Annotated in this window: 60 protein-coding genes, 2 pseudogenes and 1 riboswitch (1 of these 63 running past the window's edge); of the genes and pseudogenes, 50 read left to right on the forward strand and 12 right to left on the reverse strand. The window is 38.3% G+C overall.

Annotation, left to right across the window (positions count from 1 at the left end; translation table 11 throughout):
* The first annotated feature begins 161 nt into the window (after positions 1-161).
* The 8 genes and pseudogenes from ACFFUE_RS09595 (at position 162) to ACFFUE_RS09630 (ending at position 6880) form a co-directional block, all read left to right on the forward strand.
* Positions 162-2027 carry a bZIP transcription factor gene (locus tag ACFFUE_RS09595; RefSeq protein WP_376834824.1) on the forward strand — a complete coding sequence of 622 codons (1866 nt, stop codon included), beginning with the start codon at positions 162-164 and terminating at the stop codon, positions 2025-2027.
* A gap of 420 nt (positions 2028-2447) precedes the next feature.
* A pseudogene (locus ACFFUE_RS09600) lies at positions 2448-3091 on the forward strand (IS1 family transposase).
* The gene (locus ACFFUE_RS09605) at positions 3091-3792 is read left to right on the forward strand and encodes a transporter (protein ID WP_376834826.1); all 702 of its coding nucleotides are present in this window, start codon (positions 3091-3093) and stop codon (positions 3790-3792) included. Before ACFFUE_RS09600 ends, ACFFUE_RS09605 begins: the two are co-directional and overlap by 1 nt.
* 32 nt (positions 3793-3824) lie before the next feature.
* Positions 3825-4883, forward strand: a complete 1059-nt coding sequence (gene aroC, locus ACFFUE_RS09610) for a chorismate synthase (protein WP_376834828.1) — start codon at positions 3825-3827, stop codon at positions 4881-4883.
* 18 nt (positions 4884-4901) lie between these two features.
* Positions 4902-5468 (forward strand): thioredoxin family protein, encoded by a 567-nt coding sequence (locus tag ACFFUE_RS09615; protein ID WP_376834830.1) that lies wholly within the window; start codon positions 4902-4904, stop codon positions 5466-5468.
* A gap of 13 nt (positions 5469-5481) precedes the next feature.
* Entirely contained in the window at positions 5482-6015 is a 534-nt protein-coding gene (locus tag ACFFUE_RS09620; protein ID WP_376834832.1) for a TlpA family protein disulfide reductase, read from the forward strand.
* 91 nt (positions 6016-6106) lie between these two features.
* The gene (locus ACFFUE_RS09625; RefSeq protein ID WP_376834834.1) at positions 6107-6448 is read left to right on the forward strand and encodes a YkvA family protein; all 342 of its coding nucleotides are present in this window, start codon (positions 6107-6109) and stop codon (positions 6446-6448) included.
* A gap of 276 nt (positions 6449-6724) precedes the next feature.
* Positions 6725-6880: a hypothetical protein gene (locus tag ACFFUE_RS09630; protein WP_376834836.1), complete on the forward strand. Its 156-nt coding sequence runs from the start codon at positions 6725-6727 to the stop codon at positions 6878-6880.
* 313 nt (positions 6881-7193) lie between these two features.
* Here the strand turns inward: ACFFUE_RS09630 and ACFFUE_RS09635 are convergent, their stop codons facing one another.
* On the reverse strand, positions 7194-8819 hold the full coding sequence (locus tag ACFFUE_RS09635) for an ABC-F family ATP-binding cassette domain-containing protein (protein WP_376834838.1): 1626 nt from the start codon (positions 8817-8819) through the stop codon (positions 7194-7196).
* A 99-nt stretch (positions 8820-8918) separates the two neighbouring features.
* Between ACFFUE_RS09635 and smpB the strand changes: the two genes are divergently transcribed.
* The 3 genes from smpB (at position 8919) to ACFFUE_RS09650 (ending at position 11779) form a co-directional block, all read left to right on the forward strand.
* Positions 8919-9377: an SsrA-binding protein SmpB gene (smpB, locus tag ACFFUE_RS09640; RefSeq protein WP_376834840.1), complete on the forward strand. Its 459-nt coding sequence runs from the start codon at positions 8919-8921 to the stop codon at positions 9375-9377.
* Positions 9378-9454: 77 nt separating this feature from the next.
* Complete coding sequence (locus ACFFUE_RS09645) at positions 9455-10936, forward strand: OmpA family protein (RefSeq protein ID WP_376834842.1); 1482 nt, start codon at positions 9455-9457, stop codon at positions 10934-10936.
* 102 nt (positions 10937-11038) lie between these two features.
* Entirely contained in the window at positions 11039-11779 is a 741-nt protein-coding gene (locus ACFFUE_RS09650; protein WP_376834844.1) for a YebC/PmpR family DNA-binding transcriptional regulator, read from the forward strand.
* Positions 11780-11841: 62 nt separating this feature from the next.
* Here ACFFUE_RS09650 and ACFFUE_RS09655 read toward each other — a convergent pair whose 3' ends face one another.
* Positions 11842-12138, reverse strand: a complete 297-nt coding sequence (locus tag ACFFUE_RS09655; protein ID WP_376834947.1) for a GNAT family N-acetyltransferase — start codon at positions 12136-12138, stop codon at positions 11842-11844.
* A 144-nt stretch (positions 12139-12282) separates the two neighbouring features.
* A riboswitch (SAM riboswitch) is annotated at positions 12283-12385 on the forward strand.
* A gap of 54 nt (positions 12386-12439) precedes the next feature.
* Between ACFFUE_RS09655 and ACFFUE_RS09660 the strand changes: the two genes are divergently transcribed.
* The 16 genes from ACFFUE_RS09660 (at position 12440) to rlmD (ending at position 26835) form a co-directional block, all read left to right on the forward strand.
* Entirely contained in the window at positions 12440-13390 is a 951-nt protein-coding gene (locus ACFFUE_RS09660) for an alpha/beta fold hydrolase (protein ID WP_376834846.1), read from the forward strand.
* 1 nt (position 13391) lies between these two features.
* Positions 13392-14147: an MFS transporter gene (locus ACFFUE_RS09665; RefSeq protein ID WP_376834848.1), complete on the forward strand. Its 756-nt coding sequence runs from the start codon at positions 13392-13394 to the stop codon at positions 14145-14147.
* Between the two features lie 32 nt (positions 14148-14179).
* The gene (locus ACFFUE_RS09670; RefSeq protein WP_376834850.1) at positions 14180-15721 is read left to right on the forward strand and encodes an ACT domain-containing protein; all 1542 of its coding nucleotides are present in this window, start codon (positions 14180-14182) and stop codon (positions 15719-15721) included.
* A 19-nt stretch (positions 15722-15740) separates the two neighbouring features.
* Entirely contained in the window at positions 15741-16070 is a 330-nt protein-coding gene (locus tag ACFFUE_RS09675) for a DMT family transporter (protein ID WP_376834852.1), read from the forward strand.
* 127 nt (positions 16071-16197) lie between these two features.
* Positions 16198-17493, forward strand: a complete 1296-nt coding sequence (locus ACFFUE_RS09680) for a prolyl oligopeptidase family serine peptidase (RefSeq protein ID WP_376834854.1) — start codon at positions 16198-16200, stop codon at positions 17491-17493.
* Between the two features lie 89 nt (positions 17494-17582).
* Complete coding sequence (locus ACFFUE_RS09685) at positions 17583-19124, forward strand: subtype B tannase (RefSeq protein WP_376834856.1); 1542 nt, start codon at positions 17583-17585, stop codon at positions 19122-19124.
* Between the two features lie 178 nt (positions 19125-19302).
* Positions 19303-19821 carry a GNAT family N-acetyltransferase gene (locus ACFFUE_RS09690; RefSeq protein WP_376834858.1) on the forward strand — a complete coding sequence of 173 codons (519 nt, stop codon included), beginning with the start codon at positions 19303-19305 and terminating at the stop codon, positions 19819-19821.
* A gap of 11 nt (positions 19822-19832) precedes the next feature.
* Entirely contained in the window at positions 19833-20207 is a 375-nt protein-coding gene (locus tag ACFFUE_RS09695; protein WP_376834860.1) for an MmcQ/YjbR family DNA-binding protein, read from the forward strand.
* A 12-nt stretch (positions 20208-20219) separates the two neighbouring features.
* Positions 20220-20678 (forward strand): VOC family protein, encoded by a 459-nt coding sequence (locus tag ACFFUE_RS09700; protein WP_376834862.1) that lies wholly within the window; start codon positions 20220-20222, stop codon positions 20676-20678.
* A gap of 10 nt (positions 20679-20688) precedes the next feature.
* Complete coding sequence (locus ACFFUE_RS09705; RefSeq protein WP_376834864.1) at positions 20689-22128, forward strand: S41 family peptidase; 1440 nt, start codon at positions 20689-20691, stop codon at positions 22126-22128.
* An 11-nt stretch (positions 22129-22139) separates the two neighbouring features.
* Positions 22140-22556 carry an SRPBCC family protein gene (locus ACFFUE_RS09710; protein ID WP_376834866.1) on the forward strand — a complete coding sequence of 139 codons (417 nt, stop codon included), beginning with the start codon at positions 22140-22142 and terminating at the stop codon, positions 22554-22556.
* A gap of 84 nt (positions 22557-22640) precedes the next feature.
* The gene (locus ACFFUE_RS09715) at positions 22641-22964 is read left to right on the forward strand and encodes a nucleoside triphosphate pyrophosphohydrolase family protein (RefSeq protein ID WP_376834868.1); all 324 of its coding nucleotides are present in this window, start codon (positions 22641-22643) and stop codon (positions 22962-22964) included.
* A 34-nt stretch (positions 22965-22998) separates the two neighbouring features.
* Positions 22999-23514 carry a GNAT family N-acetyltransferase gene (locus ACFFUE_RS09720; RefSeq protein ID WP_376834870.1) on the forward strand — a complete coding sequence of 172 codons (516 nt, stop codon included), beginning with the start codon at positions 22999-23001 and terminating at the stop codon, positions 23512-23514.
* 49 nt (positions 23515-23563) lie between these two features.
* The gene (locus ACFFUE_RS09725; RefSeq protein WP_376834872.1) at positions 23564-24742 is read left to right on the forward strand and encodes a trans-sulfuration enzyme family protein; all 1179 of its coding nucleotides are present in this window, start codon (positions 23564-23566) and stop codon (positions 24740-24742) included.
* A 191-nt stretch (positions 24743-24933) separates the two neighbouring features.
* Entirely contained in the window at positions 24934-25299 is a 366-nt protein-coding gene (locus ACFFUE_RS09730) for a hypothetical protein (RefSeq protein ID WP_376834874.1), read from the forward strand.
* A gap of 126 nt (positions 25300-25425) precedes the next feature.
* Positions 25426-26835 carry a 23S rRNA (uracil(1939)-C(5))-methyltransferase RlmD gene (gene rlmD / locus ACFFUE_RS09735; RefSeq protein WP_376834876.1) on the forward strand — a complete coding sequence of 470 codons (1410 nt, stop codon included), beginning with the start codon at positions 25426-25428 and terminating at the stop codon, positions 26833-26835.
* Between the two features lie 778 nt (positions 26836-27613).
* On the opposite strand, the gene ACFFUE_RS09740 is transcribed toward rlmD, so the two are convergent.
* From ACFFUE_RS09740 to ACFFUE_RS09750, 3 genes are all read right to left on the reverse strand, one after another.
* Complete coding sequence (locus ACFFUE_RS09740) at positions 27614-28270, reverse strand: hypothetical protein (RefSeq protein ID WP_376834878.1); 657 nt, start codon at positions 28268-28270, stop codon at positions 27614-27616.
* Positions 28271-28334: 64 nt separating this feature from the next.
* Positions 28335-29027, reverse strand: a complete 693-nt coding sequence (locus ACFFUE_RS09745; RefSeq protein ID WP_376834880.1) for a phage tail-like protein — start codon at positions 29025-29027, stop codon at positions 28335-28337.
* Positions 29005-29136: a hypothetical protein gene (locus ACFFUE_RS09750; RefSeq protein WP_376834882.1), complete on the reverse strand. Its 132-nt coding sequence runs from the start codon at positions 29134-29136 to the stop codon at positions 29005-29007. The genes ACFFUE_RS09745 and ACFFUE_RS09750 overlap by 23 nt, the downstream gene beginning before the upstream one ends.
* 383 nt (positions 29137-29519) lie before the next feature.
* Here ACFFUE_RS09750 and ACFFUE_RS09755 point away from each other — a divergent pair, with 383 nt between their 5' ends.
* The 9 genes and pseudogenes from ACFFUE_RS09755 (at position 29520) to ACFFUE_RS09795 (ending at position 37101) form a co-directional block, all read left to right on the forward strand.
* Positions 29520-29987 carry a DUF6452 family protein gene (locus ACFFUE_RS09755; RefSeq protein WP_376834884.1) on the forward strand — a complete coding sequence of 156 codons (468 nt, stop codon included), beginning with the start codon at positions 29520-29522 and terminating at the stop codon, positions 29985-29987.
* Positions 29953-30600, forward strand: coding sequence for a DUF6048 family protein (locus tag ACFFUE_RS09760; RefSeq protein ID WP_376834886.1), 648 nt, complete (start codon positions 29953-29955; stop codon positions 30598-30600). Before ACFFUE_RS09755 ends, ACFFUE_RS09760 begins: the two co-directional genes overlap by 35 nt.
* A gap of 81 nt (positions 30601-30681) precedes the next feature.
* A complete protein-coding gene (locus ACFFUE_RS09765; RefSeq protein ID WP_376834888.1) occupies positions 30682-31704 on the forward strand; it encodes a homocysteine S-methyltransferase family protein in 1023 nt (340 codons plus the stop codon).
* Between the two features lie 20 nt (positions 31705-31724).
* Positions 31725-31817, forward strand: a pseudogene (locus ACFFUE_RS09770) (homocysteine S-methyltransferase family protein); the annotation flags it as partial.
* Between the two features lie 30 nt (positions 31818-31847).
* A complete protein-coding gene (locus ACFFUE_RS09775; protein ID WP_376834951.1) occupies positions 31848-31940 on the forward strand; it encodes a homocysteine S-methyltransferase family protein in 93 nt (30 codons plus the stop codon).
* 68 nt (positions 31941-32008) lie between these two features.
* The gene (gene tnpA / locus ACFFUE_RS09780) at positions 32009-32461 is read left to right on the forward strand and encodes an IS200/IS605 family transposase (protein ID WP_376834890.1); all 453 of its coding nucleotides are present in this window, start codon (positions 32009-32011) and stop codon (positions 32459-32461) included.
* A gap of 88 nt (positions 32462-32549) precedes the next feature.
* Entirely contained in the window at positions 32550-35240 is a 2691-nt protein-coding gene (gene metH / locus ACFFUE_RS09785; protein ID WP_376834892.1) for a methionine synthase, read from the forward strand.
* A 384-nt stretch (positions 35241-35624) separates the two neighbouring features.
* Positions 35625-36581, forward strand: a complete 957-nt coding sequence (gene metF / locus ACFFUE_RS09790) for a methylenetetrahydrofolate reductase [NAD(P)H] (RefSeq protein WP_376834894.1) — start codon at positions 35625-35627, stop codon at positions 36579-36581.
* Between the two features lie 55 nt (positions 36582-36636).
* Positions 36637-37101, forward strand: a complete 465-nt coding sequence (locus ACFFUE_RS09795) for a hypothetical protein (protein ID WP_376834896.1) — start codon at positions 36637-36639, stop codon at positions 37099-37101.
* 62 nt (positions 37102-37163) lie between these two features.
* On the opposite strand, the gene ACFFUE_RS09800 is transcribed toward ACFFUE_RS09795, so the two are convergent.
* Positions 37164-37499 (reverse strand): DUF3276 family protein, encoded by a 336-nt coding sequence (locus ACFFUE_RS09800; RefSeq protein WP_327983991.1) that lies wholly within the window; start codon positions 37497-37499, stop codon positions 37164-37166.
* Positions 37500-37639: 140 nt separating this feature from the next.
* Positions 37640-39280 (reverse strand): ABC transporter ATP-binding protein, encoded by a 1641-nt coding sequence (locus ACFFUE_RS09805; RefSeq protein ID WP_376834898.1) that lies wholly within the window; start codon positions 39278-39280, stop codon positions 37640-37642.
* A 231-nt stretch (positions 39281-39511) separates the two neighbouring features.
* Here ACFFUE_RS09805 and ACFFUE_RS09810 point away from each other — a divergent pair, with 231 nt between their 5' ends.
* The 4 genes from ACFFUE_RS09810 (at position 39512) to ACFFUE_RS09825 (ending at position 43419) form a co-directional block, all read left to right on the forward strand.
* Entirely contained in the window at positions 39512-40420 is a 909-nt protein-coding gene (locus ACFFUE_RS09810) for a transcription antitermination protein NusB (RefSeq protein ID WP_327983994.1), read from the forward strand.
* 6 nt (positions 40421-40426) lie between these two features.
* Positions 40427-40885, forward strand: a complete 459-nt coding sequence (locus ACFFUE_RS09815; RefSeq protein WP_376834900.1) for a DUF1573 domain-containing protein — start codon at positions 40427-40429, stop codon at positions 40883-40885.
* Between the two features lie 14 nt (positions 40886-40899).
* On the forward strand, positions 40900-41217 hold the full coding sequence (gene yajC / locus ACFFUE_RS09820) for a preprotein translocase subunit YajC (protein ID WP_376834902.1): 318 nt from the start codon (positions 40900-40902) through the stop codon (positions 41215-41217).
* A gap of 78 nt (positions 41218-41295) precedes the next feature.
* The gene (locus tag ACFFUE_RS09825; RefSeq protein ID WP_376834904.1) at positions 41296-43419 is read left to right on the forward strand and encodes a helix-turn-helix domain-containing protein; all 2124 of its coding nucleotides are present in this window, start codon (positions 41296-41298) and stop codon (positions 43417-43419) included.
* 15 nt (positions 43420-43434) lie between these two features.
* Here ACFFUE_RS09825 and folB read toward each other — a convergent pair whose 3' ends face one another.
* From folB to ACFFUE_RS09845, 4 genes are read right to left on the reverse strand one after another with little or no spacing between them, the layout of a single operon-like run.
* Positions 43435-43791 (reverse strand): dihydroneopterin aldolase, encoded by a 357-nt coding sequence (gene folB / locus ACFFUE_RS09830; RefSeq protein ID WP_376834953.1) that lies wholly within the window; start codon positions 43789-43791, stop codon positions 43435-43437.
* A gap of 48 nt (positions 43792-43839) precedes the next feature.
* Entirely contained in the window at positions 43840-44832 is a 993-nt protein-coding gene (gene nadA, locus ACFFUE_RS09835; protein WP_376834906.1) for a quinolinate synthase NadA, read from the reverse strand.
* A gap of 9 nt (positions 44833-44841) precedes the next feature.
* Positions 44842-45408 (reverse strand): guanylate kinase, encoded by a 567-nt coding sequence (gene gmk / locus ACFFUE_RS09840; protein ID WP_376834908.1) that lies wholly within the window; start codon positions 45406-45408, stop codon positions 44842-44844.
* 4 nt (positions 45409-45412) lie between these two features.
* Positions 45413-46270, reverse strand: coding sequence for a YicC/YloC family endoribonuclease (locus tag ACFFUE_RS09845; RefSeq protein WP_376834910.1), 858 nt, complete (start codon positions 46268-46270; stop codon positions 45413-45415).
* A gap of 182 nt (positions 46271-46452) precedes the next feature.
* Between ACFFUE_RS09845 and ACFFUE_RS09850 the strand changes: the two genes are divergently transcribed.
* Both ACFFUE_RS09850 and ACFFUE_RS09855 read left to right on the forward strand, forming a co-directional pair.
* Positions 46453-46830 carry an MmcQ/YjbR family DNA-binding protein gene (locus ACFFUE_RS09850; protein WP_376834912.1) on the forward strand — a complete coding sequence of 126 codons (378 nt, stop codon included), beginning with the start codon at positions 46453-46455 and terminating at the stop codon, positions 46828-46830.
* 148 nt (positions 46831-46978) lie between these two features.
* Entirely contained in the window at positions 46979-48667 is a 1689-nt protein-coding gene (locus ACFFUE_RS09855; RefSeq protein WP_376834914.1) for a putative transporter, read from the forward strand.
* Positions 48668-48742: 75 nt separating this feature from the next.
* On the opposite strand, the gene ACFFUE_RS09860 is transcribed toward ACFFUE_RS09855, so the two are convergent.
* On the reverse strand, positions 48743-49252 hold the full coding sequence (locus ACFFUE_RS09860; protein WP_376834916.1) for a DUF2480 family protein: 510 nt from the start codon (positions 49250-49252) through the stop codon (positions 48743-48745).
* Positions 49253-49305: 53 nt separating this feature from the next.
* Here ACFFUE_RS09860 and ACFFUE_RS09865 point away from each other — a divergent pair, with 53 nt between their 5' ends.
* From ACFFUE_RS09865 to ACFFUE_RS09900, 8 genes are all read left to right on the forward strand, one after another.
* Positions 49306-49509 (forward strand): hypothetical protein, encoded by a 204-nt coding sequence (locus ACFFUE_RS09865; RefSeq protein ID WP_376834918.1) that lies wholly within the window; start codon positions 49306-49308, stop codon positions 49507-49509.
* A gap of 13 nt (positions 49510-49522) precedes the next feature.
* On the forward strand, positions 49523-50629 hold the full coding sequence (gene lpxB, locus ACFFUE_RS09870; protein WP_376834920.1) for a lipid-A-disaccharide synthase: 1107 nt from the start codon (positions 49523-49525) through the stop codon (positions 50627-50629).
* Positions 50630-50642: 13 nt separating this feature from the next.
* Positions 50643-52418 carry a ComEC/Rec2 family competence protein gene (locus ACFFUE_RS09875; protein ID WP_376834922.1) on the forward strand — a complete coding sequence of 592 codons (1776 nt, stop codon included), beginning with the start codon at positions 50643-50645 and terminating at the stop codon, positions 52416-52418.
* A 308-nt stretch (positions 52419-52726) separates the two neighbouring features.
* Positions 52727-53386 carry a succinate dehydrogenase cytochrome b subunit gene (locus ACFFUE_RS09880; RefSeq protein ID WP_376834924.1) on the forward strand — a complete coding sequence of 220 codons (660 nt, stop codon included), beginning with the start codon at positions 52727-52729 and terminating at the stop codon, positions 53384-53386.
* A 12-nt stretch (positions 53387-53398) separates the two neighbouring features.
* Positions 53399-55411, forward strand: coding sequence for a fumarate reductase/succinate dehydrogenase flavoprotein subunit (locus ACFFUE_RS09885; RefSeq protein ID WP_327984008.1), 2013 nt, complete (start codon positions 53399-53401; stop codon positions 55409-55411).
* Between the two features lies 1 nt (position 55412).
* A complete protein-coding gene (locus ACFFUE_RS09890; protein WP_376834926.1) occupies positions 55413-55994 on the forward strand; it encodes a hypothetical protein in 582 nt (193 codons plus the stop codon).
* A 19-nt stretch (positions 55995-56013) separates the two neighbouring features.
* Complete coding sequence (locus tag ACFFUE_RS09895) at positions 56014-56781, forward strand: succinate dehydrogenase/fumarate reductase iron-sulfur subunit (RefSeq protein WP_327984009.1); 768 nt, start codon at positions 56014-56016, stop codon at positions 56779-56781.
* A gap of 133 nt (positions 56782-56914) precedes the next feature.
* Positions 56915-57671: the 5' portion of a TlpA family protein disulfide reductase gene (locus tag ACFFUE_RS09900; RefSeq protein WP_376834928.1), read on the forward strand. 737 nt of this gene lie beyond the right edge of the window; the window shows 757 of its 1494 coding nt (coding positions 1-757); it begins with the start codon at positions 56915-56917; its stop codon lies beyond the right edge, outside the window.

A 57671-nucleotide genomic window follows, 5' to 3' on the forward strand; every position in this document is an offset into this window, starting at 1 on the left:
GTTGATAGTTGATGGTTGATGGAGAACAATTCAAGACTAAGGATAATAGTATTAGCGTCTTTGCCCCTTTTGGGGGACAGGGGGCTGATTCAAAACTCAGCACTCAACACTCAAAACTAGAAAAAAATAATGTTTAATATATAATTTAAAACCAATTTAAGATGAAGAAATCATTGATTTTTGCGGGAATGTTGGTGGTAGGATTTGCCAACGCCCAGTACGAAGGAAAAGTAGGTGTGAACACAGAAACACCAAAGGCGACATTGGAGGTTCAGCCCAACGCTACCAATTTAGCAGGAACAACCAATGAGGGGCTTTTAATCCCAAGATTGAGCAAAGAGAGAGTAGCGAAAATGGCTAGCCCAGAGACCTCTACATTAGTTTATGTAAATGAGGCTACTACCTACACTACAGGTACAGATACAGCAGCGGATACAAGAGTAGCAAAAATAGATGCTGTAGGTTTCTACCATTACAATGGTACACAATGGGTAAAGCATCTAGATACAGATACCAATGATGCAGAATGGGTATATGATGCTACTGCCAATAGAATTAACCTAAAGAGAAGTGGGGCAGGAACTATGGCTAATAGTGTCTTTTATGATGCTAATACAGGACAGTATGTGGATATAGATGATGAAAATAACATCAGAGAAGGAAGACTTAATAATACTAATGGAATATTAAGTGCTGAGCTTGTAACACGTTCGTTTTCATCAGGTGATATGAAATATAGAAATTTTGTGCATTCGGAGTCAGCGAACCTACCTCTATCTACCGGAAGAGCAGCGAATGGGACGATAGTATCTCGATATAAACAATTAGGATCATATAATCTCGTAGCATCAGAATCTGATACAACAAATAGATTATACTCTGTTTATTCGAAAATTTTAGTTCCACCAACTAATGCTAATAATTATGTAGCAGTTTATGGTAATGATTCAGGGGTGAATTTGTTTGGTACGGGAACTGTTACAGCTTCTATCGGACAAACAGGGTCGATATCCATAGGTAATAGTCAAAAGGTTACAAGTTATATAACGGGTCTTTTGGGATCGTCCTCGGTAAATACCTCAGGTACAGTGGCTAATGTTTATGGTACTACTGGTAGAGTATTTTATTATAGTCCGACAGGAGCAACAGTCGAAGCTTCAGCAGCGGGTTACTTTACTTCAGCTACACCATTTACGGATAACTCTTTAATTAATCAAAATATTGGGGTTTATTCTATTCTAAATAATAACTCTCAGAACACAGGAACTGGAAAGTTTATGGCGGGCTTGTATGCTAGTACACGACAAATGGGAAAAATAAAATATCCTAATATGTATGGTATCTATACCATGTCAGCTATTGCCCCTACAGCCGTAGCACCAACTAATAATTACGGTCTTTACATTGCAGATGTGAAGGGTGGAGAAACCCTTAATAGAGCTATCCATACAGAAGCTGGTAAAATCCGTTTTGGAGATTTAGCGGATGCTACAGCTACAGCAGATAGAGTAGTAACAGTAGATGCAAATGGGGTATTAAAAGTAGGTAACGCATATGCCACAAATACTACCAATAGCCTTTGGACAAGAGATGAAGCAACCAATACCATCAAGTTGGCAGTTAATTCAGATGGCACAGATAGAACCAATGCGGTAACGATAGATAATGCTGGAGCGGTTTATGCTTCAAGTTTAAAAGGTTATAATGGAGCCACCATCTTCCCAGACTATGTATTCCAGAAGTATTATACAGGTAACTCTTCTATCAAAGCAGATTATACATTCAAGTCTTTGAGCCAAGTGGAGGATTTTGTAAAAACCAATGGGCATTTACCAGGGTATAAATCAGCAGAAGCTATCAAAGCTCAAGGTTATGTAGATTTAATGGAAACTCAATTAACCAATGTAGAGAAAATTGAGGAACTTTATCTTCATAGCATAGAGCAGGAGAAAAATCTAAAAGAGCTAAGAAAGGAAAATGAAGAATTGAAAGCTCGTTTAGAGAAACTAGAAAAACTTTTGAAATAGAAGATGAAGCCGTCTTACAGTTATTGTAAAGGCGGCTTTTTTTGTTTGGCAGTAAAACATAAGGTCATTTAGCAATCACAGTCAAGTGTCGCTGGTGGAGACGATAAGAAGCTCTATGCTGGCTCACTGAAAAACGGCAAACTTGCTGAGGAAGATTTCCTAGTTAGGGAGTTGGTTGTTTACTAGGAAGTTAGAGGTTGGATGCTAGAAATAAGTCTTTTCTCTTTCTTCAAAGAAACTTAAAACTTAGCACTCAAAACTGAAAATTAGTTGATGGTAGTACCCCTTCGGGGGATTAGAATAAGAAAAGATAAGAGCACACTGATGAAGTGTTAAAAGAAGGAAAAATGATTTTTTTTTTTCGTTCGTGTTTAAAAAGTGGTATTGTTATTTCTGATATATTTTATATAATTTAGCCGAATGAAATGTACAAGATGTGAATCGTTAAATAAGATTAAGACAGGTTTTGTTGGAGGCATATAGCGATTAAATGTAAAGACTGTGGTTATTTTTTTTTCAGTGTTGATAAGAAGTCGGATGTCAAAACGCCAGAACAAAAGCGTCTTGCTTTGCAAATGTATTTGGAAGGATATTGAATATTAGCTACGGAACGGTTTATCGATGGGGTAAGAGATGGGGAGAATCTGTGGAACTTCGAGTCTATTGAAATAGTGGAATTGGATGAGATTCACAGTTATGTACAGTCAAAAAAAACTACTGTTGGAGCTGGATTATTATTGATAGATTTGGAAAAAAGTTCATCGGTTTTGTTTGTGGTAAACGAAACATAGAAATCTTCTTGAGTCTTTGTAATAAATTGAAAAACAGATGTATAAAAGGTTTTTTGTAGCGATTGTTAGAAGAGTTATTCAGAGGTAATTCCAAGTGAAAAGCATATGGAATCCAAAGCAGAAAACTTTACAGTGGAGGGATATAATAGTAGTATAAGACATTATTTGGCAAGATTTAAAAGAAAAGGAAAATGTTACTCGAAGTCAAAAACAATGTTAGAAAATTCCTTGAAGCTTTTATTTTTGAAACTGAATCTAAGAAATAAAAACTAATGAAATTATTATTTTCAATAATATTCATCGGAGGGACGATACAGGCTCAAGACTTCATCTCTACCGACCGCCCAGACCAGAGCGAAGGCGTATTTGTCTTACCTCGTAAGCAATTGCAATTGGAAACAGGCATTACCTTTTCTAAAAATAGCCTAACCAACAGCACAATGCTAAGATACGGCATAGGAAAAAATACCGAATTGCGTCTAGAAAATGGTTTGCAAACCTTGGGAAAATTCTCTACAGACGCTATTGTACTAAGTGCTAAACAAAAAATTTTTGAAAGTGACAACCATCTTCCTTCCATCACAGGAATAGGCTATCTGAGCTATACCCCCAATACCGAACATCCCTTTTCTACCGATGCCGTTTTAGCATTTCAACAGGAAATATCTCCAAAGTTTTCTATGGATTGGAACATCGGCATCAAAGAGCAGTTTCAGAGTTTTATTTGGACTTCCATTCTCAATTATTCTCCAAAAGATGAGCTCAATTTTTTTGCTGAATATTTTGCAGATTTTGGAAATAGAGCTCCAAATCACGGTATAGACTTTGGGGTAATGTATATCATCAATCCTAATTTTCAGATAGACTTTGCCGTGGGGCAATCCATCTTCACTACAGATGGAGAGCCTTTTGCCACAGCTGGAGTGTCTTACCGATTCAGAAACGCCCACATTCGCTCGGTTGAAAAAAATTAACAACCTTTCCTACAATTCCTTATCTTTGTGCAATGTTCACATTAGGAAATTTTCTCACACTATCCACCTTCGGGGAAAGCCACGGGCTGGCTTATGGTGGCATTATACAGAACTTCCCCGCTGGATTGGAAGTAGATTTAGCAGCCGTTCAACAAGAACTTGACCGAAGAAAACCAGGGCAAAGCAGCATTGTAACCCAAAGAAAAGAAAGCGATACCGTAAAATTCCTTTCGGGCATCTTCGATGGCAAAACCACTGGAACCCCCATAGGATTTATCATTGAAAATGAAAATCAAAAATCAAAGGATTACGACCATATCGCAAAAGCTTACCGCCCAAGCCACGCTGATTTCACCTATGACCAAAAATTCGGTTTTAGAGACTATCGCGGTGGTGGGAAATCTTCCGCCAGAGAAACCGTCAATTGGGTGGTGGCTGGTGCTCTAGCCAAGCAGCTTTTACCCGACATTAGCATCAATGCCTATGTATCTTCCGTAGGCGATATCTTCTGTGTAAAGCCGTATCAAGATTTGGATTTTTCTAAAACAGAAAACAATATTGTGCGTTGCCCCGATGAAGAAACCGCCGAAAAAATGATTGCCAAAATCAAAGTCATCAAAAAAGAAGGCAATACCATAGGTGGCACCATCACCTGTGTGATAAAAAATGCCCCCATAGGTCTTGGCGAACCTGTTTTTGGGAAACTACAAGCCGAACTTGCTAAGGCGATGATGAACATCAATGCCGCAAAAGGCTTTGAATATGGCAGTGGATTCTGCGGTGCTAAAATGACAGGAAAGGAACATAACGACCTCTTCAATGAGGACTTCACCACCAAAACTAACCTCTCGGGAGGGATACAAGGAGGCATCTCCAACGGGATGGACATCTATTTCCGTGTGGCATTTAAGCCCATTGCTACACTCCTAAGACCACAAGAAAGCATAGACCAAGATGGTAACCCCATCATCGTAGAAGGCAAAGGCAGACACGACCCTTGCGTAGTCCCCAGGGCAGTACCCATCGTGGAAAATTTAGCCGCCTTTGTATTGGCAGATTTATTTTTAATCAATAAAATTAGAACCTTTTAACTTTAATTTTTTCAAAAGATGAATTTAAAATCATATTGGGAAAAAGCCCTCACGCCAGAGGATTACATCGCCTTATCCGAGGAACGAGCTCAAAAGAATCCTAATCCCAACGACCCTTATCAAGAATATTACGAACTGGGATTGCAGAGAATGCAAAGGATTTTAAAAACTTTTAAACCCGATGAAGAGCAACTCAAAACACTGAAAGAAAAAAACTTTAATGGTAAAATTCTCATCATTTCAGAGCCGTGGTGTGGCGATGCCAGCACTACCGTGCCTGCCGTTTTCAAGTTTTTTGAAGGTCATAATGAAGTGAGGATTTTCTTGAGAGATCGTGATGAATCCCTTATCAACCAATTTCTTACCAATGGCTCAAAATCTATTCCTCTGGTCATCATCTTAGATGAGAACGATGAAGCACTCCACCGCTGGGGCCCTCGCCCTGCTTATGGCATAGAGCTTTTAGCAAAGTACAAAGCCAATCCAGAAGCTTATCCTAAAGAAAGTTTTTACAACGATTTGCAAGTATATTACGCCAAAAACAAAGGCAAAGACGCTATCGAGGAAATTTTAAATTTAATCTAAAAAAAAGAATATTTTGAAAAAGAATATCATCTACATTGTTCTTCTATTGGTTTTAGGTGCTGTGGCATTCGTGCCTGGGGTGAAAGAGTTTATCTTTCCCGTTGCTAAAATAGAAGAAGCTGTTCATATAGACGATGCCGACTATAACATAGAACTGAAAGGCATCAACACCACCAGTACCAATCTAAAAAATTTGAAAGGAAAAAAAATGGTATTTCTTAACTTCTGGGGAACTTGGTGCAAGCCTTGCCGCGAAGAGTGGAAAAGCATTCAAAATCTCTATGATGCTAAAAAAGACAAGGTAGATTTTGTCCTCATTGCAATGATGGATAAGGAGGAAGAGGTGAGAAAATTCTTGCAAGAACACCAATACACCGCCCCTGTTTATATTGCAGAAAGTCCCATTAGTGAAAACCTTCTTCCAAAAGTTTTCCCTACCACTTTCCTTTTAGACAAGAACGGACGCATCTTACTAAAAGAAACAGCCTCCAAAGATTGGAATACTGCTGAATCTAAAACATTTATAGACCAGATGGCTCAGCAATAGGAAATTATTTTAACATAATTTTACCATTTATCCACCGTCTCTTGGAACGGATTTTGTGATTTTCAGTTCGTTCAAAAAAAGACAACAACAAATGAAATATTCAAAAGTAGAAATACTAAAACAGACCATCAAACATAAAGGATTTATACAAAAAATCCCTGTGGTGTGGCGAATGATAAAACTGTGGCGAAAAGGCGTTTATAAAACCAACGCCATAGATATGATTCTTCCCATTTTGGGATTGCTCTATGTGATTTCCCCTATTGATTTGATACCAGAAATTGCAGTCCCTTTCATTGGTTCCGTGGACGATTTGGCCATTTTAGCCCTTGTAATTCCCAAACTGATGAAAGAAATAGACAAATTTCTCCTTTGGGAAGCCACACAGAAAAAAGACCTCAAAACCATTGAGGTAGAGGAAAAGGCAAACTGAAAATTAGTTATCTTTTTATCTTTACTTACTTGTAAATAAAACATTAGGCTGTTCGAAAAGTTTTGGACAGCTTTTTTTTTGGTGTTTTTTCTCAAATTTTGTGTATATGACGGGACAAAAATAGAAACAACCTCCAATAAATACCCTTCTGTTTGGAGAGGTTCTGTGGAAAAATATCAAGAAAAACTCAAAACCAAAATCAATCGAATTTTATCCGATATTGAAGAGAGTATCCGGTTTGATAGCCAAGAACTTAACACGGAATAATTACCCAAAGTGATTGATTCTGAAAAACTTCGTGAGAAATTATCTGAAATCAACCAACGATTAAAAGAACCGACTAAAAAACAAGCAAAAGAACTTCTGAACAGTGAAAAAGGCTTGGAGCATCGAAGCAAACGACCAATCGAAGTGGAAGTTGTTTTTGGGTAATTCAAAAGTAATAATAAGTTTAATAGGTTTACATTCAGATGGTTAGAGGAATTGAAGATGGAATTTCTACTGATGGCTATTGGGTATAATTTGAGAAAAATGGTATCTAAAGGGGTGAAATCTGCCCCAACGAGCCGAAAAACATCGAAAAACGGTCAAAATTCTGCCGAAGAACAAAATTTTAATGTTTTTAGCTTCCATAGAAAAGTTTTCACCAAAATATTTTTAGAAAAATCAGCCTACTAAAATTTAGCGGCATAAAAAAAGCTGCCCTTTTCGGACAGCTTCTTCTTTACTTTAAGTGATACAATTTTTATGAATACATCTGCTGTTGCAGTTCCTTCACGCGTTTATCGGTAAGGTATTCATCATAGGTCATTTCTCTATCAATAACCCCTTTTGGAGTAAGCTCTATCACGCGGTTACACACGGTTTGTAGCATTTCGTGGTCGTGTGAAGCTAGGAGGATATTGCCTTTGAAATTAACCAATGAATTGTTGAGTGTGGTAATACTTTCCAAATCCAAGTGGTTGGTAGGCTCGTCTAATAGGAGGACATTGGCTTTCTGTAGCATCATTCTACTGAACATACAACGCATCTTTTCACCTCCAGAAAGTACGGTGGAAGATTTTAAAGCTTCATCGCCAGAGAACAACATTCTACCAAGGAATCCACGGATAAATTCTTCGTGTCTTTCTTCATCGGTTTTGGTGTATTGTCTTAGCCAATCTACCAAGTTGAGTTCCTTATTTTGGAAAAACTCAGTGTTGTCTAGTGGCATATAAGATTGGGTAGTGGTAACGCCCCACGCATATTCTCCCTTATCTGCATTGGTGTTTCCAGAGATAATCTGGAAAAACTCACTAATCGCTAACGAGTTTTTGGAAAGGATAGCTACTTTGTCTCCTTTTTTCAATTTAAAATCAATATTAGAGAACAATACTTCCCCGTCTTTTGAGGTGGCTAAATCTTTCACTTCTAAGATTTGGTCACCAGCTTCTCTTTCTGTTTCCCAGATGATGGCAGGGTAGCGTCTAGAGGTAGGCTTGATGTCTTCAATGTTGAGTTTATCGAGCATTTTCTTTCTTGCCGTAGCTTGTTTAGCTTTAGCCACATTAGAAGAGAAACGGGCAATGAACTCTTGCAATTCTTTTTTCTTTTCTTCTGCTTTTTTGTTGGCTTGAGCCCTCTGTCTGGTTGCTAATTGAGAGGCTTGGTACCAGAAAGAGTAGTTACCTGTATAGAGGTTGAGTTTAGAATAGTCTAAATCCCCAATGTGGGTACAAACGGCATCTAGGAAGTGACGGTCGTGTGATACTACAATCACCGTGTTTTCATAATCTGCTAAGAAATCTTCAAGCCAAGAGATGGTATCAATGTCCAAATCGTTGGTAGGCTCGTCCAGAATCAGAACATCGGGATTTCCGAATAACGCTTGTGCTAAAAGTACCTTTACTTTATCCTTATTTTCTAGCTCGCTCATCATTTGCCAGTGCATATCTTCTTTAATGCCCACATTAGAAAGCATCGTCTGTGCATCAGACTCTGCGTTCCATCCGCCCATTTCATCATAGATTACGCCTAGCTCCCCAGCTTTGATTCCATCTTCATCAGAAAAATCTGGTTTTGCATAGAGGGCGTCCATTTCCTCTTTAATTTCGAATAATTTTTTATTACCTCTTAGGACGGTTTCCAAGACGGTATATTGGTCGTATGCAAAGTGGTCTTGCTCTAATACGGACATTCTCTTGCCTGGTTCTAGGGAAACATTTCCCGTAGTAGGCTCTTGCTTACCTGTTAATATCTTTAAGAAAGTAGATTTTCCTGCACCATTGGCACCGATGATACCGTAGCAATTGCCTTTGGTAAACATAATGTTTACTTCATCAAAAAGGACTCTCTTTCCAAATTGTAATGATAAGTTTGATACTGTTAACATAGTGTTTTGTAAATTTGTCGCAAAATTACGAAAAGAAATTGGGTTTTGGAATGTTCTTATTATTGAATAATTCAAAAATAACCGCTTAATAAAAACATTATGAAGATAGAAAAAAATGTCAATATTCTTAATAAAAGAGCAAGATTTGAATACGAATTGTTGGATAAATATGAGGCGGGAATTGTGCTTACTGGCACGGAAATCAAGTCGATACGCTTGTCCAAAGCTTCCATTACAGAGAGCTTCTGTGAATTTATAGAAGGGGAATTATATATTATCAATATGATGATAGATGAGTATAAATTTGGAACTTTTTATAATCATAAGACGAAAAGGGAACGGAAATTGCTACTACATAGGAGAGAGCTGCAAAAGCTGGGACGAAAGCTGAAAGATGCAGGGAATACCATTGTACCACTTAAGCTCTATATTAATGAGAAAGGATTGGCAAAGTTGCAGATTGCTTTGGCAAGAGGGAAGAAGTTATACGACAAAAGGGAAACGATTAAAGATAGAGAAAATAAGCGAAATCTCGGTAGGCTTCTGAAACAAGGCTAAAAAAAAGCGATAAAACTTTGTATATAAAGAAAAAATATATTTAATTTGCATAATCAATTATTTAATCATTAAAATTTATGAAAAATCTAAGATTAGGAATTTCAGTATTGGCACTTGCAGTAGCCTCTACTGCTTTCGCACAAACGACGTCCAATAAGTGGATGATTGGTGTTGGTGCACACGGAGTAAACCATACTGCTCAAAGAAACAACTTTAGCAACACATGGTCTGTAAGAAACTTCGATAAGCACTTGTTCAACATTAACCAGTATTCTATCACGCCACCATTGTCAAAATTGACAGTAGCGAGAAACATTGGTAAAGGTTTAGTATTAGATTGGCAAACAACTGTTGGTAACATTGCTAACAAGAGATTTGTAGAAACAGCAGGACAAAAAGAATTCTTCCTACAAACAGGTCTTGGGGTACAGTTCAAAGCTGCAGGACTTCTTTGGGATGAAGAATCTTGGTTTGATCCTTACTTGAGAGTTGGTGCTAACTACCTAAGACACCAGTATTCTAATGTAACTTTCCCTGTTACAGATGAAAACTTAGTAGGAGGAGGTTCTTATGCTGGTTTCTCTGAAAACCAAGCTTACACTCAGAGAAGAGATGATCACTTCACAGTATCTACGGGTGCTGGTATCAACTTCTGGTTGACTAACAACTTCGGTCTTGGTGTACAAGGTGATTATGTAACTACACCTACTGATAAATCTAATATCGCTAACTTCTGGCAAGCTTCTGCTTCATTGAACTTCAGATTTGGTCAGACAGATAGAGATAAAGATGGTATCTTAGACAAAGATGATGCTTGTCCAGATACTCCAGGTTTACCAGAATTCCAAGGTTGTCCTGATACAGATGGAGATGGTGTTCCAGATAAAGATGATACTTGTCCAGAAGTAGCAGGTCCAGTTGAAAACAACGGATGTCCTTGGCCAGATACAGATGGAGATGGCGTGCTAGATAAAGATGACGCTTGTCCAAGTGTAGCAGGTCCAGCTGAAAACAACGGATGTCCTTGGCCAGATACAGATGGAGATGGTATCTTAGATAAAGATGATGCTTGTCCGCAAGTTCCAGGTCTTAGAGAGTACAAAGGTTGTCCAAAACCAACTGCAGTAGCTGTGACAGAAGAATTTAAAGATTTATTGTTCGACTTCAACAAAGCAACAATCCAAGCTGGTTCTACTTATAAATTAGATAAAGCTGCTGAAATCATCAAGTCTGCTCCAGCTGAGAACTTCATCGTAGTAGGTTCTACAGATGCTAAAGGTTCCACTGCATACAACTTGAACTTGTCTAGACAAAGAGCTGCTGCTGTAGTGAAAGCTCTTGAGGCAAGAGGTGTAAATCCAGCTCAATTGAAATCTATCGGTATCGGTTCTCAAGAAGCTACTGTACCTGCAACTGCTTCTGATGCTGAAAGACAAGCTGATAGAAAAGTAATCGTAAGAGCTATCTCTGGTGCAGAGTGGGAAACTTACAAAAAGTCTGATCTTCCTTCAACTCCAGTGAAAAAAGCTGTTAAGAAGACTACTAAAAAAAGAAAATAATTGAAATTTTCTAAATATTAAACGCTCTCCCTATGGAGGGCGTTTTTTTATTCTTTAAAATTTATTACTTTTGCACAAAATTGATAAGATAAAAATACTGAAATGGGACGCGCATTTGAATATAGAAAAGCATCTAAAATGGCTCGCTGGGATAAGATGGCCAAAACATTCTCTAAAATAGGAAAAGATATAGCCTTAGCTGTAAAAGCAGGAGGTCCAGACCCGGATTCTAACCCCGCTCTACGCCGTTGTATCCAAAATGCTAAGGGGGCTAATATGCCCAAAGATAATGTGGAAAGAGCGATTAAAAAAGCAAGTGGTGCAGATGCAGAAAACTATGAGGAGGTAACTTATGAAGGCTATGGACAGGGAGGTGTCGCTTTTTTTGTGGAATGTACCACCAATAACCCTACCAGAACTGTTGCTAATGTAAGAGCGGTTTTTAATAAATTTGATGGTAATCTTGGTAAAAATGGTGAATTGGCTTTTATCTTCGATAGGAAAGGTATTTTCAGTATCGAAAAAGCTAAGATTACAATGCCTTGGGATGATTTTGAAATGGAGATGATAGACGGTGGAGCAGAAGAGATTGATAGTGATGATGAAGAGGTAATGGTAACCACGGCTTTCGAAGATTTTGGTTCTTTATCGCATAAATTAGATGAGTTGGGAATAGAAGCTAAGAGTGCAGAGCTTCAAAGAATTCCTAATAATACCAAAGAGGTGAATGAAGAACAGTTCAAAGCCAATATGAAAATGCTAGAACGATTTGAGGAAGATGATGATGTACAGAATGTTTATCACAATATGGAGATTACAGATGAGCTTATGGCAACGTTATAAAAAATAACTAAACTAAAACTACTTCTAAAAGAGGTAGTTTTAGTTTTTTTTTGTTTTTAAAACTAGATGTCTTTTAGAGAATATACATCCTCTATTCCTTCCATTCTATTCATTACAGAGCGGGCGTAGGAACAATGTGGCGTAACTTTCCAATGGTTTTCTCGGGCAAATGATATCGCTTGTTTTACCAATTGTTTTCCAATACCATTGCCCTCAAATTTTGAGTGAACCAAAACATAAGAGATTATAAAATTATGATCATTAGGAAAAATAGTATAGGTAAGCCTTCCCATTTCCTCGCTATCATTATGTATGGAGATAAAACCTCCGTTTCCAGATTGATTATTTTCAAATGTCATCTCATTAAATTTTATGGACATAAAGATAATTAAATTTTAGGAGCATTCAAAATGAAAATAAGTTTACAAAGAAAATATTTTCTAAAACATCTCAAAAAAATTATTACCTTTGTCACTAGAATTAGTTCATTCATATTTTTGAAAATGTTATCAAGAAAGGTGGAGAGATTAGACTCTGTGAAGCCTTAGCAACCCTTGCATCGCAAGAAGGTGCTAAATTCTATCTCGTTTTTGAGGAAGATAACGGTTATCATTTCTACTTTCATAGGTGGCATTTTCAATTTTAAATAAAATATAAAAATTGGAAAATACGCTACACAACATTACGATAAAAGATTTTAAAACGCAATCAGGCAAGGAATATGATATTCCTTTGAGTTATCAAGTATTTGGACAGCCTCTGCACACTGCCCCTGTGGTGATGGTGAATCACGCCCTTACAGGAAACTCTGATGTGGCAGGCGAAAAAGGCTGGTGGAATACCCTTGTAGGTAATGAAAAACCCGTGGATACCCAGAGATTTACGGTTATCGCTTTTAATGTTCCAGGGAATGGCTATGACGATTTTTTTATTGAAAATTATCAGGATTTTTCCGCTTTTGATATTGCTAAACTATTCCTTTTAGGTTTGGAATATTTGAAAATTACAAAACTCAAAGCCCTCATTGGAGGCTCTGTAGGAGGCTCTATCGCTTGGGAAATGTTAGCTCAAAAACCTGATTTAGCAGAACAATTTATCCCTGTGGCTACGGATTTTAAAACGACCGATTGGCTACATTCCCAATGTTTGATACAGAAATTTTTATTGGAAAGCGAAACCGAACCTCTACAAAAAGCCCGTATCCACGCGATGCTTTGCTACCGAACGCCAGATTCTCTCAATCTAAGATTTAAGCGAGAAACAGATGCCGAAAAAGGAATTTTAAAATCCCACGATTGGCTCAATTATCACGGAAGAGCTTTAAACGAAAGATTTAGTTTAAAAGCTTATAAATTGATGAATCATTTGCTGATGACCATCAATGTAGAGGAAAGTAAACTTCCTGAAATTACAGCGGATATTCATCTGATTTCGGTGGATTCGGATTTGTTTTTTCCTGCTTTTGAAATTAAAAATAGTTTTGAAATTTTAAAACAGAAGAAATCCAATGTTTTCTATCACGAGATAAAATCTATCCACGGGCACGATGCTTTCCTAATGGAATATGAGCAATTGGATGAAATGATTAAATCTATTTTTATAATAGGCTAAAATGGAAAAGAATATCTTAATAAAAAAAATATTTTCTTCTATCAATAATGAGGTTGATAAAATGATTAATATTATAATGAATAAATCAACGAGTGTTTTTGATCAATTTATTCTGAATGGAATAGCAGTAACTACTTTTTGTTACTCATTCACTTATACATATTTTGATTTTTTTGGGGTTAACTATTTAGGAACTTCTGATTATTCTGATGTCTACAGATTTACATTGGGAAATTTGAGTGTATTCTTTTTAATATTATCATTGGCTTTGTTCTTGTTCCTGATATTGGTAGTGATGTGTCTTGTCAAATACAGAAAAAATCGACGAGATAAAAATATATCAACATTATTATCATTATCCGTTTTTATAATTTTTATCGCTTCGTTTATCTTAAGTTATTCAGGAAGTTTTTATGATGTTTTATTATTTTTAATCGCAATATTTTTTTTTGGATTTATGTTAATCGTATTACTGAATCAGAATAATTACTATTTTTTACTTTTTTTATTTAGTATATGTACTAGCTTTTTACTTGGTGGAAAATTAGGAAATGTGTTTGCGAAGGATGCGATTAAATTTGGAAATAATTATGATATACTACTAAATAAAAAGAGTATTTTGAATGAGCATCAAATGTATATAGGAGAAAATAGCGAAGCTTTGTTTATCTATGACAAACAAAATAAAGAGACTGACTTAATTCGTAAGTCAGATAATATTACAATTAAGATTAAGAAACAAAATAGCAATAATTAAATCTACTACGATATCATAAACAAAGAATTATTATGACAGACAACAATACAATAACCATCTACCCAAGCAAAGCCATTGTCAACTTTGAGGGTAAAGACTTTTTAGGACAAATCGGGATAGATTTTCGTATTTTCAATGCGTTGCAAAATGCAGGCATCAGCGTTGGGGTAATTTCTCAGCAGGCAATAGAAAACGGAATTTCGGTGCTGGTAGATGAGCATCAGGCGGAGAATGCAGTAGAGTGCCTAAAGGAAGAGTTCCGAAATGAAATTCAAAACGGCATTGTAAGTCAAATTTACAGTATCGACCAACTTTCAGTCATCGGTTTGGTAACGGATAATTTTAATAAAATCCTTTCAGAGCTTCAGCGTAATAAGATTTTCCCATTGTTGCTCAATCAAGTGGCATCTGCAGGGCGGGTAAACTTGGTGGTGGCAGCCAATCAAACCGATAAAACTAAAAATATCATTGAGGCTGAAATCTATGGTAAACCGAAAACCGTTCATTTGGCACTCATAGGGCACGGCAATGTGGGCGGTACTTTGGTAGAGCAGATTTTGGACTCGGCACACGATATTTTACAACGGAAAAGAATTGATTTAAAAATCATTGCCATTGCCAACTCTAAAACCATTGTTTTTAACAAAGGTGGCTTTGGAAGCGATTGGAGACAAAAAGTGCGTTTCAGTAATATGCAAAATACATTGGAAGATTTGTATCAGTTTGCAAAGGAAAATCAGTTTGAAAACCTCATCGTGGTAGATAATACGGCGAGCAAAGATTTTGTAAAACACTATCCAGAGCTTGTAGAGCAAGGCTTTGATATTGTGTCTTCTAATAAGATTTTCAATACTTTACCAATTGCTGATTATAGAAATCTTAGGAAAGTTTTAGAAAAAAATAAAAAGAAATACCTCTACGAAACCAATGTAGGAGCGGGACTTCCACTGATTGATACCATCAAACTATTACATCTTTCGGGGGAAAATATTACAAGGATTAAAGGCGTATTTTCAGGGTCGTTGAGCTATATTTTTAATAATTTTTCGGTGAGGGACGATAAGTTTTCTACCATCATCAGAGAGGCGATGGATAAAGGCTTTACCGAACCAGACCCACGCGAAGATTTGAGTGGAAACGATGTGGCTAGAAAATTATTAATTTTAGCAAGAGAACTAGATTTAATTAACGAATTTGAAGATATTAACATTCAAAATCTGATTCCTGAAAATCTTTTATCTATTTCAAAAGAGGAATTTCTTGCAAGATTAGAAGAGCTTGACTCTGAGTACGAAAAAGTGAAACAAGGTCAAAACGAAGGCTATGTATTGCGATATGTAGGCGACCTTCACGGGGATTTGAGCCAAGATAAAGGGGTTTTGGATGTGAAATTGGTTTCCGTTCCAGCTCATTCTGCATTGGGACAACTCAAAGGTTCAGATTCTATTTTTGAAATCTATACCGAGAGTTATGGCGAAAATCCTATCGTGATTATGGGAGCGGGGGCAGGTGCAGCCGTTACAGCACGAGGAGTTTTCGGAGATATTTTGAGATTGACAGAAGTAGGGAAATAAAAATCTAAATAAAAAAATAATGAATTGGATCATCCTCATCGTTGCAGGGCTTTTTGAAGTAGGATTTACCTTTTGCTTGGGCAAAGCCAAAGAAAGCACAGGTAGTGAAATGTATGCGTGGTACGCGGGATTTTTAATTTCCTTAACGCTAAGTATGTCCCTACTGATGAAAGCCACGCAAGCATTACCTTTAGGAACCGCTTACGCCGTTTGGACAGGGATTGGAGCGGTGGGTACGGTCTTGGTAGGGATTTTTATTTTTAAAGAGCCTATTTCTTTTTGGAGAATATTTTTCATCTTCACGCTCATCAGCTCTATTGTCGGATTGAAATTTGTATCATCACATTAAAGAAAGAAAAAACATTGCGTCTATAAACGGCATTAGATATTGGTTATCATTACTCTAATGTTTCCTTTGGGAGAGAAAAGTCCATTGGACAAGCTACAGATGATAACCTCAAAAATAAATTTAAAATATGAATACAGTAACAAACAGAAAAAGAAGCGTTTTGACTCTTATCATAACACTGATAATGAGTGCATTGACATTTGCCAATACTCCCAATGCCAAAAAAGCCACAGCTATCACACAGGTCTATGGCGACGGAGTGAGAATGATAGCCGTAGCCTTGGAGTATCCGAAAGAAGTTTCGGGAAGTGATTTTGCGACGACCGACTTTACGGTTGAGGGGCGTACCATTACGGGCGTTTTTGCAAGCCATTCGGTAAGCCTTACGGATAAGGCAGACAAGGGGAAATTCCTCATTGTGCAACTTTCACCGGACGAAGCCAATATCTCGTTGGCTTACAAAATGAAAATGTCCAACGCCACCACAAGTACAACACCCAAAAAAGGAGGTAAAAAATGGGTGGCTGGCGACAAATTGTCTGAAAATCTGGCTTACAAAGATGCCCAAGCAACCATAAAACAAAAGAGCGGAACAGCCATCACCACAACAGCAGTGAAAAATCTGGTTGTAGATGATTTCCAACAGCTTACTTTCAAAGACCCACAGACCAACAAAACTTTGCGATACAACCTTTTTGTACCGAAAAATCAAGGAAAAGAACCCTTGCCGTTAGTTTTGTTTATGCACGATGCCGGCGTAACGAGCGAGTACCACCGAGCGACATTGTTTCAAGGGTTGGGAGCTGTTGTATGGGCGAGTCCAGAAGAACAGGCAAAACGCCCTTGCATCGTTTTAGCCCCTCAGTTTGACGAAATTATCGTTGATGACAACGCACAAACCTCTCCGATGATGGAAACCACCATTCATTTGATTGAAAACCTCTCAAAACAGTACAATATCGACCAAAATCGTATCTATACCACAGGACAGTCGGGCGGTTGTATGATGTCTATTGCGATGAATATCAAATATCCAGACCTTTTCGCTGCGGCGTACCTTGTGGCGGGGCAATGGAATCCCGATTTGGTTGCTCCGATTGCCAAGAAAAAGCTATGGATAATGGTTTCGGTAGATGATTTGGGAGCTTTCCCGGGAGAAAATGCCATTACCAAACGATTGGAAAAAGAGGGAGCGAAAATAAGCCGTGCGTGGTGGAATGCTACTTGGAATACCAACGAATATCGCTTTGCTTACGACAAAATCGTTGCCGAAAACAATCCGATAAAATACACAGTCTTTGAAAAAGGAACCGTATTCCTCCCCGGAGCCGACACCGCCGGAGCAAGCGGACACCGAAATACTTGGCGAGTGGCGTACAGCATCGAACCTATCAGAGAATGGCTCTTCGAGCAGAGAAAATAACCAATTTGCCAATCGTAATTTAGGCTTTTAGCCGTAAAAAGCTATTGCTTATTCAAGAATTATACATAAATAAAAGTATTTCAACAGATATGAAAAACACAAAAATCATAGGTTGCATCGTTTTGGCAATGGCAACTACTTCTTGCCAAACGCTTCAACAGAAGAAAGAAAAATCGGCATTGGCATTCGATATTGATAAATATGAGCTACAAACGCTGACCCAAGACGGAAAAACCTTTCAGGTAAGGGCATACGAAAATATCGCTTATGTCGAAAACCCCGTAGATACGACCTACCAAAAGATGAACATCTACATTCCGGCAGAATATTTTGAAGGAAAAAGCATCGACGGCTTTACGGCACAGACCGCTCCTATTTTTTTCCCGAACCAAGTGGGCGGATATATGCCCGCAAAGGCAGGAACAGCAAAGAAAGAGAGCAAAACACCTCCAACGGGAGAAAGAGCGGAGAGCAACCCTCTGTCGATGGCAGAAAATGAGCGTCCCGCAAGAGGAAATATGCCCGAAAAGGTCAATACAATTGCCGTAGCTTTGTCCAAAGGCTATGTGGTGGCTTCGGCGGGAGCCAGAGGACGTACCAACGCAAACGGAAAAGCCCCTGCCGTGATTGTAGATTTGAAGGCTGCCGTTCGTTACCTGAAATTTAACGACCAAAATATGCCTGGCGATGCACAGAAAATCGTTTCTAACGGAACAAGTGCGGGCGGTGCGGTATCAGCCCTACTCGGAGCGACGGGCGACAGCAAGGATTACGAGCCTTACTTAAAACAATTGGGAGCGGCACAGGCTTCGGACGCTATTTTTGCCGTGTCGGCGTATTGCCCGATTACCAATTTGGACAATGCCGATATGGCGTATGAGTGGCAGTTCCAAAAAGTTATCGATTACAAGAAAATTGATATTTCGATGCTCGACTACAAAGTGGAACGCAAAGAAGTTGCCGGAAAATTGGACGACGCTCAACAAAAAGTCTCTTCCGATTTGGCGAAATTGTTCCCCGCTTACCTCAACGGATTGAACCTAAAAGACCGAAACGGGCAGACTTTGACGCTCGACGAAAACGGCAATGGTAGCTTCAAGGATTTGGTAAAAAAATATGTAATTGCTTCGGCTCAAAAAGCCCAAAAGGAAGGCAAAGATATGCGTGTGTACGCTTTCTTGAAGGTCGAAAACGGCACGATTACCGATTTGGATTTCGATGCGTATGTCGCTTATATGGAACGCCAGAAAACTCCACCTGCTTTTGATGCTTTGGACTTGTCGTCGGGCGAAAATCAGGAATTTGGCGACGAAACTACGGACAAAAAGCACTTTACGCAATATGCTCTGAAAAACTCTACCGTTCAGGGAGCGATGGCAGACTCGCAGATTGTCCGTATGATGAACCCGATGTATTATATCGGAAAGGAAAATGTGGCAACCTCGAAGCATTGGCGTATTCGCCACGGAAGTAAAGACAAAGATACTGGATTGGCGGTTTCCGTAATCCTGACGACTTTGCTCGAAAATCACGGTTACACGGTCGATTTTGCCCTACCTTGGGACAAACCTCACAGCGGCGACTATGATTTGGAAGAACTTTTTGCGTGGATAAAACAAGTGACGAAGTAAAATTGTGTTCATCGTGAACAAATACAATCCCGAAATACACAAAATGATATTGGGGAAATGGCACCCGTAGGGGCGTATGCAATACGCCCCTACGGGGGTGGTCACAAACATTGGGTGCGGTTATGCGGGGATATAAATCACGGCACAACATATATTCATCTGAAAAAATAAAAAACAAATGACTATCCGAAAAATCGCCATCGAAGATTGGCAAAAATTACAAGATATTGGACGGCAAACATTTTACGAAACCTTTGCGGAGAGTAATTCTGCGGAAGATATGCAACGCTATTTGGCGGAAAGTTTCGCCGAAGAGAAAGTGAAAAACGAGTTGAGCAATCCCAATTCTGAATTTTATTTTGTTGAAATTGACGATGAAGTGGTAGGTTATCTAAAATTAAATTTTGGAACATCACAAACCGAACTCCAAGACCATAACGCCGTAGAGATAGAACGCATCTATGTTTTGAAAATCTATCACGGACAAAAAGTAGGGCAATTGCTTTACGACAAAGCCATTGAAGTGGCTCAAAACAAACAAGCGGAATATGTTTGGTTGGGCGTTTGGGAAGAAAATCCACGAGCGATTCGCTTTTATGAAAAAAATGGTTTTGTAGCCTTTGATAAACACATTTTCAAACTCGGTAATGATGAGCAAACGGATATTATGATGCGGAAGAATTTGAGAAAGATGTAAAAGATTAAAATATGAACATAGAAGAAATATGCGAATTTTGTTTGGCATTGCCCGATGTGACGGAAGATTTTCCATTTGATGAGCAAACGCTGGTATTCAAAACGCACGGAAAAATCTTTTTGCTTTGTGGCTTAGATGCTGTGCCCTTGCGTATCAACCTCAAATGCCAACCAGATTTAGCGGAAGACCTCCGAGCAGAGTACGAACCGCATATCATTGGAGGATATCATATGAACAAAAAGCATTGGAATACGGTTTATGTAGAATCGTTACCGGCGGATTTGGTCAAAAAAATGATAATTCATTCCTATGAAGAGATTTTGAAAAAACTCCCTTTAAAAATTCGCAAAGAACTGAAATATAGTTTTAAAAATCCTTTTTTATAAAACTAAATGAAAATGAAAGAAAACACAAACAAAATAACGCCTTGCCTCTGGTTTTCTGCCGATGGTGGCAAACTGAATAATATTTTGGAATATTACCAAAAAGTATTTGATAAAAACTTTCACGCCAACGCCATTATTCCCCTCGGAGAAACGCCTAGTGGCTATGCCGAAATGTGCGAAATTCAAATTTTCGGGCAGTCGTATCTTTTGATGAGTACCGCACAAGAACATCACCCCTTTAACGATGCTATGGCGCTGATGATTAATTGCGAAAACCAGAAGGAAATAGACCATTTTTGGAACTATTTCACCCAAGAAGGGCAAGAAGCTCCTTGTGGCTGGTGTATCGACCGTTACGGATTTCGCTGGCAAATCATTCCGAAAAATATGGGCGAACTGATGAGCCAACCCAACGCCCAACAGGTAATGTATAGTCAAAAGAAAATTATAATTAACGAATATTTTAAATAGAATAGATATTATGCGATTATTTTTGATTTTATCTTTTACATTGATTTCAAGTGTAGTGTTTTCGCAAAAGAAATGTGATTGCGAACGAAATATGAATTTGATTGCCAATCAGATTGAGGAAAATTCGGTTTCTTATGCACATCAAGTTATTGAAAACAAAAAGCATAGAGATTATCAAAAACATAAAAAGCAAATCTTTAAACTTGCAAAAGATGCCAAAACAGAGAAGGAATGTTTGGGAATTGTTCAGCTTTATCTTTCTTTTCTTAGGGATACGCATCAAAAGTTACATATAACTAACGATTTTTATCCTTTTAAAACTTTTGATGATACTATTTCAGTTAAAAAATTTATTCAAGAAAATGTTGAAAACCATCAGCCAAAAAAGATAACTTCAAAGGGAATTTTAGGAGATTGGCATCACAAAAATGGATTGTTTTCTATTCAGATACAAAAGAATGATAAAAAAGGAAGGAAGTATATTGGTGTCTTAACATCAGATGTTAAAGTAAATAAACAATTTTTAGGCTATAAAGGAGATGTAAAGGTAGAGTTGTATTCCAACTACAAAGGAGAACTCGTTTCTGTATATTGGGATTTTGGTCAAAAACCTTCTGTACACAAAGTGGAATATGATGGAAAAACCTTGAAACTTGGAAGAAATTTTACTTTTTATAGAAATAAGCAAAATTTATCTAAAACAGACCAATATAAATTGCAAGATTCTATTTTCTTCAAAGAGCTAAGTCCTCGTACCAATTACTTCCGCATTCATTCTTTTGATTACGAAAACAAGCCTTTAATAGATTCTATAATTGGAGCGAACAAAGAAAAATTGATTTCAAAAGAAAATCTCATTATTGATGTAAGAAATAATGATGGAGGAAGTACTTTAAGTTACCATAAACTGCTACCTTTTATTTTGGATAAAAAAGAATATCAAAGTCCTATTGTAGCAACATCTATTTGGGTCAGTAAGGAAAATTTTCAGGATTATAGCAATGAAAGATATCTCTATGGTGTAAAAACAAAGCAAGATAGTCTAAATGCAGATAAAAGAATTGAAGAATTGGGGAAATATATCGGAAGATTTGAACCTTATGAAAAAAAGATGTCGAAAATAGATTCTTATCATACAAACCCTAAAAAAGTATATATCATCCAAAATAGATGGGATGCAAGTGCAGCAGAAGGCTTTATCCTTGTGGCAAAGCAGAGTGGCAAAGTAAAAACTTTTGGAGAGAATACAGCGGGAATGGTGTCTTATGGCGAGTGGAGAAAATTATTAATTCCCAATTTTCCTGCGTGGATAAGTCTCACCCAAAAGAGAATGATTTTTTATAACGATTCTGATTTTGAATCCATCGGTTTAAGTCCAGACCAACAACTCAATCCAGATTCTGAAAAAGAATGGATAAACATTGTACAAGAAGAAATAGAGAAAAATTAATATTATTAAAAATGAACAAAATAACGATTAAAGCCCAAGTAAAAGGCGATGTACAACAAGTTTGGAACGCCTATACCAACCCGAAACACATCATCAACTGGAATTTTGCCGACCCTTCGTGGCATTGCCCAAAAGCTGCCAACGATTTGCGTATCGGTGGTGAATACCTTGCCCGAATGGAAGCCAAAGACGGCAGTTTCGGGTTCGATTTCAAAGCGATTTACAAGGAACTAATGCTCGAGCAATCATTTGTCTATGTGATGGAAGATGGTAGAGAAGTCGGTGTAACATTCACACCACAAGATGATACTACGGAAATCGTTATCGTTTTCGACCCCGAAAATCAAAATCCTATCGAAATGCAACAAGCAGGTTGGCAAGCGATTTTGGATAATTTCAAACGCTATGCGGAGGGATTGAAACCTTGATAATCTAATTTTTCAAATGGGACGAGGATTGTTTTTATTTTTAGATTGTCAAGAGAAATAAATTTAAAAGGAATAACCAAAAAAATGAATTTAAAAGATATTATCGAGCGTTCTAAAAAAATACGCGAACGCTATCACGAATTGGAGTTGGAACACCACGGCAGCCATTGGACGGTGGAAGAAGATGCTTTGGCTTACCTCACCGATGCAGGTCTGGTGGGGCGAAACATTATGACCGAGCAAAACCGTTGGGGAAAAGCCAACGCCAAATCTCACAGCGAACTCCAACACAAGTTGGGCGAAAACATCTGGTGGCTCATCGTATTGGCAGAGAGAAGCGGTATCGACATAGAAGAAGCTATCGAAGAGTTTCTAACTAAAACAGAAAAGTTAATAGATACTAAGTAAAAATTCACCTGCATAAATTACCAATTTATAAGAAATGAACATCCGAAAAATCACCATCGAAGATTGGCAAAAATTACAAGATGTTGGACGGCAAACATTTTACGAAACCTTTGCGGAGAGTAATTCTGCGGAAGATATGCAACGCTATTTGGCGGAAAGTTTCGCCGAAGAGAAAGTGAAAAACGAGTTGAGCAATCCCAATTCTGAATTTTATTTTGTTGAAATTGACGATGAAGTGGTAGGTTATCTAAAATTAAATTTTGGAACATCACAAACCGAACTCCAAGACCATAACGCCGTAGAGATAGAACGCATCTATGTTTTGAAAACCTATCACGGACAAAAAGTAGGGCAATTGCTTTACGACAAAGCCATTGAAGTGGCTCAAAACAAACAAGCGGAATATGTTTGGTTGGGCGTTTGGGAAGAAAATCCACGAGCGATTCGCTTTTATGAAAAAAATGGTTTTGTAGCCTTTGATAAACACATTTTCAAACTCGGTAATGATGAGCAAACCGATATTATGATGCGGAAGAAGTTGGAAGAATAGTTTTTTATCAACAAAGAATAGAAATTTAAAGTAAATAAAAATCAATAAAATGGAAAATCAATTTAATCAACATCCTAATACCAAACTTATTCGTAATCAAACCGAAAGAACACCTTTTCAGGAGCATTCGGTGCCATTGTATTTGACTTCAAGTTTCGTTTTTGAAGATGCGGAACAGATGCGTGCAGCTTTTGCAGAGGAAGTGGAACATAATATTTACAGCCGATACAGCAATCCGAATGTGAATGAATTTACCCAGAAAATTGCCGATATGGAAGGAGCAGAGGCGGGATATGCTTTTTCATCGGGAATGGCAGCCGTATTTGCATCGTTCAATGCTTTGCTCAAGCCTAATGACCATATTTTGAGTTGCCAATCGGTGTTTGGCTCTACGCATTATTTATTCAAAACGCATTTCCCAAAATGGAATGTAGAAACCACCTATTTCAAGGCAGATGAAACCAATTTGGAGCAGTATTTACAGCCCAACACGCGTTTTCTTTATTTGGAAACGCCTACCAATCCCGCCATTGAGATTTTAGATTTAGAATTTTTTGGAAATTTCGCTAAAAAACATAATCTGATTTTCATTGTGGACAATTGTTTTGCCACGCCATACCTTCAACAGCCGATAAAATACGGAGCTGATGTAGTCATTCATTCCGCAACGAAGATGATAGACGGGCAAGGAAGGGTTTTAGGCGGTATTGCGGTGGGTAGAAAAGATTTGATTCGTGAGATTTATCTATTTTCCCGAAATACAGGACCTTCGCTTTCGCCGTTTAACGCTTGGGTTTTGAGCAAAAGTTTGGAAACCTTGCCCGTGCGTTTGGAGAAGCATTGCGAAAACGCTTTGAAGGTTGCCGAGTTTTTAGAATCTCACCCTAATGTATCTTTGGTGAAGTATCCTTTCTTAAAATCTCACCCCAACTATGATATTGCTAAAAAGCAAATGAAATTGGGCGGTAATATCGTAGCTTTTGAAGTGAAAGGTGGCATTGAAGGTGGAAGAAATTTCCTCAATAGCATCAAGATGTGTTCGCTTTCTCCTAATTTGGGCGATACCCGTACCATCGTAACGCACCCTGCCTCTACCACGCACTCTAAACTAACGGAAGAAGACCGCTTGGAAGTTGGCATCACACCAGGGTTAGTGCGTTGCAGCGTAGGTCTGGAGCAAGTGGAAGACATCATTGCCGATTTGAAGCAGGCGTTGGATAAGGCATAGCATAAGAGGATGAATCATTTTTATTATAGAGATAGAGGGAAAGGAGTTTATTCTTTTTCCTCTTTTTTAGAATGGAGATTAACTTTATAGAAAAGAAAATCAAGTCCTCGGAATAGAAAATCAACTTATCGGGAAGCAATATAAAGTCCTCGGGAAAGAAAATTAAGTCCTCGGGAAGGAAAATCAACTTATTGGGAAGTAATATAAAGTCATCGGGAAAGAAAATTAAGTACTCGGAAGAGAAAATAAACTTGTCGGGAAGCAATATAAAATCCTGGGGAAGGAAAATCAACTTGTGGGGAAGCAATATAAAGTCCTGGGGAAAGAAAATTAAGTCCTCGGGAAGGAAAATAAACCTATTGGGAAGCAATATAAAGTCCTGGGGAAAGAAAATTAAGTCCTCGGGAAGGAAAATTAACTTGTCGGGAAGCAATATAAAGTCCTGGGGAAGCAATATAAAGTCTTCGGGAAAGAAAATAAAGTCCTCGGAAGAGGAAATTAATTTATTGGAAGAGGAAGTAAGCTTCTTTCTCCCTTTGGGGGACAGGGGGATTTAGGGAAGGGAAATTGAGTGTTCGGGGGATAGTGGGGGATAGACTATTGTGTGACTTTCTTCCTAGTCTGAATTAAAAACTTTACCTTTGCCCAAGAGGATTTTGTCCTCCAATTTCAATCTAAATTTTATGAGCAGAAAAAAGAAAAATCTCATTCTTGAAAATATAAAACTCCTTTCCGCAGGGGCTAAAGGGGTAGCTGTGGGAAAAACAGAAGAGGGTAAAACCATTTTGGTATCGGGGGCGGTGCCTGGTGATGTGGTGAATGCCCGCATAAAAAAAGCCAAAAGCAAGTATTATGAAGCTGAAACGGTGGATATTTTAGAGCCATCGCCTTATCGTGTGGAAGCCCAATGCCAGCATTTTGGGGTATGTGGCGGTTGCAAATGGCAGAACCTAGCCTACGATAAGCAATTGGAGTTTAAGCAAGATGAGGTTTTGAACAACATTAAAAGAATTGGTGGCATAGAAGACTTTGAAACCTTGCCTATTTTAGGCTCGGCAGAGCAATATTATTACCGAAACAAAATGGAGTTTTCCTTTTCAGATGCTCGCTGGCTTACTTTGGAGGAGGTGAACTCTTCAGAAGCCATCAATGATAAAAATGCTCTGGGCTTTCACATTCCTGGGATGTGGAGCAAGATTTTGGATTTGAAAGAATGCCACTTGCAAGAAGACCCGTCTAATGCCATTCGCTTGGCAGTAAAGCAATATGCGGTGGACAAGGGCTTGACGTTTTTTGATGTGAAAAATCAAGATGGTTTTCTACGAACACTGATGCTTCGCCAAAATTCCAAGGGCGAGTGGATGGTGCTGTTCCAGCTTTATAGAGAAGAAAAAGATAATAGAGAGGCGTTGTTTGAATATATTTTGAAACAATTTCCGCAAATCAAAACGCTGGTCTATGCCATCAATCCGAAGAATAATGATTCTATCTACGATTTGGATATTCAGACCTACTTTGGCGAAGGCTATCTGATGGAAGAGATGGACGGCTTAAGGTTTAAAATAGGGCCAAAATCTTTCTTTCAAACCAACTACAAGCAGGCTTTGGAGCTGTACAGAAAAACCTTGGAGTTTGCAGATTTGAAAGGCAATGAGGTGGTGTATGACCTCTATACAGGTACGGGGACCATTGCCCAGTATCTCGCCAGAAATGCCCAACAAGTGATAGGGATAGAAGCGGTGCAAGAAGCCATAGATGCCGCCAAAGCCCACGCCACCCTCAATGGATTAGACAATTGTACTTTTTATTGTGGCGATATGAAAGAAGTGTTTACCGAGGAGTTTCTTGCCCGTCATCCGAAGGCAGATGTATTGGTGACCGACCCGCCTCGCGATGGGATGCATCATAAGGTGGTAGAGCAGATTCTAAAACTAGCTCCGCAACGCATTGTCTATGTAAGTTGTAACTCTGCCACCCAAGCCAGAGACCTCGCACTGATGAAAGACCATTATAGAGTGGTGAAAATCTTGCCAGTAGATATGTTCCCGCAGACCCACCACGTGGAAAATATAGCGTTATTAGAAAGGGTTTAATATTAACCGACAACCAAACTTAAGTTAGCCCCCTGTCCCCCGAAGGGGGAACTGCCGTCAACTATCAACCGACAACCAACAACTAAACTTAAGTTTTGAGTTTCTTTGAAGAAAGAAGAAAGAGAAAAGACTGTCAACTGTCAACCATCAACTGACAACCAGCTTCGCGTCTTAGCAGTGAAATTAAACTGCTTATAGCAAAATAACTCTCAGCTGAAAGTTGCAAAACTCTCAGTTGAAAGTTGTTCAACTCTCAACTGAGAGTTGAGCAAAACCCAAGCAAGAGTTTAAGGAAAGTCAGCTAAGAGTTAGAAAAACCTAAATTATGCAGTAGACTTTAGATGCTATCAATAGGATTGGGCTTTAGCCCATTCTAAGCAGTTTTTATGAAAAAAGGCTTTAGCCGAAGATTGACACGGTTTCCCGATTGGAAGAGTAAATTTGGCTAAAGCCTTTTGGATACGACATATTAAAAGTCGGGTTAAAACCCGACCCTATTGAAAGAAAGAAGGTAGTTCCTCCTAAACCCCGAAGGGGGAACTCTGCCGACAACCATCAACCGACAACTGACAACCAAACTTAAGTTTTGAGTGTTGAGTGCTGAGTTTTTTTGAAAAAAGAGGAAAGAAGAAAGAGAAAAGACTTTTTTCTAACCTCTAACCTCTAACCTCTAACTTTCTAGCTTCTTAGCAAATAACCGACAACTGAAACCAACAACCGTAAAAAAAAAGGATGGCAAAAATAAATTGCCATCCTTTTAGTGTAAATGTAAAAAAATCTATTTAGTATATTCTATTACATAAGAGTAGGTACCCGCAGGCATAGAAGTAGACATTACCCCTTGCCCGAAAACCATAGTCTTATTAGCTTTATCATAGCTATAGAAAGTAGTAGCGGCTACACCTCCCTGAAGAAGAGTACCATTATCATCTGTTCTTACGATTTTAATACCTGTGATGGCCTTAATATCTTTAGGAACGGCAGACAACACTGCACTATTACCACCATTGTGTGTAAAAGTACCTGTTGCTACTAGAGAGTTTGGAACCGCTGGAGCAGCATTACCACCATCTATTCTTACCCATTTACCTTCTGAGATAGATTGGGTAGAAACACCGTTTGGATTGAAAAAATAGTAAAATCCTGGTTTCAAATTTGTAGTTTGTGTAATAGATGGATCACTAGTAGAGCCTCCATTATTTGTGTTATACACAATCATTCCGTCATAATAATTAGGAAAAGCAATCCCGTCTAAAGCAGCCACATCTAAAGTAAAAACAGATAAATCTGTTTGAGGAAAATTGATACCTCTTCCTATGCTTTGTCCAAAGTTTTCTTTATTAGCAGATGCATCTATAAATGCATTTGATGATGTATTTACTGTAGGTGTCTGATTTAAATCTACTTGAGCATAAATAAATGCATTAATACCCAAAAATATTGGTAATATAATTTTTTTCATAATTTATATTTAATATAATAATTCTTAAAAATATATCTTATCTACCGATAGGATACCATGTTGTTCCTGTACTTACAAAACCTACTCCTGATTTAACTGCTATAGTTCCAAAATTAAAGGGATAAATCTCTGAGCTTCCATCTGTATTGCTTCCCGCAAAACCTAATCCAGAGGTAGTTCCATTGATTAGATAGATAATCCTACCTTTATTATTAGATGCCGAAGGTAAAGCTAACTTTCCATTAAGAGCTGTATTTGTAATGATTATCATATAATCTGAATCACCATATTCAATTGGATTAGTTTCAGCATATGTTCTTAAATTTTTATTTTCTTCTTTTTTCCCAGGATCTATATATACAGCCCCAGTATTTTGTAAATTTCCTTTAACTATTGTTCTCCCGGTACCTGTAACAAAAGTTAAATCCTGATTGTTTTGAGTAACTTTTCTAGCTGAAGCCAATGTTCCATCACCTGCATACAAACTAGTATCTGCACCGGCAGCACCCCCTACTTTCACCCATTCTGTATCATTAAAGTAGTAGAAGCCTTTAGCATCTACTTTGCTTGTGTATTTAGTAGTGGCTCCTGCAGTAGCATTACTGATGTAAACCATAGTAGACTCTTGTAGTCCATCTGTGCCTGTAACACCTCCCATAGTTTCTGCTTCTGCTTTAGTTACTCTTGGGATCAAGATACCGTTTAGGTTAGAGTTTGGATTTTTTTTCAATATCCAAAGTAGCCTTCGGCGTTGTGGTGGTGATACCTACTCTACCATCGTATTGTGCCATCGCCATTCCAGAAAACGCAATCCCCATTGAAAGAATAATTTTCTTCATTTTTTTAATCTTGTTTTTATTCGTTAATCCAATTTTAAAACTATAGATTTTACATAGCTTGGCTAACAGTCTTCCACTGTCTCGCCCACTACGAAAATCGCTGCAAATTTACGGTAATATTTCTATTGCACAAATTTGTGTGTATTTTTTTCAAAAAAAAATGATTAAAATTTTTTAAAAGATTGGTAATAAGATGGCTGGTAATTATGCTTTAGAGCGTATATAGGCTGCAGTAGTGTGTGTTAATAAAAAAATAATATCTTTGTTCCCAGATTAAACTCAACAGGAGGCTGTTTTAGTTCTTAAAGCATAGATGTAGCAAAGGTTTTTAAATGATTTTAATGATTTGTAAATAATATCCAGAAGGCATTAGACCCGAAATAATGATGAAATATATTGCATACATAGCCACATTTTTGGCGTTGTTTTCTTGCAGTTCAGATGATGATATCTGCATCAGTGGGGAGGCAACGCCGAGGATGAAGCTGAAATTCAAGGAAAGCGAAGGTAGGCTACTGAGACTTGCCCGCATCATTGTAGATGTGGATTACGGTAATGGAACTAAGACAGTAGTAGATGCTACTTCGGTAGATTCTATAATGATTCCGTTGAGGGTAGATAACCAGCTTTTTACGGAGGTTTTTGTTCGGACTTCCGAAACGGGAACTGCCTCCAAAATCAAAGTCAATTACACCACAGAAGCACAGTATGTATCACCTGCGTGTGGCTTCAAAAAACTGTACAAGAATGTTTCCCCCACTTTAGAAACTACCAATCCTGTTAAGAGTATAGAAACTTTACAAACTGAAATTATCGATGAAAAAGGCACTCATTTGTTTCTTGTTTTTTAGCCTTTGGGCTACGGCTCAGCAGCAGGATTCTACTGTGGTAGAGAAAAAATACATCCCGAATCTAATGATTGGTTTCGATGTGCTGAATGGCGGCTTGACATTGTTTTCCGATAGAAAAACAATGCAAGGCTTTGTCTCCACAAAAATCAAAAAAGACATTCACGCCGTAGTAGATTTAGGCTTTGAAAGAAATATTTATCAGAAAAATGGCTATGATGCCAAAGCATCTGGGATATTTATAAAAGCAGGCGGTTTTTATATGCTGATGAAAGACCCAGAAAATGAATTCAATGGGTTCTATGCAGGGCCTAAACTGGGAGCATCTTTCTATACCCAAGAATATATGCAAGTGCCTGTGCGAGGGAGCCAAGGTGGCGATGCTTATCTAAGCTTACCTCGTTCTGCACAATCCTCCTATTGGCTAGAAGCGAGCATTGGTGGTAGGGTTCAGCTGTTTGAAAGTCAATTTTATATTGATGTGAATGTACAGCCTCGCTATATGCTTTATTCTACCAAGCAAGATGATGTAAAACCGATGATTGTTCCTGGTTTTGGGCGTTCTTCCTCCAATTTTAGTGCAGGATTGGCTTGGAGCGTGGTGTATAAGTTTTAAAATCTTTTAAATAGGCTCCGTCATCACTAGAAAAAAGAAAAATATTTGCTCTATCTTTGCCCCTAATTTTAAGAAAGCAATATGGAGCAGAAAGTTACCTCAATACTTAGTTTACTCAACGAGCAATTACAACACCGAATCTTGATATTAGATGGAGCGATGGGAACGATGATTCAACGGTATCACCTCACAGAAGAAGATTATCGTGGAGAGCGTTTCAAGGATTGGGAACATTTGGTAAAGGGAAATAATGATTTGCTTTCGCTCACACGTCCAGATATTATTGAGGCGATTCATAGAGAGTATTTAGAAGCAGGTTCAGATATTATCGAGACCAATACGTTCTCTGGAACCACCATTGCGATGGCAGATTATGGAATGGAGGCATTAGTGTACGAGCTCAACTATGAATCGGCAAAAATTGCTAAAAAAGTTTGTGAGGAATACACTGCGAAAAATCCTGAAAAACCGAGATTTGTAGCAGGTGCTATTGGTCCTACGAACCGAACGGCATCGCTTTCCCCAGATGTAAATGACCCAGGGTATCGTGCCATTACTTTTGAAGATTTGCGTGTGGCATATAAGCAACAGGCAGAGGCTCTTTTAGATGGAGGTGCTGATATCCTTTTGGTGGAAACCATTTTTGATACCTTGAATGCCAAAGCGGCACTTTTTGCCATTGATGAAATTGCAGAGGAACGCAATATCCGTATTCCCATAATGGTTTCAGGAACCATTACCGATGCTTCTGGGCGTACGCTGAGTGGGCAGACGGCAGGGGCATTTCTTATCTCCGTATCACATTTGGATTTGCTGAGCGTTGGGTTTAATTGTGCTTTGGGAGCGAAACAATTGACGCCTTATTTGCAAGAGGTTTCCGAAAATTCTAATTTTTACATTTCTGCCTATCCTAATGCTGGTTTACCGAATGCTTTTGGTCAGTATGATGAAACGGCTGATGAAATGGCAGCACAAGTCAAAGAATATTTGGATAAAAAACTCATTAATATCATTGGAGGTTGCTGCGGAACCACGCCAGAGCATATCAAAGCCATTGCAGAATTGGCAAAGAAGTATGAGCCGAGGAGGGTTGATAAGCCCTGAAAGGGCGAAATATTATAGCCATTAATATCATTGGAGGTTGTTGTGGAACCACACCAGAACATATCAAAGCCATTGCAGAATTAGCAAAGGAATATGAGCCGAGGAGGATTTGACAAGCCCTGAAAGGGCGAAATATTATAGCCATTAATATCATTGGAGGTTGTTGTGGAACCACGCCAGAACATATCAAAGCCATTGCAGAATTGGCAAAGGAATATGAGCCGAGGAGGATTTGACAAGCCCTGAAAGGGCGAAATATTATAGCCAAGAGCATCGCTCTTGGAATATATAAATATATGAAAATATGGGACATTCATTAGTGAAATTATATGTGCATATTGTTTTTAGTACCAAACATCGTAATCCGATGATTACCGATGATATAAAAGATGAATTATTCCGTTATTTAGGAGGAATATGCAAAGAATTGGAATGTCCTCCGTTGATGGTAGGGGGCTACCGAGACCATATTCATATTCTTTGTCAATTATCCAAGAAAATTACCTTGATAAGCCTTGTAGAAAAGGTAAAGGCTAATTCTTCTAAATGGATAAAAACTAAGGGAGAGCAATTTAATAAATTCTATTGGCAGAATGGATATGGCGCATTTTCGGTAAATCCTACGGAAGTAGAGATTGTGAGAAAATATATAGCCAATCAAGAAGAACATCATCAGAAAAAATCATTTCAAGGAGAATATTTGGCTTTTTTGAAAAAATATAATGTTGAATTTGATGAAAAATATTTGTGGGATTAAATTGTGATGATTTTAATGTTTCAAACATCAAATACCTTGGCTAAGGAATGTCGGTCTTTCAGACCTCCCTACATTAATAATATAAAAAATGAACGAAAATAAACCAAAATACCACCCTATTTGCCTACAACTTTCTGGTCTAGAACCCTTAATTGCCGATGAAAAATCCAATTTCATCAATGTAGGGGAGAGAACCAATGTTGCGGGGTCTAAGAAATTTCTTCGCTTGGTAAAGGAGGAAAAGTTTGCAGAAGCTTTGGATATCGCAAGACATCAAGTGGAAGGAGGAGCTCAGATTTTAGATGTCAATATGGACGATGGGCTTATTGATGGTAAAACCGCAATGGTAAAATTCCTCAATCTCATTGCTTCCGAACCAGATATTGCCCGAATCCCAATAATGATAGACTCTTCCAAATGGGAAATATTGGAGGCGGGTTTGCAGGTGGTTCAGGGGAAATCTGTGGTCAATTCCATCAGTTTGAAAGGTGGCGAGGAGGAGTTTATCCGTCAGGCCAAGCTCATCAAAAGGTATGGTGCGGCGGTGATTGTAATGGCGTTTGATGAAGTGGGGCAAGCCGATACCTACGATAGAAGAATTGAAATTGCAGAACGCTCTTACCGAATTTTAGTAGATGAGGTGGAGTTTCCAGCAGAAGATATTATTTTTGACCTCAATATTTTCCCTGTAGCAACAGGAATGGAAGAACACCGCAGAAATGCCATAGATTTCATAGAAGCCACGCGTTGGGTAAGAACCCATTTGCCTTATGCTTCGGTGAGTGGTGGGGTTTCCAATGTTTCGTTTTCTTTCCGTGGAAATGATACGGTAAGGGAAGCGATGCATTCTGTGTTTTTGTATCACGCCATCAATGCAGGGATGAATATGGGTATTGTAAATCCTACAATGTTGGAGGTTTATGATGAGATTCCGAAAGAGCTTTTGGAATTGGTAGAAGATGTGATGCTTGACCGCCGAGATGATGCCACAGAGCGACTTTTGGATTATTCTGATAAGCATAAATCAACTAAAAAAGAAAAGACAGAAGATTTAAGTTGGAGAACATTACCACTCCAAGAGCGAATTAATTATGCTTTAGTAAAAGGCGTTGACCGCTTTATAGAAGAGGATATGGAAGCAGCTCGTTTGGTTGCGAAAAAGCCTCTGGAAGTGATAGAAATCAATCTGATGACGGGAATGGGCATCGTAGGAGATTTGTTTGAAAGTGGTAAAATGTTTCTGCCTCAAGTGGTGAAATCTGCCCGAGTAATGAAAAAGGCAGTGGCATACCTTCAACCTTTTATTGAAGCGGAAAAAGATGCTACCAAAAAATCTAATGGTAAGGTACTGATGGCAACCGTAAAAGGTGATGTTCACGATATTGGGAAGAATATTGTAGCGGTGGTTTTAGGCTGTAACAATTATGATATTGTAGATTTGGGCGTGATGGTTCCTGCTGAAAAAATCATTCAAACGGCGATAGAGGAGAAAGTAGATGTGATTGGACTGAGTGGGCTGATTACGCCGAGTTTGGACGAGATGGTCTATGTGGCTTCGGAATTGGATAGATTAAACCTCAATTTTCCGCTGATGATAGGCGGTGCTACTACTTCCAAAGCTCATACCGCTGTAAAGATTGCCCCGAAATATAAAAATACCGTTATCCACGTAACTGATGCTTCGCGTTCGGTGAATGTTGTTAGTTCCCTTTTGAATAAGGAAAAATCTGCTGAGTATTGTGCGGAAATTAAACGGGATTACGATGAATTTCGTGAGAAATTTCTGGGCAGGAAAGTAGCCAAAGAATATGTTACAATAGAAGAAGCACGAGAGCAGAAATTCAAAATAGATTGGAATAATATCGAAATTATTAAACCTAAAAAACTGGGCATTACGGTAATTGAGAACCAAGATTTAAACGCATTGGTACCGTTTATTGATTGGACACCATTCTTCCAAAGTTGGGATTTACACGGGAAGTTTCCAAAGATTTTAGAAGATGAAACAGTGGGCGAGGAAGCGAAAAATCTTTACAATGATGCTCAGAAAATGCTGAAAAAAATCCTTGATGAAAAACTACTCACAGCTAAGGCAGTTTTTGGGTTGTTTCCGGCTAATAGCGACGAGCAAGACGACATCTCTGTGATGAACGAAGAAGGAGAAGAATTGGCGAAATTCCGAACTTTGAGACAACAAGCCAAGCGTTCGGCAGGGAAGAATTATTTTGCAATTTCGGATTTTATTGCTCCAAAATCCACTGGGAAAACAGACTATATCGGGGCGTTTTGCGTTACCACAGGTTTTGGTACGGAGGAACTGGCGAAAGCGTATGAAGCTCAAAATGATGATTATAGTTCTATAATGGTAAAGGCCATTGCCGACCGATTGGTAGAGGCGTTTGCAGAATTTTTGCATAAGGAAATCCGAACGAAATATTGGGGCTATGCCGAGGATGAAGCATTAGAAAATAATGAATTAATTGCCGAAAAATATCAAGGTATTCGTCCAGCTCCGGGGTATCCTGCGTGTCCTGACCATTTGGAGAAGCTCACTATTTGGGATTTGCTGAAAGTAGAGGAGAATATTGGAGTTTATCTCACAGAAAGTTTAGCGATGTTCCCTACGGCAGCGGTTTCGGGTTATTATTTTGCTAATCCCGAAGCTAAATATTTTGGGGTTGGAAAGATAGATGAAGACCAATTGCAAGACTATGCCACCCGAAAAGGTGTGGATATAGACTATGCTAGAAAGTGGCTGATGCCTAACTTAGCCGACTAACAATAATTAATCCCTTCTCCATAGCGAGAGGGGATTGATATAGTGAATAATATGCGGTAGGCTTTAATCATCAGGCGATAAATATTCACTCAACAAAGTGGGTTTTTCCCACTGCTGAATTGAATTTGATAATTCTTCCGTGAGTTTTTATAAATTCCTCAGTATGTTTTCCAAAATTCCTCAGTATGTTTTCCAAAATTCTTCAGTATGTTTTCTGAAATTCTTCAGTATGTTTTTTCAAACTCTTCCGTATGTTTTCCCCACTTGGAAATATTCCTTATTCTTTAACTTCTGTTTTTTGCCTTTCATCAATGAATATTCAAAAAAAATGATGATTTTTGCAATTGGAATATCAACAATATATCTAAAGGGTATAGAATAAATATGAAAGTAACAGAGCACATCAAGAGAGCCAATGGGAAAACCTTGTTTTCCATAGAAGTAATTCCCCCTACGAAAGGCACAGGGATAGAGGATTTGTATAAAAATATAGACCCGCTGATGGAGTTTCAGCCTCCTTTTATAGATGTTACTACTTCGAGAGAAGAGTATATTTATATCCAAAAGGATAACGGATTGATGGAGCGTCGCATTACGAGAATGCGTCCTGGGACATTGGGTATCTGTGCTACACTTCAGCATAAATATAAAGTAGATACAGTTCCTCACGTGCTTTGTGGTGGCTTCACCAAGGAAGAAACCGAGTACCTTTTGGTAGATTGTATGTATCTTGGGATAGATAATGTAATGGCACTCCGTGGTGATGCAATGAAGGGACAGCAGCATTTTGTTCCAGCTGAAGGAGGAAATCAGAATGCAGTAGAACTAGTACAGCAAATTCACAATGCGGGAAGAGGAAAATTCTTGCACGATGGGGAACTTTCTGATACGGAAAATAAATTTTGCATTGCCGTGGCAGGTTATCCAGAGAAGCATTTAGAAGCTCCATCTCTAAACTCCGATTTGAAATGGCTCAAGAAAAAAGTAGAGGCTGGGGCAGACTATATTGTTACCCAAATGTTTTTTGATAATCAAAAGTTTTTCGATTTCGTGAAGCAAGTTAGAGCTATGGGGATTGATATTCCTATTATCCCAGGTATTAAGCCTATAGCCACTAAAAAGCATCTTTCGCTTTTGCCTAAAACTTTTAAAATAGACTTGCCCGAAGACCTTATCCACGAGGTGGAAAAAGCTAAAGATAATGCCGCTGTGAAGCAAATAGGTGTAGAATGGGCAATACAGCAGTGTAAGGAACTGCGGGAGTTTGGTGTTCCAGTGCTACACTTTTATTCTATGGGAAAAAGCGAAAACATCAAACAAATTGCTAAAGAGTTGTTCTAATTATCAAGGCAAATTGGCTTGATATTTGAAAGCAATAGATTCTTAAATGATAAAAATGAATAGACTCATCTCTGTGATATTAATCTGCATTTCGGTAATAGCGTGTCAATCCAAGCAAACCCTCCAAGAGCATAGCAATTTGCCGAAGGATATTAGCCAAATGCCGAAGCGAAATCCAGTTGCCACAGTGGATAGCGAAAGGAAAATAGATGAGAATAATATGCTGAAACTTCGCACCGAGATAGAGGACCTTATCAATGAAGAGCATTGCACCGATGCAAAGGATTGGCGGATTTCACCATTGGGGTCTAAAGCGTGTGGAGGTCCTGCGTCTTACATCGCATATCCTATAAAGTTGGAACGCGAGATTTTGCCTAAAATTACGGAATTTAATAGGCAAAGTTCTGCTTATAATTTAGAATATGGAGCAATGTCAGATTGTGCCGTAACGGCATCGCCTACTAAGATAGTCTGTGAATCGGGTAGGGCAGTGTTGGTCTATTCAGAAGAGAAAAAGTAGAAAAGCAAAAAGCATCTCGTTTTATTTGAGATGCTTTTATTTTCTTTAAAAGGAAAAAGTTTTTAGATTTCTTCATCAGACTCGATGGTGAACGAGCGATTTTTGAAATCTTTGTCGTGTTTTTCAGAGATAACATCTTCCCCTTTCTCTGTGATAATGAAATCTGTAGCTTCGCTGAACATTTCCTGAAATGCTTTGAAATCTTCTTTGTAGAGATAGATTTTATGCTTTTCAAAAGTAGCTTCTCCGTTGTCAGAAAAATTCTTTTTACTCTCGGTAATGGTAAGATAATAATCTCCTGCCTTAGTCTCGCGCACGTCAAAAAAATACGTTCTTCTTCCTGCTTTTAGCACCTTGGTGAAAATTTCATTTTCGTGGCGCTCTTTGTAATCACTCATTGTACGATGTTTTTTAGAAATCTTATTTCAACAAATATAAAAGAAATCTTTTAATTTCAAAATATTTTTTGCATAAAAGCTCATAAAATTTAAAAGTGAAAAATAGGGTATATTGTTTTATTTAATTGATTTTTAAATAATTAAATGCTTAGATTTAGGATTTTATCTGCTCTTTTGGCACTGCTTTCTCTATGGGTAATGATGATGGAAGTGGCTTTTTTGAGGTCTTTTTCTATGTTTTTTAAGATATTTTCTTCCGTTTCTGTATCCAAAGCAGATAGGGAATCATCAAAAATGAGGATTTCGGGTTGTCTAATCAACGCTCTTGCGATGCAGATTCTTTGTTTTTGTCCTCCGGATAGCATCACGCCTCGCTCGCCCACCATTGTCTGATATTGGTCTTTGAAATTGACAATATTTTTATGAACATCGGCTTTTTTGGCGTATTCTACAATTTGCTCGTGGCTTGGATGGTCTATGGCAAAGCCAATGTTGTTTTCTATGGTATCAGAAAAAAGGTAGCTTTCTTGTGGAATGTAGCCTATATGCTGGCGGTAATGGTAGAGGTTGTGTTCTTTTAAGTTTTTACCATCTATCAAAATTTCACCCTCGGTAGGGTCTATTAATCTGGCTAAAAGCAAGGCTATGGTGGTTTTTCCGCTACCTGTTTTTCCCATTATGGCGAGGGTTTCACCAGCATTGATTTTGAAACTAAGGTTTTTAAGTGCTTGGATGCCTGTATTGGGATAAGTGTAGGAGACATTGCGAAACTCGATGTTGCCTTGGATGGGGTATGTCTCAAAATTATGATTGGTAATATCAGATTTCTTACTTAGAAATTCATTGATTCTTGCCATAGACGCTTCGGCTCTTTGGTTTACCGAAACTACCCATCCCACTAAGGAAAAAGGCCAAATCAGGATGTTGATGTAGAGAAAGAAGTCGGCGATGAGTCCTACGGAAATTTTACCATCGATGTATTTACTCCCTCCGATATAGAGAATGGCAACATTCAGTAGCCCAATCACGAAAAGGATGATGGTGAAGAAGTAAGCTTCAGTTTTGGCTAAATCTAATGCCTTGTCTTGATAGTCGGTTACTTTATTGGTGTAGTTTTGAGCAATGTATTTTTCCTTGGCAAAGTATTTTATCACTCGGATTCCAGAAAAGCTATCTTGTACAAAAGTGGAAATAGCAGATTGGCTTTTTTGCATTGTTTTCGACTTTTGATTGATGATGGAGCTCACTTTGTAAATGGTATAGGAGAGGATGGGAAACGGGAGCAATGCCCATAGTGTCATTTGAGCATCGGTTTTTAGCATATAAATCCCCGTGATGATGAGCAACACCAGTAGATTGACCACATACATCACGCCAGGTCCTAGATACATTCTCACGGCTACCACATCTTCGCTAAGGCGGTTCATCAGGTCACCAATTGTATTTTTTTTGTACTCTGTGAGGGAAAGTTCTTGGTAATGGCGGTAGATTTTATTTTTGAGTTCGTACTCTATATTTCGTGAAGCCACAATGATAGTTTGCCGCATCATAAAGGTGAAGAACCCCGTAAGTAGGGAAGAAATGATGATGATGCCCACATAGGTGAGTACCTGTTTGTTAAATCCTAAGTGTCCATTTTGAGCCAATTCATCTACGGATTTTCCTACGAACTGAACCTTGTAGATATTGAAAAAATTGCTGGCAACAATGAATAAGAATCCCCAAAACAGTAGTGTTCTGTGTTTCCAAAAGTAGGGATTAAGGGTTTTGAGAGCGTTCATAAGTTGCAAAAATACTAAATTTGAGATTAAGAGGAATTTAGGATTATCAATTTAATGCGTTGTAATAGATTTTTTTGAGATAGAAATTTACATTGGAATATTTTGATTTTAGGTTCACTAAAGTAGGAATTATTCCCAAGGTGATTGCCTCGGTTTCTTCCTCTCTAAAATCCAACTGCTCTCCATTTTCCAAACTTTTTTACTATCTTTGCCACAATAAAAGTTCTTTGAATGCTTGGAAGAAGACAAATTCGCGAAAAAGTAGTAGAGACCTTGTACTCTCATTATCAAAATCCTATTCAGTATGATGTTTTGGAAAAAAGAATGTTTTCCGAAATCGAAAGAATCTACCACCTCTATGTCTATCAGCTCAATTTCTTAGTTGCGTTGAAAGATTTAGCCCAGCGGCAGATTGAAATCGGAAAACAAAAATTCATTAAAACCGAAGCGGAGCTGAATCCTAATCAAAAGTTTATTAATAATCAGGTGCTTGTCCAGTTGGAAGAGAATATGGAACGATTGAGTTTCACCTCAAAACATCAAGAACTCAAATGGGATATGCACGATGAACTTTTAGTAAAAACTTTCCAAAGAATCATTGCCAGCAAACGCTATCAAGATTATATGAAGGAGGAGCAGGTTTCCTTTGAGGAAGACCAAAAGTTTATCGGGAAACTATTTCTTCGTTACATTGCAGAAAATGATGACTTCCACGATAGACTGGAAGAAAAGGAGATGAGCTGGGCAGATGGTTTCCACATCGGTAATTCTATGGTGCAGAAGACCATTGGCTTTATGAAAGAGGAGCAACCAAGCCATACGCTTATTCAGATGATAAAGGATGAGGATGATAAGATTTTTGCTAGAAAACTGCTTTGGGAATCCGTTAAGAACTGGGAAGCTACCGAGAAAAAAATAGAAGAACGCTTGCAAAACTGGGATTTGGAAAGAGTTTCCCTGATGGATAAGGTTATTCTGATAGCGGGCATCTCAGAGTTTGACCATTTTCCTGCTACGGCATCTCGCATCATCATTAATGAGTATGTTGAGATTTCCAAAGTATTCTCTACAGAGAAATCCAATATTTTTATCAACGGAATTTTAGATAAATATTCAAAAGATACCAATAGAATTAATTAAGACAATATGAAAAAGACTATTTTAATGTTATCTGCAGTTGCAATGGTATTAGCATCTTGCAACAAAGCTGAAAAGACCGATGCATCTGAGTCAACTGCTGAAGTGGCTGTGAGTACCCCTCAAGAAGATGCAGTGGCAACATCTAATGCTCCAATGACCTCTCTGGCACTATCTGAAAATCATTGGGATTTTAAAGATGTGAAGAAAGGGGAGTCTGTAGAACATATATATGAGGTAACCAATACGGGTAATAATCCACTTATCATTTCTATGGTAAAACCAGCGTGTGGCTGTACTGCTCCAGACTATACCAAAGAGCCAATTATGCCAGGGCAAAAAGGACAAATTACTCTAAGATTTGATTCATCAAGTTTTGATGGCTTGCAAAACAAGCAAGCTGAAGTTTATGCCAATGTAGAGACAGCACCTATTGTGCTTACTTTCTCTGCTAATGTTGTACAATAATTTAAATAATAAGTATGATTACGATATTTTTACAAACAGCGGGGGATAGTATGCCTACGCTCATTATATTTGGATTGTTTTTTGTCTTTATGTATTTTGTGATGCTGCGTCCACAGATGCAAAAGCAAAAGAAAGAGAAAAACTTTCAGGAGAATTTAAAAATCGGGAGTAGGGTAGTCACTACTTCGGGGCTTCACGGGAGAATTGCACAGATTCAGGAGGACGGCGTGGTTATAGAAACGCTATCAGGGAAACTGAAATTTGAAAAAGCTGCCATCTCTAGAGAATTTACTCAGCAGAGATTTCCAGAAACTACTGGCGATAAGAAGTAGATTTATATTTTAAGATTAAACTAAAAAGCCCATTTAAAAGTGGGTTTTTTTTATACTTTTTTTCCTAAATTTGGCATAATGAATCCGCAGTTATTTGACCTTGTAGAGCATACCAGCCGTAGCATTTTCCTTACGGGGAAAGCAGGAACGGGGAAGACCACTTTCCTCAATAATTTTGTCGCCAAAACCAGAAAAAAACACATCATTGTAGCTCCCACAGGAATTGCCGCTATCAATGCGGGTGGGGTTACCATCCACTCGATGTTTGGATTACCACTGCGACCTTTCCTGCCCACTACAGAGCGTATAGACAGCCAATTGGGCAATAATATTGCCGATTTGATGGGGCATTTCAAATATCGAAAAGAAAAGCTTAAACTTTTGCGAGAGATAGAACTCATCATCATAGATGAGGTCTCTATGCTCCGTGCTGATGTTTTGGATATGATGGATTTCTCGTTGCGTTTTGTTCGCCGCAATCAGTTGCCTTTCGGAGGCGTGCAGATGCTGTTCATAGGAGATTTACATCAGTTGCCACCAGTAGTTCGGGATGAACATCTTTTGTCCCAATATTACCCATCGCCATTTTTTTTCAGTGCTTTGGCGGTGCAAAATCTCAATTTGGTTACCATAGAACTTACCAAAGTCTATCGGCAGAAAGACGAGGATTTTTTAGAAATTCTCAATGCCATTAGAGATGGTGATGCTAAGGGGATAGACTTTGAACTATTAAACTCCAGATACCAGCCAGATTTTGAACCAAAGGAAGAAACCTACATCTATCTTACCTCTCACAATCGCATTGCTGATGATATCAATCAGAAAAAACTGAGTGATTTGCCCAGTCCATCATACTTTTATGAAGCCAAAATTGTAGGTGATTTTAAAGAAAGCCAATATCCCAACGATGTAAAATTGGAACTGAAAGTAGGTTCGCAAGTGATGTTCATCCGAAATGATGCTACCCACGAACGCAAATACTTCAATGGAAAATTAGCCGAAATTGTACGCCTTACGGGGGACGATATCTATGTACTGATAGAAGGAAGTAATGAGGAGTACAAACTGAAAAAAGAAGTCTGGGAAAATAAAAAATATACCCTAAGCAAGGATAAGAGCATAGAGGAAGAAGTATTGGGCAGTTTTGAGCAATACCCTATCCGCCTGGCTTGGGCGGTTACCATTCATAAATCTCAAGGGCTTACCTTTGATAGGGTGATTATCGATGCGGGGCAATCCTTTGCTTCGGGGCAGGTCTATGTTGCCTTGTCGCGTTGTCGTACTTTGGAGGGCATTGTTTTAAAATCCAAAATTACCCCCGAGGTGATTTTTAGCGATAAAAGGGTGGTAGGCTTCCAAGATACTACCAATGCCAACGATAAGATAGAGCAGATGGTAAGCGTTGAAAAATACGATTACAGCACCCAAAAAGTGATACAACGCCTAGATTGCCAATGGCTAAAAAATGAAATAGAAAACTGGTATAAAGCTGCTACAGAAAGCAAAAAGCTGAATCAGGAAACGGTGAAGCAACTGTATTTCACCATCAAATCCGAAGCAGAACTCCTCTATCCTATCCACGAGAAATTTGGGAAAATCCTTCAGCAAAAAATCAAAAAACACATTGAAGGCAATGAAGCTTGGAGCGATGTAGAAACCAAAGCCAAAGGTGCCGTAAAATTTTTCTTTGATAATATTAATGAGAAAATCTTTGACCCTTTCAAAACATTTTATGCAGAAACCAAAGGAGCCACAGGGCTGAAAGGCTACAATGATATTGCCAGAACTCTCCTTGGAGATATGGAAGATTACCTTACCGATTTGCAAGACCTTCAGCTTCTAGAAACGCCTCTTTTTGATACCGATAATAAGAAAGGAATAAGCATTGCTGTAAAAAAAGTGCCTACCCATATTCTTACTTGGCAACTCTTTGAGCAGGGAAAATCCGTAGCGGAAATTGCCAAAGAACGCGGCGTGCTAAAACCTACCATCATAGGGCATTTTACAAAATTTGCAGAAAATGGCACCCTCTCCAATGAGGATTTGAAACGCATTATTCCGAAAGAAAAAATAGAAACTTTTAAACAACTGCACCAAGAGGAAACTTTTGACAATCTCAACGATTGGAAAAAACATCTCCCCGATGATTTTGAATTTGGAGAAATCCGCTTGCTATGGACTTTTTTTGATAGAAAAGATTAGCCTAAAGAATTTTTCCTAAAACCGCTGCTCCAGCTCTATACTTACGCCTTTCATTTCGCCTTGCATTGGTGGCGAGGTTTTGGTGAGTTTCACTTTGATAAAACCAATGGTAGGGAAACACTCGTGAATTTTTCTAATGATTCTCCCTGCTACATATTCTAATAACTGGGATGGGATAGCCATCTCTTGATGGATGATGCTATTCACTTCGGCATAATTGATGGTATCTGACAAATCATCGGTTTGAGCGGCTTTCCACAAATCTGTGTGCAACTCTACATTGACCAAATAGTAAGTTCCCGTAAGGGTTTCCTCTGGCAAAACACCGTGATAAGCGTAGATTTTAATATCTTCAAGAATAATTTTAGGCATAGGGATAAGGGATAAATTAAGGTTGAGTTTTATGCTCAACCTTGGTTTTTATTTTATACTTTGAGACAGTTCCAGCATTTTTTCAATTGGTGCTAAGGCTTTTAGTCTTAGGTCTTCATCGATGGTGATTTCTGGAAGTTCATATTTCATACAAAGGTATAGTTTCTCTAAGGTATTGCGTTTCATAAAGAAACACTCCGAACAATTGCAGCTTTCATCAAATACCAAGGCAGGTATCAGCGTTTTGTGTGGAGCTCTTTTTTTCATTTCGTGTAAGATACCCTCTTCCGTAGCGATGATGAATTGTGTAGCTTCATCTTTCTCCACAAAATTGAGCAATGCCGAAGTAGAACCAATAAAATGGGCTAATTCCAAAACAGGTTCTTCACTTTCTGGATGGGCGATGAGCTTAGCCTCAGGATGTTCTGCCAGTTGCTTTGCAATTCGCTCCATAGAAAAAGCTTCGTGGACAATGCAGCTTCCATCCCAAAGAATCATTTCCCTTCCTGTTTTTTTAGAGAGGTAGCGTCCCAAGTTTTTATCGGGAGCAAAGATGATGGGGCGGTCGGCTGGCAATGCATTGATGATGGTTTCTGCATTAGAACTGGTAACAATAATGTCTGATTCTGCTTTGGTCTCCGCATTACAATTGATATAAGTAGCCACCAAAGCATCAGGATGTTGGGCTCTCATCGCTCTCAGTCCTTCTCCACTACAGCCATCGGCTAAAGAGCATCCTGCTTCCACATCTGGCAAAACCACTTTTTTGGTTGGATTGAGAATTTTTGCAGCTTCTGCCATAAAGTGAACGCCGCAGAAGGCTATCATATCCGCATCGGTATCTTTTGCTTGTCTTGCCAATTGTAGAGAATCTCCAAGGAAATCTGCAATATCTTGAATCTCTGCTGGCTGATAATAATGGGCAAGAATCACCGCATTTTTCTCTTTTTTGAGGTCTAAAATTGCCTGAATCAAATCATCTTCCTGAGGGATTACAAGGTCTTTAATATCTAATAAGTTTTTAACTGGATTATTGCTCATAGTATAAAATTAGGCTTCGTTAATAAAATGATGAATCAAGGATTCTATTTCTTTTTTTGCATCGTCCAAATGAAGATTGACCACCGTTTTATCAAACGCGTTCTGATGTCCGAGTTCCTCTTCAGCTTTGGCTACTCTCACACGGATGGTTTCTGCATCATCGGTATTTCTATTAATTAATCTTCGTTCCAATTCTTCAATGGAAGGTGGCATTATAAAGATGGATAAGGCTTGGTTTTTAAAATATTTTTTCAGGGCAATACCGCCTTTCACATCTACATCAAAGATGACAGTTTTACCTTGTTTCCAGATGCGTTCTACTTCAGTTTTTAGAGTGCCGTAGAATTTATCGGTATAGACTTCTTCGTACTCTACAAATTCTCCATTGCTTATTTTGGCTCTAAAATCTTCAGGAGTTAAAAAATGATAATCTACGCCGTGTTTCTCCTCTCCGCGAGGTTGCCTTGTGGTACACGAAATAGAAAAAGACAGCTCTGGAAAGGTTTCTAAAGCGTGTTTTACCAAGGTGGTTTTACCACTACCCGATGGGGCTGAAAATATGATAACTTTGTTCATTTTTTTAAAGGACATTCAGGGTTTGTTCTTTTATTTTTTCGAGGTCGTCTTTCATCATCACTACCAGTTTTTGAATTTCAGCGTGATTAGCTTTAGACCCTAGGGTGTTGATTTCTCTACCAATTTCTTGGGCTATAAATCCTAGTTTTTTACCATTCAGTTCTTCCTGCGTCATCACATCAAGATAATATTTCAGATGCTGAGCAAGCCTCACTTTCTCCTCCGATACATCTAGTTTCTCTGCATAATATGCCATTTCCTGATAAAATCTGGTTTCGTCTAGGTTTTCAAACTCCTTCAGCGTTGCTTTATAACGCTCTTTAACCCCCGTTAGACGCTCGTCTTCATAAGGTTCTACGGCAGAAAGATTATTTTTAATACGCTCAATATTTTTAGATAATTCTTGCTCTAGGGTTTTGCCTTCTGTTTTTCTAAATTCAACAAATTTTTCTAAGGCTTGAGCAGTAAGATGAGAAAGATAAAGCCATTCTTCTTCCGCCAATTCTTCTGGTTTGGAAGAAATCGCTTCTGGCATTCTTACAGCCATTTTTAGGTACTCAAACTCTGGGGCATCATTGGCCAGACTTTTCAGCTCCTTCATATAAGATGCTACCAATTCTTTATTGATTTTCACATCATTACAATCATCCAGCGTTTCATAGTTGATATAGCAATCCACTTTTCCCCGCATAATACCATCATTCAGCATTTTTCTCAAATCAAATTCTTTTTCCTTGTATCGAAGAGGGACGCGGATGTTCAGGTCAAAAGTTTTGCTATTGAGAGATTTGATTTCTATGGTTATTTTTTTTCCTCCAAAAATTCCTTCGGCTCTTCCAAAGCCTGTCATTGATAAAATCATACCTACGAAATTAATTCCACAAAAATAACGGATTTTAAATTAATATTTTCCATTGATAGAGATTATTTTCACTGAGGTTAGGTTAAATCCCATTGGGGTGAGGTTGGTAATTTCATTAAATTAGTCCCCAGAAAAAGCGATTAGAAACACTTTGTGGATTTTATAAGATTAAAACTGCTAAAATGAATATAGAAGATATTTATGAATTTTGCTCTGCGTTGCCAGATGTAGAAGAGGATTTTCCATTTGATGAACAGACGCTGGTATTCAAGACTCACGGAAAAATCTTTTTGCTTTGTGGCTTAGATGCTGTGCCTTTGCGTATCAACCTCAAGTGTCAGCCCGATTTGGCGGAAGAACTCCGTGCAGACTATGAACCACATATCATTGGAGGGTATCATATGAACAAAAAGCATTGGAATACGGTTTATGTAGAATCTTTGTCGGTAGATTTGGTGAAGAAAATGATTGTCCATTCCTATGAGGAAATTCTGAAAAAACTTCCACTCAAAACTCGGAAAGAACTGAAATATGAGTTTGAAAACCCTTTTGAAGATTAACTTTAAGAGAGGTAATCAATAGAAAATGAGGCTAATGCTTAAGAAATGAAATAGTTGTATAGAATGTGACAGGACTGACAAACTTCATTCTAAATTAATACAACCTATGCAAAGAATGCTTTAATTTTGTACGGAAAAATTTATTAATATGTTCGATTGGCTCAAACATCTTTTATTACCCGTTGAAAATCCATCCATCATTCAGTCGCTCATTGTGATTATGCTGGCGATTGGTACGGGTATTTTTATTGGACGCATCAAAATCGCCAAGGTATCCTTAGGGGTTTCGGCGGTAATGTTCACGGGGCTTTTGCTCGGTCATTTAGGGTATAGAATCAATGAAGAGATTTTAGATTTCATCAGAGACTTTGGACTTATCCTATTCGTTTACGCTGTGGGGATACAGGTAGGTCCTTCGTTTTTTTCATCGTTCAAAAGTGAAGGACTAAAATTTAATCTACTCGCTGTTTCTTGTGTCCTTTTGGGTGGAGTAATTACCATTGGTTTGTTTAAACTCACTGGTTTGAATATTGAAAATTTGGTAGGGATTATGTCTGGCTCCGTTACCAATACACCAGGGCTGGGAGCAGCTAAAAGCACCTTAGCAGAGATTAAAATGCAGTTTCCAGAGAAAGTGTTTGATGACCCTGCCATTGGCTACGCCATCACTTATCCACTTGGGGTAATGGGCATTATCGTGGTGATTATCGTTTCCAAAATCATTCTAAAAATCCATCCCGAAAAGGAAATGCGACTCTTCCGATTGGCAAAAATAAAGACAGAATTACCCGTCATCAGTAAAAAAATAAGAATTACCAATCCCGATGTGGTAGGGAAAACCCTGCACCAGCTCACCTCCGAAAGTGGAAAAAACATTGTGATTTCAAGGCTAAAACATAGCGGTTCGGAAGCGGTTTCTTCGCCTACGCTAGATACCCATATCAAAATGCGAGATGTCCTAATGCTGGTAGGCGTAGAAAAAGATTTGGAAGAATTTACCCAAACCGTAGGAAGACCTTCTACCGACCAATTTATAGAAACAGGAAGTGATATCATAGCAAAGAATTTCTTCGTGACCAAAGAATCTGCAATGCACAAAAAACTTTCAGAATTAGACCTTTACAATCAGTACGATTTAAAGGTAACAAGGGTGTTCCGTGCAGGAAAAGAAATGCTGGCTCGCCCTTCTTTGGAACTGTTTTATGGTGATAAAATACGCATTGTAGGAACAGAAGACTCTCTAAAACAAGCCGAAAACATCATCGGAAATTCAGAGAAAAAATTGATGGAGCCCGATTTTCTTTCGCTTTTCGGTGGATTGCTCATCGGTATTATTGTAGGTTCTATTCCCATTATGATTCCATCACTTCCCGTACCTATCAAACTTGGTTTTGCAGCAGGCCCGTTGATTACGGCATTATTCATTAGCCGATATGGTGGCATCTCTTTCATTCATTCGTATTTCAATAGTGGTGCTATTTACTTTATGAAAGATTTTGGCATCTGTCTATTCTTCGCTGCGGTGGGCGTACACGCGGGAGAAGGCTTTTATGAAAACTTCGTGAAATACAACGGCTGGACTTGGTTGCTCTATGGCTCTTCGATTACTTTCATTCCATTGATACTAATGGTGTTCATTGGGCGATATTTTATGAAGATTAATTTCTTGCAACTATCGGGCATTATGAGTGGTAGCTATACAGATCCTGCCGCATTGTCTTTCAGTACATCGTATTTGGAGAGTGATGTGCCGTTGCAAAGCTACGCACAAGTTTATCCTTTGGTAACGATATTCAGGATTTTTGTTGCTCAGATTTTAATTTTGCTATTGGCGTAGAATATATTGTCAATCAAAAAAAATAAAGGACGAAATTTCGCATTCGTCCTTTATTTTTTACTTCAATAGAAAGAATTAGTTCTTAAAAATCGGAACATTGCTGCACGCTTCCCCAAACATTAGGGATTTCACAAGAGGTTTCAGTTGTTCTACCAGTTCAATGTAAGCATTGACAGGGATGGTGTCTTCAGAGCAACCTTTTACGAGGACGCGTTGGTCTTTAAGTTCAGAAAAATCATAAGTGTGAATCGCCTGATGCATCAGTAGCATTTCCAAATCTTCTCGCGTACCATAGACCACTTTTTTTGCCACGCCTGTAAGCTTCGCGGTAAGCAGAAAATACGCCCAAAGTGGAATGATCGCCTCTTCAGAATTGTAAATATACACATAAGCATCGGCATAATCCTCAGTTTTTAGATTTTTCACTTTCTCGCGAAAGTCCTTCTCTTTCAAGATTAAACCTTCCCAAAGAAAGTCTTTTAAATCAATTCCCTTGCGTTCACCTTTAGGCAAAAGGTCAGACAAATCAAAGTTTATCAATCCACTTTCCGCTACTTTATTCTTTATTTCTAAATCTTCTTGCATTTTCTTTATCTTTGAAAACAAAATTAAACTTATTTTTTTGAAACCCAAACTTTATGAATTTGCAACAATTGAAACAAGAGTTAAAACTAAGCATAGATAGTACAGAAGATATGGAAATTTTGAAATTGGTGGAGCATCTTCTCAGAGTTTGCAAACGCCCATCTTCTGAAGAAATTGCCGAAAATACTTTTGAAGAGCAAGCGGGACAAATCAATGAGTGGGCAGATGAAGTGGAACAAATTTTTGGAAAATCATAAGCATATTATACCTATGAAATATTATATCATTGCAGGAGAAGCCTCGGGAGACTTGCACGGGAGCAATCTAATGAAATCTATTTTAAAGAAAGATTCTAATGCAGAATTTCGCTTTTGGGGAGGCGATTTAATGGCTGCTGTTGCCCAGCAAGAACCTGTAAAACATTATCGGGATTTAGCCTTTATGGGCTTTATAGAAGTAGTGCAGAATTTAGGCACGATTCTGAAAAACATCAAGCTTTGCAAAAAAGATATTCAAGCGTATCGTCCCGATGTATTGGTGCTGGTAGATTATCCAGGTTTTAATCTGCGTATTGCTCAGTTTGCAAAGTCGCTAGGCATCCGAGTGGTGTATTATATTTCGCCACAGCTTTGGGCGTGGAAGGAAGGTCGTGTAAAGACCATCAAACAATATGTGGATGATATGCTCGTGATTCTTCCTTTTGAAAAAGATTTTTATAAAAAACATCAGATAGAAGCTCATTTTGTAGGACACCCACTATTGGATGCCATCTCTGATTTGAAACCTATTGACACCGAACAATTCCGAGCCGAGCACCAGTTGAATAGCAATCCCATCATCGCTCTGCTTCCAGGCTCTCGAAAGCAAGAGGTAGAAAAGATGCTGGCAATGATGCTGTCGGTTCGTTCACATTTCCCAGATTATCAATTTGTCATTGCGGGAGCTCCAAGTTTGCCTCCATCATTCTATGAGAAATATGTGGATGACAATGTTCACTTCGTATCCAATAAAACCTACGACTTGCTCCGATGTTCCCAAGCGGCATTGGTAACTTCGGGAACGGCAACTTTAGAAACAGCACTTTTGGGGATTCCAGAGGTGGTTTGTTATCGTGGAAGTGCTATTTCCTATGCCATTGCAAAGCGATTGGTAAAGCATATTCGTTATATTTCCTTAGTGAATTTAATAATGGATAGAGAAGTGGTGAAAGAATTGATACAGAATGATTTAACTACGGAAAATCTGGTAAAAGAATTAAATTTAATTTTGAATGAAAACCGCCATCGGATTTTGGAAGATTATGCCGAACTTAGACAAAAATTGGGCGGAAAAGGTGCCAGCGATAATGCCGCAGAAATCATTGTAAGTAAGGATTAAATAAAAAAAGACGATGAACCGCCAGCCTATTTTCATCTTGTGTATTTGTTTCATTGCAGGCGTCTTTCTGCAAGATACTTTCAGATGGGGAATGGAGCTTGGTGGTGTTTTATTCTTGGGAAGTTTAGTTTTAACTTTGATACTGACTTTCAGCAGGGTTTTGTTATTTCAAAAGTTTAAAGGGATTGGGCTGGGACTGGCATTCTTTTCATTAGGATTGGTATTACACGCTTTTCACTCGGTACCTTTAGAAGTTCCCTATCTTCAAGGAAAAGAAACACTCGTGTTTCAGCTGAATAAAAAATTAAATTCCAACGAGAAGAATAGACGCTATGAAGTGAGCTTTTTCAAAGAAAATAAAGCATTCAAAGCGGTACTTTCCGTTCCTAAGTCTCAGCAAGAATTGGATTTTTCTCATTACTATCAAGCGGAAGTGTATCTGAATAGAGCGGCTCCACCAAAGCAGGATTATCAGTTTAATTACGCTCAATATTTAAAACGGAAGAATATTGATTATCAAGCTTATGCACCAAGCAATATCCAGATGGCAGATAAAGAAAAACTCTCCTTTTCTGAACGTATCAAGCAACTGCGGCTCAATATCCTCCAAAGCATAGACCGTGCTGCACTCTCATCCAAGAGCAGGGAATTTCTAAAAGGCATTATCCTTGCCGACCGCACGGAGATGGATAAGGACACCATAGCAAGTTTTTCAAAAACGGGATTGGTGCATATTCTAGCCATTTCGGGAGGACATATCGCTGTGATTTTTGGAGTGCTGTATTGGTTTTTCCGTCGGTTAAGTTTCGGAAAGAAACCTATTGCTATTCTAATGAGCCTTTTCTGCATTTGGCTATTCGCTGTACTGATAGACTATGGCAATCCCGTGGTACGAGCTTGTATAATGCTGACCATTTATTACGCTTACCATCTGTTGCAACGCAAGCCCGATATGCTCCATGTCTTGTCCCTTTCTGCCTTAGTGATTTTGCTTTGGGATTCTCATCAGCTGTTTGATGTAGGATTTCAGTTGAGTTTCATTGCCGTTTTAGGAATTTACGGATTCTACCAACCCATTTTGAAGCGATTGCCGCCAACTACCAACCGATGGATTAAAGCAACATATAGCATCATTGGGATTACAATTTCAGCACAATTGGCAACTTTACCGCTGGTGTTGTATTATTTTCATCAGTATTCATTGGTGTCGTTTGGGGCTAATTTGATAGTAATTCCACTGGTTCAAATCATCATCACATTTAGTTTTATTCTAACCATTCTGATTGGCATTGACTTCGTTTTCCCTGAACTTCTCTGGATTTACGACCAATTTATTTCATTGATATTAAAACTCATCGGTTGGTTTTCAAGTTGGGAATTGGCTTGGATAGAAAACATTCCGTTTTCTATTGGGGAGGTTATTTTACTTTTTTTAAGCCTTTACAGATTGAGAACGATGCTGGTTTCGCCCAATCTTAGAAACGGACTTTACTTTGGTACAGCGGTATTGCTGCTAATGATGCTGAAAATAGGATTAGATATTTCCGCTTATCATAAGAGCGAAGCAATGGTGCATCATCACTTCAAAGAACGCTATTTTTCAGTAAAACAAAATGACAAAGTAACCTTTTGGGTGCGGGAAGAGGCGGATATGAAAAAAGTAAAACAGTACATCATCAACCCTTATATGATTTCCATAAGAGCAAAATCCTTTGAGGTAAAATCTTTATCCCCAAAGGTGAAAATGATAGAATATGAAGGCAAAACCTACCGTTTTGAAGATAAATAAACCTATATAATGTGGAAATTTTAATCATTTAGATTGTAAACCAATCAATATTTACAATGTTCAATAGAGGGATAAATGAACTAAAATTGGCTTTGATTTTAAACCTATAATTCAGAATTAAGGATTTGAAATTAATTTATAATCAAAATATTATCCGCTTTAAACTTTAAATTCTGCCCTTAAAATTTGCTCCATTCTTATTTAGAAATAATATAAACTATAAAATTCTGACAATTCTCACTTTAAGATTTATTAACATTTTTCTAAATTTGTGAAAATTCAAATCAAAAGAATAAAAATTAAAATTTATGGCAGGTTTAACGAGTTCTACAATCGGTAGAAAGTACGCAATGGCATTGTCTGCAATGTTTTTGCTGGTTTTTCTTGTGATGCACCTTTCAGTGAATCTTATCTCGGTTTTCAGCGAGGATGCATTCAATGAGGCGTCACATTTTATGGGAAGCAATCCTGTAGTTCAGTTTCTGATGCAGCCGATTCTTCTTTTTGCAGTATTATTCCACTTCGTGATGGGATTTGTTTTGGAAATGAAAAACAACAAAGCAAGACCCGTGAAGTACGCAGTGAACAATGGAGCCGCAAACTCTACATGGATGTCCAGAAATATGTTGATTTCTGGTGGTGTAGTTTTAGCGTTTTTGGTGCTTCACTTGTTAGATTTCTGGGTGCCTACCATCTCCAAAAACTATTTTGACGGAGGGCACGGTGAAACTGATTTTGAGCACTTGCAAGAGAAGTTTACAGAGCTTTGGAGAGTAGGGTTCTACATCCTTTGTTTTGTGCTTTTAGGACTTCACTTGGCTCACGGTTTCCAATCTTCTTTCCAATCTGTGGGAGCCAGACATCCTAAGTACACTCCAGTAATTAAAGCATTCGGGAATTGGTATTCTATTTTGATTCCTGCAGGCTTTATTTTCGTTGCAATTTTTCATTATGTATCTCAACTTTAATATCCAATTAATATGAGCAAATTAGATTCAAAAATACCAGCTGGTCCTCTAAAGGATAAGTGGAAAAATCATAAAGATCATATGAACCTTGTTGCACCAAACAACCGCGACAAAATAGATATTATTGTTGTAGGTACTGGTTTAGCAGGTGGTTCTGCCGCTGCTACGCTAGCAGAGCAAGGCTATAATGTAAAGGCATTTTGCTACCAAGATTCTCCAAGAAGAGCTCACTCTATTGCGGCTCAAGGAGGTATCAACGCAGCTAAAAACTATCAAGGTGATGGCGACTCTACATACAGACTATTCTATGATACTATCAAAGGTGGTGACTACCGTGCTAGAGAGGCCAATGTATATCGTTTGGCAGAGGTTTCTGCCAATATCATAGACCAATGTGTGGCACAAGGGGTTCCTTTTGGTAGAGAATACGGAGGGCAGCTAGACAACCGTTCTTTCGGTGGGGTTCAGGTAAAAAGAACTTTCTATGCAAAAGGACAAACAGGTCAGCAATTGCTTCTAGGAGCTTACTCTGCAATGAGCCGTCAGATTGGTAAAGGGCGTATCAAGATGTACAACCGCCACGAGATGATGGACTTGGTAATTGTAGATGGCAAAGCCAGAGGGGTTATCGTAAGAAACCTTGTAACAGGAGAGATTGAAAGACATTCTGCTCACGCTGTGGTTATCGCCTCTGGAGGATACGGAAATGTATATTTCCTTTCTACCAACGCAATGGGTTCTAATGTTTCTGCAGCTTGGAAAATCCACAAAAAAGGAGCTTTCTTTGCCAACCCTTGCTATGTACAAATTCACCCAACTTGTATCCCAGTACACGGAACTCAACAATCAAAACTGACTTTGATGTCTGAGTCTCTTCGTAACTCAGGAAGAATTTGGGTGCCTAAAAACATTGAAGATGCAGTAGCCATCCGCGAAGGGAAATTGAAACCTGAAAATGTAAAAGAAGAAGATAGAGATTACTATCTTGAAAGAAGATATCCGGCATTTGGTAACTTAGTACCTCGTGATGTGGCGTCTAGAGCAGCCAAAGAAAGATGTGATGCTGGATATGGTATCGAAAATAATGATACGAAAGAAGGCGTTTTCCTAGACTTCTCTACCGAAATTATGAAAAAAGGTAAAGAAGCAGCTACGGAGAAAAATATTCACAATCCTTCTCAACAACAGATCTACGATTTGGGTAAAAAATGGGTGGAAGAGAAATACGGAAACCTATTCCAAATGTATGAGAAAATTACAGCAGACGACCCTTATGTAACGCCAATGAAGATTTACCCTGCGGTACACTACACTATGGGAGGCGTTTGGGTAGATTACAACCTGATGTCCACCATCCCAGGATGTTTCGTAATTGGCGAGGCCAACTTCTCAGACCACGGAGCTAATAGACTTGGAGCTTCTGCATTGATGCAAGGTTTAGCAGATGGTTACTTCGTATTGCCTTATACTATTGCAGATTATTTGTCTGCTGACATCCGTACAGGAGCAATTCCTACAGACTCACCAGCGTTTGAAGAAGCGGAAAAAGGCATTAAAGAAAAGATTGACTTCTTCTTGAATAACAACGGAACACACTCCGTAGATTATTTCCATAAGAAACTAGGACACATTATGTGGAATAAAGTAGGTATGGGTAGAACTCCAGAAGGATTGCAAGAAGCCATTAAGGAGATTGAAGAAGTAAGAAATGAATTCTGGAAAAATGTAAAAGTACCAGGCGATAATAATGGTATGAATACAGAGCTAGAAAAAGCTTTCCGTGTAGCAGACTTCTTGGAGCTTGGTCAGCTAATGGCAATTGACGCTCTTAATAGAAAAGAAAGCTGCGGTGGACACTTCCGTTGGGATCACGCTACACCAGATGGAGAAGCCGAAAGAGATGATGAAAACTTCAAATATGTTGCCGCTTGGGAATATAAAGGAGCTGATATCAACGCTGAGGTAATGCACAAAGAAGACTTAGTTTACGAAAATATCGAAGTGAAAACAAGAAGTTATAAATAATATGAAAAGTTTACAGAGATTGGTATTGCTTTTTGCATTTTTTATTGGAACAACATTGTTGTTTTCGCAAAAGGTTGTAAAGCAGGAAATCAAGAAGCCAAGTGAAGGCAAGTCTTTAGTTTATATATCTAAAACAGGGGCTGGACCTTTGGTAAACTTTAGGATTTACGATAAGGACAAGTTCTTGGGAGTGTTAACTGGTATGAAATATATAGTATATGAATGTGAACCAGGAGAACATTTGTTTTGGGCAACATCTGAAAATAGAGATTATGTGGAAGCTAATTTAGAACCAAATAAAACTTATGTTTTAGTTGCGGAGGGACAGATGGGAATGTTTGTTGCTGGTGTTAACTTGAAACCTTTGAATCCCAATGAATTTAAAGATAAAAAATATTTTTATCAAATTATAAAAAATACTAAAGAACAGGAATCAATTGATAATAGTGGGGATAAGTCTGAAAATATCAGAAAAGGGCTTGAGAAATATGCTGATTTGAAACAGAAAGAATCATCTAAAATAAAAATTCTAGAGCCTAATTGGAATTTTGAAAATGCTGATAAACCCATTAAAGAAAATTAATCTCCAAAAAGTATAGAAAATGAGTGCAAAAAAAGGACTTAATCTGACTCTGAAAATTTGGAGACAGAAAAACAATAAAACAAAAGGACAGTTTGAAGTTTATAAAATCTCTGATGTTTCCCCAGATTCTTCTTTCTTGGAAATGTTGGATATTCTAAACGAAAACTTGGTAAATGAAGGTAAAGAACCCGTAGCGTTCGACCACGACTGTAGAGAAGGAATCTGCGGTATGTGTTCACTCTACATCAATGGTAGAGCACACGGTCCAGATACAGGTATCACCACTTGCCAGCTTCATATGAGAATGTTCAAAGATGGTGAAACCATCACTATTGAGCCTTGGAGAAGTGCGGCTTTCCCAGTGATTAAAGACTTGGTGGTAGATAGAAGTGCTTTTGATAGAATAATGGCAGCAGGTGGTTTCATCTCTGTGAACACTTCTGGAAACACTCTGGATGCCAACGCGATACCGGTACCGAAAGAAGATGCTGATAAAGCAATGGACGCAGCGGCTTGTATCGGTTGTGGTGCGTGCGTAGCGACCTGTAAAAATGGCTCTGCAATGCTTTTCGTAGGGGCTAAGGTCTCTCAGTTTGCCCTATTGCCACAAGGTAGAGTGGAAGCCCAAAGAAGAGTACTGAATATGGTGAAGACAATGGATGAAGAAGGCTTCGGAAACTGCTCTAATACAGGTGCTTGCGAAGTAGAATGCCCTAAAGGTATTTCTCTAGAAAACATCGCAAGAATGAACCGCGAGTATATGGCGGCTTTGGTAGATAAAGGATAATCTTAATACCACATTTTGAAAAAACATCTTCTTCGGGAGATGTTTTTTCGTGTTAATCTTTTCACAAATTTTATCATTTCATTTCTTTTAAAGAATTGAAAATCTTATTTTTGTAAAGTTTTAAAAATCAACAATGAAAAAATATTTCTTACTATTCTTGATGGCAATCTTTGCCGTTTCGTGTTCTAAAAAAGTAGAAGTAAAAGGAAAAATCTCAGGTGCCAACCCTCTGGAACGCTTAGAGATTATAGAATCTTCTGGTGTGGGAACTCTACCGCTGGTGAATTTGGGATTGAGCAACAATGGCGAATTTTCCGGCAGTTTTGATGCTCCTAAAAATGGTATGTATGTGATTTCCTTCGCTGGAAAAACCAATATGATTTATCTGAAAAAAGGGCAGCTATTGCAGCTTTCTGGTGATGCTCAAAACTTTCCTGTAGAGCTTACCATTACAGGAGATGCTAAGGCTAATAACGACTTCCTAAAAGAGGCTCAGAAAGGATTTGAAACCTATGCTTCTAAAATTCAAATGAATGAACTTATTCAGAAGAAAGAGAAAGATTTCATCGCAAGCTTTGATAAAATTAAAGACGATATCTACAAACTGATAGAGGATAATGCTAAAAAATTCAATGCTACAGATGATGCTTTGCAGTACAAAAAAGAGGAATCACTTGCCAGACTTCTAGGTTTGCTAGATGGCTATGAAGAAAACCACGCTATGGCAACGGCTAACCCTAAATTTAAAGTTTCTGAAGATTTTAAAAAACTAAAAAAGAAACTTAGAAAATATAATAATAGGCTGATTAGAAACTATCCAATGTACAGAGAATATCAGCTGAATAAATTGAATCCTGATTTTCAAAAATATGTGGCAACACTGCCTCAAA

Source organism: Bergeyella porcorum, from assembly GCF_042427575.1.
In the GTDB taxonomy this organism is placed as follows: domain Bacteria; phylum Bacteroidota; class Bacteroidia; order Flavobacteriales; family Weeksellaceae; genus Bergeyella; species Bergeyella porcorum.

Coding starts and splice junctions, on each gene's coding strand:
- ACFFUE_RS09860 (WP_376834916.1), bottom strand. CDS start 49,252: ATGCAAGAAGATTTAGAAATAAAGAATAAAGTAGCGGAAAGTGGATTG.
- ACFFUE_RS09710 (WP_376834866.1), top strand. CDS start 22,140: ATGAACAAAATAACGATTAAAGCCCAAGTAAAAGGCGATGTACAACAA.
- ACFFUE_RS09805 (WP_376834898.1), bottom strand. CDS start 39,280: ATGAACGCTCTCAAAACCCTTAATCCCTACTTTTGGAAACACAGAACA.
- ACFFUE_RS09670 (WP_376834850.1), top strand. CDS start 14,180: ATGACAGACAACAATACAATAACCATCTACCCAAGCAAAGCCATTGTC.
- ACFFUE_RS09760 (WP_376834886.1), top strand. CDS start 29,953: ATGAAAAAGGCACTCATTTGTTTCTTGTTTTTTAGCCTTTGGGCTACG.
- ACFFUE_RS09690 (WP_376834858.1), top strand. CDS start 19,303: ATGACTATCCGAAAAATCGCCATCGAAGATTGGCAAAAATTACAAGAT.
- ACFFUE_RS09850 (WP_376834912.1), top strand. CDS start 46,453: ATGAATATAGAAGATATTTATGAATTTTGCTCTGCGTTGCCAGATGTA.
- aroC (WP_376834828.1), top strand. CDS start 3,825: ATGTTCACATTAGGAAATTTTCTCACACTATCCACCTTCGGGGAAAGC.
- ACFFUE_RS09685 (WP_376834856.1), top strand. CDS start 17,583: ATGAAAAACACAAAAATCATAGGTTGCATCGTTTTGGCAATGGCAACT.
- lpxB (WP_376834920.1), top strand. CDS start 49,523: ATGAAATATTATATCATTGCAGGAGAAGCCTCGGGAGACTTGCACGGG.
- gmk (WP_376834908.1), bottom strand. CDS start 45,408: ATGAACAAAGTTATCATATTTTCAGCCCCATCGGGTAGTGGTAAAACC.
- ACFFUE_RS09655 (WP_376834947.1), bottom strand. CDS start 12,138: ATGACATTTGAAAATAATCAATCTGGAAACGGAGGTTTTATCTCCATA.
- ACFFUE_RS09635 (WP_376834838.1), bottom strand. CDS start 8,819: ATGTTAACAGTATCAAACTTATCATTACAATTTGGAAAGAGAGTCCTT.
- ACFFUE_RS09815 (WP_376834900.1), top strand. CDS start 40,427: ATGAAAAAGACTATTTTAATGTTATCTGCAGTTGCAATGGTATTAGCA.
- rlmD (WP_376834876.1), top strand. CDS start 25,426: ATGAGCAGAAAAAAGAAAAATCTCATTCTTGAAAATATAAAACTCCTT.
- ACFFUE_RS09715 (WP_376834868.1), top strand. CDS start 22,641: ATGAATTTAAAAGATATTATCGAGCGTTCTAAAAAAATACGCGAACGC.
- ACFFUE_RS09595 (WP_376834824.1), top strand. CDS start 162: ATGAAGAAATCATTGATTTTTGCGGGAATGTTGGTGGTAGGATTTGCC.
- yajC (WP_376834902.1), top strand. CDS start 40,900: ATGATTACGATATTTTTACAAACAGCGGGGGATAGTATGCCTACGCTC.
- ACFFUE_RS09680 (WP_376834854.1), top strand. CDS start 16,198: ATGAATACAGTAACAAACAGAAAAAGAAGCGTTTTGACTCTTATCATA.
- ACFFUE_RS09725 (WP_376834872.1), top strand. CDS start 23,564: ATGGAAAATCAATTTAATCAACATCCTAATACCAAACTTATTCGTAAT.
- ACFFUE_RS09605 (WP_376834826.1), top strand. CDS start 3,091: ATGAAATTATTATTTTCAATAATATTCATCGGAGGGACGATACAGGCT.
- ACFFUE_RS09765 (WP_376834888.1), top strand. CDS start 30,682: ATGGAGCAGAAAGTTACCTCAATACTTAGTTTACTCAACGAGCAATTA.
- tnpA (WP_376834890.1), top strand. CDS start 32,009: ATGGGACATTCATTAGTGAAATTATATGTGCATATTGTTTTTAGTACC.
- ACFFUE_RS09700 (WP_376834862.1), top strand. CDS start 20,220: ATGAAAGAAAACACAAACAAAATAACGCCTTGCCTCTGGTTTTCTGCC.
- nadA (WP_376834906.1), bottom strand. CDS start 44,832: ATGAGCAATAATCCAGTTAAAAACTTATTAGATATTAAAGACCTTGTA.
- ACFFUE_RS09650 (WP_376834844.1), top strand. CDS start 11,039: ATGGGACGCGCATTTGAATATAGAAAAGCATCTAAAATGGCTCGCTGG.
- ACFFUE_RS09800 (WP_327983991.1), bottom strand. CDS start 37,499: ATGAGTGATTACAAAGAGCGCCACGAAAATGAAATTTTCACCAAGGTG.
- ACFFUE_RS09675 (WP_376834852.1), top strand. CDS start 15,741: ATGAATTGGATCATCCTCATCGTTGCAGGGCTTTTTGAAGTAGGATTT.
- metH (WP_376834892.1), top strand. CDS start 32,550: ATGAACGAAAATAAACCAAAATACCACCCTATTTGCCTACAACTTTCT.
- ACFFUE_RS09855 (WP_376834914.1), top strand. CDS start 46,979: ATGTTCGATTGGCTCAAACATCTTTTATTACCCGTTGAAAATCCATCC.
- ACFFUE_RS09720 (WP_376834870.1), top strand. CDS start 22,999: ATGAACATCCGAAAAATCACCATCGAAGATTGGCAAAAATTACAAGAT.
- ACFFUE_RS09625 (WP_376834834.1), top strand. CDS start 6,107: ATGAAATATTCAAAAGTAGAAATACTAAAACAGACCATCAAACATAAA.
- ACFFUE_RS09890 (WP_376834926.1), top strand. CDS start 55,413: ATGAAAAGTTTACAGAGATTGGTATTGCTTTTTGCATTTTTTATTGGA.
- ACFFUE_RS09875 (WP_376834922.1), top strand. CDS start 50,643: ATGAACCGCCAGCCTATTTTCATCTTGTGTATTTGTTTCATTGCAGGC.
- ACFFUE_RS09615 (WP_376834830.1), top strand. CDS start 4,902: ATGAATTTAAAATCATATTGGGAAAAAGCCCTCACGCCAGAGGATTAC.
- ACFFUE_RS09825 (WP_376834904.1), top strand. CDS start 41,296: ATGAATCCGCAGTTATTTGACCTTGTAGAGCATACCAGCCGTAGCATT.
- ACFFUE_RS09665 (WP_376834848.1), top strand. CDS start 13,392: ATGGAAAAGAATATCTTAATAAAAAAAATATTTTCTTCTATCAATAAT.
- ACFFUE_RS09895 (WP_327984009.1), top strand. CDS start 56,014: ATGAGTGCAAAAAAAGGACTTAATCTGACTCTGAAAATTTGGAGACAG.
- ACFFUE_RS09750 (WP_376834882.1), bottom strand. CDS start 29,136: ATGAAGAAAATTATTCTTTCAATGGGGATTGCGTTTTCTGGAATGGCG.
- ACFFUE_RS09645 (WP_376834842.1), top strand. CDS start 9,455: ATGAAAAATCTAAGATTAGGAATTTCAGTATTGGCACTTGCAGTAGCC.
- ACFFUE_RS09795 (WP_376834896.1), top strand. CDS start 36,637: ATGAATAGACTCATCTCTGTGATATTAATCTGCATTTCGGTAATAGCG.
- ACFFUE_RS09880 (WP_376834924.1), top strand. CDS start 52,727: ATGGCAGGTTTAACGAGTTCTACAATCGGTAGAAAGTACGCAATGGCA.
- folB (WP_376834953.1), bottom strand. CDS start 43,791: ATGCCTAAAATTATTCTTGAAGATATTAAAATCTACGCTTATCACGGT.
- metF (WP_376834894.1), top strand. CDS start 35,625: ATGAAAGTAACAGAGCACATCAAGAGAGCCAATGGGAAAACCTTGTTT.
- smpB (WP_376834840.1), top strand. CDS start 8,919: ATGAAGATAGAAAAAAATGTCAATATTCTTAATAAAAGAGCAAGATTT.
- ACFFUE_RS09885 (WP_327984008.1), top strand. CDS start 53,399: ATGAGCAAATTAGATTCAAAAATACCAGCTGGTCCTCTAAAGGATAAG.
- ACFFUE_RS09845 (WP_376834910.1), bottom strand. CDS start 46,270: ATGATTTTATCAATGACAGGCTTTGGAAGAGCCGAAGGAATTTTTGGA.
- ACFFUE_RS09755 (WP_376834884.1), top strand. CDS start 29,520: ATGATGAAATATATTGCATACATAGCCACATTTTTGGCGTTGTTTTCT.
- ACFFUE_RS09810 (WP_327983994.1), top strand. CDS start 39,512: ATGCTTGGAAGAAGACAAATTCGCGAAAAAGTAGTAGAGACCTTGTAC.
- ACFFUE_RS09705 (WP_376834864.1), top strand. CDS start 20,689: ATGCGATTATTTTTGATTTTATCTTTTACATTGATTTCAAGTGTAGTG.
- ACFFUE_RS09865 (WP_376834918.1), top strand. CDS start 49,306: ATGAATTTGCAACAATTGAAACAAGAGTTAAAACTAAGCATAGATAGT.
- ACFFUE_RS09695 (WP_376834860.1), top strand. CDS start 19,833: ATGAACATAGAAGAAATATGCGAATTTTGTTTGGCATTGCCCGATGTG.